This is a genomic window from Brucella lupini, from assembly GCF_002252535.1.
GTDB classification, from domain to species: domain Bacteria; phylum Pseudomonadota; class Alphaproteobacteria; order Rhizobiales; family Rhizobiaceae; genus Brucella; species Brucella anthropi.
Genome location: NZ_NNRN01000055.1, coordinates 51,684 through 109,354 on the forward strand (window position 1 = coordinate 51,684; position 57,671 = coordinate 109,354).

Here is a 57,671-nt window from a genome sequence, read left to right on the forward strand (position 1 = left end):
TTGGAAAGACTGGTTGCAGAAGCAAAAGGCCTTGGAACGACGCTTCATCGCGCATTCGATCTCGTTCCGAATATGGAGATTGCCGTGAAGCAAGCAATTGCACTCGGCTTTGAGCGCATTCTGACGTCTGGTTTGTCACAAACTGCGGAAAAGGGGCTGGATAATCTGCGGGTGCTGGCTGAGTTGGCTGGTGGCCGCATCCGCATCATGCCCGGCAGCGGCGTCAATGCGGAGAATGCGAGACGGATCGTGGAGGCAACGGGCGCGGCAGAGATTCATGCTTCATGCCGTGTCCCGGTCGAAGAGAAGGATTCTCGCGCTATCGCTTTCGGTTTTGCCGCAGGACAATCATTTCGGACATCAGCTCAGCGTGTAAGCGCTTTGAAAGCCGCCATAGAAAAAATTTGAAGGACGTTCATTCCAAATTTTGTAAGTCGCTGAGTGCAGCATTCATAAACTGATCGGCAAAAGAAATGGAAATTTCTCATACACTTTAAGGCGACACTTAAACCCTATTGCCACCCTGAAAGAGTTTGAGTAGAAGTGACATCACATCAAGAGTTGGGGAGACGCCCAACGCCAACCTGCCTCTCCGGGCAAGGTGGTACTCTCTGTAAAGAGAGGATGTGGCCAAACCGGCAAATATACGGATAAAGCCACTCGCGTCCTCCCCCAACATAAACTAGGGACCGACGCGACATGCCGATTAAAATTCCTGACGATCTGCCAGCAACCAGTGTTCTCCAGGCCGAGGGCGTCATGGTCATGCGCGAAGCAGATGCCATTCGTCAGGATATTCGTCCGCTGAAGATCGGCCTTCTCAATCTGATGCCGAACAAGGTCACGACAGAGACGCAGATTGCGCGTCTGCTTGGCGCGACACCGCTGCAGGTCGAGCTGACCCTTGTTCGTATCACCAACCATGTGGCGCGCCATACGCCTGCCGATCACATGTTGTCGTTCTACCAGCCGTGGGAAGAGGTGCAGGACCAACGCTTTGACGGTTTTGTCATCACCGGTGCTCCGGTCGAACGCCTCGAGTTCGAGGAAGTCACCTATTGGGATGAGATGCAGCGTGTCTTCGATTGGACGCAGACCCATGTGCACCGGTCACTGAATATATGCTGGGCCGCACAGGCTGCCGTCCATCATTTCCACGGCATGGGCAAGTACGAGCTGCCGGGCAAGGCGTCAGGCGTCTATAGCCAGCACAACCTTGCGCCGTCGTCTCCCTACCTTCGTGGCTTTTCGGATGATTTCAAAATCCCGGTTTCACGTTGGACCGAAGTGCGCAAGAGCGACATTCCAGCCGAGAGTGAGCTGAAGGTTTTGGTCGATAGTCCGGAAACGGGCCTTTGCCTGCTGGACGATCCACGTCATCGCGCGCTGCATATGTTCAATCACGTGGAGTACGACACAACGTCGCTTGCCGATGAGTATTTCCGCGACATTCAGGCTCAGCCTGAAACAAAGGTTCCAGCGAACTATTTCCCCGGAGATGACGCGACGCGCCAGCCGGAAAACCGCTGGCGCAGCCACGCACATCTTCTGTTTGGAAACTGGATCAACGAGATGTATCAATCGACGCCTTACGACCTGCAAAATATCGGGAAGCGTTAAGGGCACACAGTAAGGAAAGCGCGACCAGAATGCATCCGATCCACGGCAGGGCTTGCAAGTGCCAGTGCCGTAAAGCAAGTCCGCCCGTGGCCGTGCCAAGCGCTACGCCTATGTGCATGGCAGATAGATTGATCCCGACACCGGCATCTGCCGTTGCGGGATCGGTCGTGATGAGAAAGCTCTGAACGACGGGTGATATCATCCAGCTGATACAAGCCCAGACCATCAGTACCGCGCCGAAAATAGTGCTGGAACCTGTTGCAAGCGGTATCGTTGCTAACGCCGTCAGATAGAGAAGTGGCGTCAGCACGATAGCCAACCTTGGTGAAAGCTTGTCGACGAGCAGTCCACCGAGATAGCCGCCTGTCATTCCGGCCATGCCGAACGCCACCATCGCCCAGATGACTTTCTGTGAAGAGATGTGGACAGCCTCCAGAAGATAGGGTGACAGATAGGCGAACAAGACGAAATGACCGCCGATCATCAGGATGGAAACCAATTGTGCTGATACCAGCCGAAAGGATTTCAGGTGCGGCATATAAGGTGGCAAGCCACGCAGGCTTCGTCCTGCACGGGGCAGGGAAAGCAACGACAGGAGCAGCACCAAAGCTGCCGCCAGTGCCAGGCACAGGAAGACCGCACGCCAGCCCAGCCAATCGTTGACAATCATTCCCGTGGGGACACCGGCCACCATCGATCCGCTTATACCCATGAATATGATCCCGATGGCGCGTCCGCGCATTGCGGGACTAACCAGCTCTGTCGCCAGCATGGTGGCAATCAGGCAGACGACTGCACTTGCGGAGGCCATGCCGATGCGCGCGATAAACAGGACAGCATAATTGGAGCTAATGCTCGCGATGATATTGCTTGCGACGAAAACGCCCAAGGCGAAGACGAGGATGGCTTTCCGTTCGAAGCGCGTTGTTAGAACGAATGCCAGTGGTGCTGTGAGAGCGAAGGTAATCGAGAAGATTGATGTCAGCTGCCCGGCGGCACTGACTGAGACACTCAAACCGGGTGCGATGCCCGGAAGAATGCCGACGATAATGTTCTCGGCGGTGCCGGTAACGAAGGTTGCCAGCGCCAGCACAAATAACCGGATGTCCATATTTGCCATTCCCTTTCATGGTAACACCATGCGGGCAGCAAATGGCCCGGCATGGCGATATTGCATGCCGGGTTTCGAGGCAAAGCTTCGGTTATCCCTGATATAACCTCATAACATCCAAACTGGCTTCTGGCCAGTTTCTCGCTGTTTAGCTGGCGGCACGCGCCAGCCATCTGTGCCAGTCGTCCTCTGAGCCGTGGAAAACGTTCAGGTCAATCTTGCCGTTCACGCCCTGCGACAGACCCGACCCGGAATACTGCCAGAAGGTCCATGGGCGCCCCGGATAGACCTTCGACGGATGCTGGGCAACGGCACGCAGCCAGAATGGATAGTTGGTAAAGGCACCTTTCAGATTATCGTCATAGAAATCCGGTGCGGTATAGATGATTGGCCGCTTGCCATAATGTTGCTCCAGTCTGTCCATGAACACCTGCATCTTTTCCCGCACCTGCGCCGGAGAAGGTCGACGCTTGCAGGAGGAATCGCCGTTCCATTCTACGTCGATGACAGGTGGAAGCGCATCGGCTTCCTTTGGAACATTGCGGATGAACCAATCGGCCTGCTGGCTTGCCACGCGGCACCAGTAGAAAAAGTGGTATGCGCCGCGTTTGATGCCCGCTGCTTTCGCTTCGCGCCAGTTCTTGCGGAACATGGGATCGAGGTGGTCGCCGCCGTCGGTCGCCTTGATGTAGGCGAAGTTTGCACCTTGCGTGCGCAGTCTCACCCAATCGATATCACCCTGCCAGCGGGAGACGTCCACACCGTGCACTGCCAGCTTGCGCGGCGATGAGCGTCCAAAATTGATTGGTTTCGCATCACGAAAGCGGTGGCTGTAGACTTTCGATCGTTCCTGTGGTGCGAGGCGCACCGGCGGATAGGCTGCGACTTCCGGCTTTGGAACAGAGATGCGCGCCTGGGGGCGTTCCTGCAACTGCGGTTGCGGTGTAACGGGAGCGGGCGGCTCTGCCTTGAACGGACCCGCATCCGGAATGGGGCCGGCCCAAGCCAGAACTTCTTCCTGTTCGGCAGCTGGCATCGGCTGAGGTGCGCTCGCCATTTCGCTCAAGGGAGCGGGCGGAACCGGGCGAGCCACCGAACTTGTGGTCTCAGCCGATGTCTTCGACTGGAGCATAATGCTGTCGATGCCCGAACTTGACGTACAGCCCGTCAAAGCGGCGCAGGCAAGGGCAATGACTGATACAACCGAAGAACGCATGAGCACCCGTAACGCAAAACAAATGGGCTGCAACGCTCCCTCCGAGCTAATTGCTAATCAAAGCTTACCGGGAAATGCTGAATCCAAAGTTTACGAAATTGCTAATGCACATTCTCTAATTCGATTGTTCGAGAATTTTTATCAGCGCTGTTGCCGAATTCTCCAATGCAGTTTCATCAAATCCTGAGAATCCGAGGATAAGCCCCTGACGTGGCTTCAGTTTTGTATAGAGCGTTGATAGCGGATGAGCCTCGATACCAGCATCTGCGAGAATAGTGGCAAGGCGCGTATCGCTTTTCCCGTCTGGCAAAGCCAGCAGCAATGAAAGCCCGGCAGGAGGGGCTTCAATTCGGAAAAACTTCGGATCTCCGGGAGCGAGCGCTGCAATCAGTTTACGACGCCGCGATGCATGTATGCGCCGCATGCGCCTGATGTGCTGTGCAAAGGCTCCCGTTTCGATAAAACTGGCCAATGCCGGTTGGGCCAAGGGCGATGGCGCTGGGAATAAGGTTTGTCGCAGCGCCCTGAATCGAGTGGTCATGTGCGACGGTACAATCAGAAAACCGAGCCGCAGGAGTGGCGAAAAGACCTTGGAGAAACTTCCGATATAAAGGATGCGATCTGGATCAAGCGACATCAGAGATGGCAATGGCTGGCCGACATAACGGTGCTCGCTGTCATAATCGTCCTCGATGATGATGGCGTCGCGTTCCCTTGCCCAGGCAAGCAGTTCCAGCCGGCGCCCTAATGGCATGGTCACGCCTGTCGGGTGGTGCCGTGCCGGTGTGACAAACGCTCCACGCGCATTGTTGGCCTTGTCTCGCGCGGTCGAAACATCGAGGCCTCCGCCATCAATGGGGACGGGAATGATGTCGAGGCCGTTGACGCCAAGGATCTTGCGCGCGGGCGGATAGCCCGGTTCCTCCATCCACAGTCTGTCACCGGGTACAAACAGGGCCTCCCGAATGAGGGAAAGAGCGTCCGCGCTGCCGCCGGTAATGATAATCTGTTCTGGTGACACAATCATCCCGCGCCACTCGTGCAAATGACGGGCCAGTGAAGATCGCAAAAGATGAAAGCCGAACACATCGTCACTGCTTAACAGCTCAGGGGATGGGTTGCGCCAGATGCGCCCGAGCAGCTTCCCCCACTCGTCGTGTGGAAAATGATCACTATCAAATACACCAAGATGAAAAGGTTTGGCTTCCTCGTGATGTAACTGCGGCTGGACTATCGCGTCGAGGGGCGGATGGTCGACTGTCAGGCTGGTGTCGGGAAGTTCGGCGGTGACATGGGTTCCGGAACCTTGACGTCCTTCGAGATAGCCCTCGGCAATCAACTGGTCGAATGCCGCGAGAACGGTTGTTCGTGACAGGCCGAGTTCCAGAGATAAGGCGCGGGTAGACGGCAATCTTGAATCGGGTTTCAGGCGCCCGGCTAAAACCGCTTGTCTTATCTGATCAACCAGTTGGGCGGTCAGCGAGACATCACTGGAGCGATCAATCCCGAATTCTGGAAGTGTATTCGAAATTGGCATCATATTATTCTCTTAAAGTGGCTATTTTCTCAAAGCCACTATGACGGCAGTTTGGCCGAATATAAAGGAGAAAAATCGGCCATGACGACAGCCCCTTCTGAACGCAGCCGTGTAAAACGCTTGCATGAGCGCGGTGCCTATGACGCAGCCACGGTTCACGCAATCATCGATGCGCAGCCTCTGGCGCATGTGGCCTATGTGTTCAACGGAACGCCCTATGTCACGCCTACGCTGGTCTGGCGTGAAGGCGATTTCATTTACTGGCACGGATCATCCGCCAGTCGTATGCTGGAAAGTTGCGACGAAGCAGAAGTGTGCGTAAGCTTTACGTTGCTCGACGGGCTGGTTCTCGCTCGCTCGGCGTTTCATCACTCCTGCAATTACCGTTCGGTCATGGCTTTCGGGACAGCGCGCAAAATTTCGGACATCGCGGTAAAGGAACATCACTTGCACAGCTTCGTAAACGGCCTTTTTCCGGGTCGCTGGGAAGGCCTGCGGCCGATGATGGCAAAGGAGCTGAAGGCCACCATGCTTCTGGAACTGGAACTGAATGAAGCGTCAGCAAAGGTTCGCTCCGGTCCGCCGAAGGATGACGATGCCGATTATGCCCTGCCAATTTGGGCAGGCGTCATTCCCATGACCACCCAGATGGGCGCGCCGGTGGATGACGGTCGTATTCTGCCGGGCGTTGCTGCGCCGGATGCCATCATGCAGTTTGGTTATGTGGCTGAAGCGGCGGAATAGGCAGCCGAAGGTTCAGGCGGGTCCGAGAAAGATGTGTGTCTCGGATTTCGCGATTCCGTCCATGGCGCGGATACCTGTTACCAGCCGGTGAAATTCATTCATGTTGGGGACTTCGATCTCGGCGATCAGGTCCCACGTACCATTCGTGGTGTTCACCGCGGAAAAGCCGGGGTTCTTGCGTAAAGTCGCTATCACGCTTTTGATGTTTCGCCCGGTCAATTCGATCATCATGATGCCGCGGATCATGTCGGTGGCACCATGATCCTTCAATCTGACTGTAAAGCCTGCAATGACGCCTGATGCGATCAGGCGCTCCATCCGGCTTTGGATCGTGCCCCGCGCCACACCCAAAATGCTGGCGAGAGTCGGAATGGACGCACGCGCATTGATGCGCAGTTCTGATATTAATCGTTGATCCAGATCATCCATCACCACACCGCCATTTGACGATTTCGTCAGTTTGATTGCGTTTATCGCAGATTGCTGGACATTTCTATACAGAATTGACGTTTTCGTTGATCCTTTGCTCCGTTAGCGTGCTTGAAAACAAACAAGCCGGATAAGTAAGCAACGCAACCGGCAAGGGGAATTTCGGAGGTGGATCGATGGAGCTTTTCTTTCTCCCGCTCTTGGGTAACCAGAGCATATCGTTCTTGCCTGTTCCGAATCTGTTTTCCCAAGAAATTTGCCGTCGCCCGTCGGGCGTCGACGATCTGGAAAGATGCGTCCAGCCGGGCGCTCGGAACGGGCATCGCCCGTGATCGCGATACGATCACTTAGGAGAAAATGAAATGAAAACCCTTCTGTCTTCGCTCATTGCCGCTGGCGTCGGCGCGCTGATGATGCTCGCTCCCGCTCATGCGGACGACCTCGAAAAGGTCAAGCAAAGCGGCGAACTGCGCATCGGCATGAGCGGTGTTTTCCCGCCATTCAGTTTTGTTGATGGTCAGAACCAGGTGGTTGGTTTCGACGTCGATATCGGCACCGAAATTGCCAAGCGCCTTGATGTAAAGCCGGTTGTCGTGACCACCGCTTTCGACGGCATCATTGCAGGCCTGCGTGCGGGCAAGTTCGATGTGGTCGTCGGCAGCATGAGCATCACGCCGGAACGCGAAAAGGCTGTCGATTTCGCAGGCCCTTACTATCGCGGTGGCCGTGGAATTTTCGTGACGGAAACCTCGCCGGTGAAGTCCATGGACGAACTGAAACAGGGCAAGACCATTGCCGTGACGCTTGGCGAAACCAGCGACAAGTGGGCGCGCGAACAGGGTGGCTGGACCGTCCGTACCTATAAGGGCATCCCGGAACTGCTGCTTGAGCTTCGTTCAGGTCGCGTGGACGCCATTGCATCGGATGACATTCCGATCCTGATCGCCATCAAGGAAAGCGGCGAAAAGGTTCGTCAGCTCGATACGCCTGAACTTCAGGGCACCGACAATGTCGGCATCGCTCTGCGCAAGGGTAACCCTGAGCTTAAGGATGCGATCAACAAGGCTCTCGACGACATGAAAGCGGACGGTACCTACGAGAAAATCTCGACCAAGTGGATCGGTCGCGACATCCGCTAACCGCATGAAACCCCGAGCCGGGACAGCTATTAACGCAATTGTCCCGGCAACATTTCTTTCCGGCTTGGTTTTCCAGACAGGAAAGGGGAGATAATGAACTTCTCTTTGATGGTGGAGGTCTTTCCATATTTTTTGGAGGCCGCCCTGGTTACCGTCGAAATATCGGCGCTTGCCATTTTGATCGGGTTGGGCGTCGGTGCGCTTGCCACATCTGCAAAACTATCGCGTTTCTGGCCGTTGCGTTTTATCGGTACGGCCTATGTCAGCGTTTTTCGCGGCACACCATGCCTTCTGCAGCTTTTCGTTCTCTATTTCGGCGGCCCGCAGATCGGCATCAATCTTGAGCCGTTTGCAGCCGGTGCCATCGGTCTCGGTCTTAATATTGGCGCTTATTACGCCGAAGCCATGCGAGGCGCCATTCTGACGGTCGATACCGGGCAGAACGAGGCCGCCCGTTCCATTGGCTTCAGCAACGGGCAGTCGATGCGCTTTGTGGTGTTGCCGCAGGCAGCGCGGCTCATGATCCGTTCGCTCGGTGTCAATACAGTCATGCTGATCAAGGGGTCTGCTCTCGTTTCCGCGATTTCCGTGGTCGAACTGACTTACACGGCTCAACGTTTCATCGGCTCGACCTATCGTCCGTTTGAAATCTTCGGCATCGCCGCGGCCATCTACATGGTCCTCATTTATATCGTTGCACGCTTCGTCGATTTCCTCGAAGCCCGCTATGCACTCAAATAGGCGGTGATCTCATGCAACTCGATTTCTCTATCGTCCCGCCCTATACTGAACTTCTGATGACCGGCATCTGGTGGACGCTCATCATCGCCGTGTCCTCATCCATCGTCAGCTTCTTCGGCGGTATCGCTTTTGCCTTGCTCGTTCTCTATGGCAACTGGCTGGTGCGTTACCCTGTCCGCTTCTTCATCTGGCTGTTCATGGGTACGCCGCTGCTTCTGCAGCTGTTCCTGCTCTATTACGGCCTGTCGCAGATCGGCATCAACATTCCAGCCGTATGGACTGGTATCATCGGCCTTGGCCTGCATTTTGCGGTCTATAATTCGGATATCTTCCGCACCGCGATCCTGACTGTCGATCCGGGGCAGAATGAAGGTGCCCGTTCGCTAGGTTTCGGCAACGGTCAGACGCTGCGCTACATCATCGTGCCGCAAGCTGTCCGCAACGCGCTGCCGCAGGTGGGAAACAATCTGATTGCGCTTTTGAAAGACACGGCACTCGTGTCGGTGATCGGCATCACCGAACTGGTGCATGCGTCACAGCAGGCAATCAGTGAAACCTATAGCCCGTTTGAATTCTATATCACTGCCGCAGTGATCTTCTACGTACTCAATCTCATCCTGGAAGCCGGATTGCACTGGATGGAAAAGAAAGTCGAGGCTTACCGATGAGCAACAGCAAACCCATGGTGGAAGTGCGCGACGTCCACAAGTCTTATGGCGCGCTCGAAGTCCTCAAGGGCATCAACCTGTCTGTTGAACGCGGCCAGATTATCGCCATTATCGGGCCGTCCGGTTCCGGCAAAAGTACTTTGCTGCGCTCCATCAACCATCTGGAAACGGTCAACTCAGGCCAGATATTGCTGGACGGCGTGCAGGTAAACCAGTCGTTGAGCGGACGCTCCTTCGAGCGGCATATCAATGCCGTGCGCCAGCAGATGGGCATGGTTTTCCAGCACTTCAATCTGTTTCCGCATCTCAATGTCATGGAAAACATCACACTCGGACCCATCAAGTTGAAGGGCAAGAGCAAGCAGGAAGCGCAGGAGCTGGCCGTTTCTCTTTTGAAGAAGGTCGGTCTTGCCGACAAGGCGTCAATGTATCCGTCGCGTCTGTCGGGCGGGCAGAAACAGCGCGTGGCTATTGCCCGTGCACTGGCGATGCAGCCGAAAGTCATGCTGTTCGACGAGGCGACTTCTGCGCTCGATCCAGAACTGGTCGAGGAAGTCAATCAGGTCATGAAACAGCTCGCGCAGGAACACATGACCATGCTGATCGTGACCCACGAAATGCGTTTTGCCGCCGAAGTTTCAGACAAGGTTCTGTTCATGGACAAGGGCGTCGTGGTCGAAGAAGGCAAGCCGGACGTGATCTTCACCAATCCGGAAAATGAAAGAACGAGAGCGTTCCTGCGAAAGCATCTCAACCAGTAAGTCGACGTTTAAACCAGATTTGAAAACCCGCCTGTGCCTTCCCCAAGGCACGGAGACGGGGAACTATTGAGCGAGGAAAGACCGTGGCATCCCCAAATGAATGGAACCCGACAGAACGGGTACGAGAACTCTCCTATCGCATGGTGAGATGGCCGAGCGAAACGGGAACACCTGACGAGGCATCGTTCGGGCTGAAGCTGGCCGAGCTTTTGCGCGAGATCCCCTATTTCCAAAAGAACCCTGACGATATTGCCGTCATCGACAGTCACGGCTCGCCGATGACCAAGAATGTTATCGCCGTTGTGCGCGGCGCCGGGCGACGAACCCTGGCTCTGGCGGGGCACTTCGATGTGGTGGAAATTGCAAATTATCGCGATTTGAAACATCTTGCTTTCGAGCCGGATGCTTTGCTGGAAGCTCTTCTGGCCGATCTTACCAGCCGTCCGCTTGCACCGAACGAGGAAAAGGCACTCGCCGACTTCCAGAGCGGAAATTACATTCCCGGTCGGGGCATGCTCGACATGAAAAGCGGTGTTGCAGCCGGTATCGCAACGTTGGAACATTTCTCGCAGCAGGCAGATCGCGAAGGCAATCTGATTTTGTTTGCGACACCTGACGAAGAGCGTGGTTCGCGGGGAATGCGCAGCCTGCGCGATGCGTTGCCGGAACTTGCCGAACGCTGGGGCCTCGATATCGTTGCCGGTATCAATCTTGACGCAACGAGCGATCAGGGTGACGGTGCGGAAGGCCGAGCCATCTATCGGGGCACAATCGGCAAGCAGCTTCCCTTTGCTTTTGTGGTCGGACAGCCTTCTCATGCGAGTTATCCGTTTGAAGGTGTCAGCGCGCATCTCATTGCATCGGAAATCATGCGGGCGGTGGAAGCCAATGCAGCCCTTTGCGACACGGCGGATGGCGAAGTTTCGCCACCTCCAATCTGCCTTGAAGCGCGGGATTTTCGCGGCGGTTATGAAGTGACCACGCCGGAACGGACGTGGATTGCTTTCAACTGGCTGACCCATTCCGTCTCGCCTGATGCTTTGTTCCAGCGGTTCAAGGCAATTGTCGGTGAGGCGCTGGATCGGGCAATCACGCACTTCAATGTGGAGGCGGAGCGCTTTACAAAGCTGGTTGGCAGCGATGCAGATGCCAATCACAAGGGCAGAATTCTGACCACGGCCGAGTTGCGCGACGAAGTCCGGCGCATTGGCGGTAACGCAGCACTGGAACGGATAGCGGTGCTGGAATCTGAACTTTCAAGCAGCGATAACCCGCTTCTCATCACGCGGGAACTCGTCAACGCCATGGTTGCCGAGGCACGCGTTACAGGCCCGGCGGTCATTATCGGCTTCGGAAGTCTCGTCTATCCTCACGTTCGCATGGGTGTCGAAACGGCCGAAGAACAGCGTTTTGCAGAAGCTCTGGAAACCGCACGCCTGGATGCGGAGCGCCAGTTCGAAACGACGATCCGGTATCGCGAAATCTTCGCCGGTATTTCAGATATGAGCTTCTTCGGTCATATTCCTGACGCGACGGATAGTGAAGTCATCGCGGCCAACACACCAGCGGCTCAATTTATCGACCGCGCCAATCCGAAAGCGCTTTCCTATCCGGTGGTGAATATCGGCCCGTGGGGTCGCGAGTATCATCAGCGATTGGAGCGGGTCTATGCACCCTATGCCTTCACGGTACTGCCACAGTTTCTCAACGGCATCGCTACGCGCTTCCTGAAGTCTTAGCGGTTCGCGAATAGCGGCGCGATGTCCTTCACTTTGCCTGATTGACGGTTATAGCGATCATGTGGAGGACATCGTCAGCGCTGCACCCGCGTGAGAGGTCATTAGCGGGTTTGGCGAGGCCCTGAAGCACGGGGCCTATGGCCTGCGCCCCACCAATACGTTGGGCAATCTTGTAGCCGATATTGGCGGCTTCGAGATTGGGGAACACAAAGACGTTGGCATTGCCCTTGAGCGGTGAATCCGGCGATTTGGCATGGCTGATTGCCTCGACGAATGCCGTGTCGAACTGTAATTCTCCATCGATGCACAGATCAGGCTTACGCTCCCGCACCGTCCGGGTTGCCTGAACGACCTTTGACACACGCTCATGCGCAGCGCTGCCGCCGGTGGAGAAGGACAACATGGCAACGGCCGCATCTTTTTCCGTGAGCTGGCGGTATGAATCTGCCGACTGTATGGCGATGTCGGCAAGTTGTGCGGAATCCGGTTCCACCACGAGGCCGCAATCGGCAAAGACGAAAGCGCCTTTCTTCTGATGATGAGACTGGCACAGCAGCATCAGGAAGAAGCTTGAGACGAGCGATGCGCCGTCGGCCTTACCAATGATCTGCAGGGCATGGCGCACCACATCGGCTGTCGTTGCGACTGCGCCAGCCACCGTCCCATCCGCATCGCCTTCGCGTACCATCATGGCGGCGAAGCCGAGTGGCGTCTTCACCATCGCCTCGGCCTGTTCTTCCGTCATGCCCTTGGCCTGACGCAGCCGATAGAGTTTTTGCGCATAATCCGCGCTTTTGCCCGATACTACTGGATTTATGATCGCGATCTTTGAGCCGTCAATCTGCCTGCTGATGACGCTTTCGGAGCCCAGAAGCGTGATGCGGGCAATGGCTTCGCGTTCGGCACGGAGCGCCGCATCGATGATGCGCGGATCTTCGCCCTCGGCTAGCACGATGTGACGTGGCTTCGAACGGGCTTTCTCAAAAATCTTTTCCAACGGCAGCATGGCGCAATCTCTTCAAAAGGCCGGGAGTTGCGCTCCCGGCCTGATCACTGACGGACTGGTTCAGACGGGCATTTGCTGGCGCATGTCGGCCTTGTCGATGCCGGCCACGACAACGGGTTTCTTCATCGCATCGCGGCGGAATGGTTCGCCCAGTTCCTGATTGAGCACGACTTCGATGAAGGTAGTCACCCCCTTGGCCTGCTCGTTGATTGCCGTCTGCAAGGCTTCGGTCAGCGCCTGCTGGCTATCGACGGTCACGCCTTTCAGACCGCAGCCATCCGCCACCTTGGCGTAGCTCAGGTTCGGATTGAGTTCGGTGCCGACGAAGTTGTTGTCGTACCACAGCGTCGTATTGCGCTTTTCAGCACCCCACTGATAGTTGCGGAAGATGACCATGGTGATCGCAGGCCAGCCCTTGCGACCGATGGAGGTCATCTCGTTCATGGATATGCCGAACGCACCGTCGCCTGCAAAGCCGACCACTGGCGTGTCAGGCTGGCCGATCTTGGCGCCGACGATGGATGGGAAGCCATAACCGCAGGGGCCGAACATGCCCGGCGCCAGATATTTGCGTCCGTGTTCGAAGCTTGGATAGGCGTTCCCGATGGCGCAGTTATTGCCGATGTCGGTGGACATGATGGCGTTCTTCGGCATTCCAGCCTGAATGGCACGCCATGCCTGCCGCGGCGACATGCGGTCCTTCTCGCGCTCGCGCGCACCGGCATTCCAATGCGTGCCCGGATCGTCATCCTCATGATCCATCGAGGAAAGTTGCTGCAACCAGGCGGATTTACGCTGATGGATGAGCTGCTTGCGCTCGTCGCGACCTGCATTGCCCGCATTGGCTCCCATCTGGTCGAGAATCTGCTGCGCAACCTGCTTGGCATCGCCGCAAATGCCGACCGAGATCTTCTTGGTGAGGCCGATACGATCAGGATTGATGTCGACCTGAATGATCTTTGCATCTTTCGGCCAATAATCGATGCCGTAGCCGGGTAGGGTCGAGAACGGATTGAGACGGGTGCCGAGCGCCAGAACCACATCGGCCTTGGAGATCAGCTCCATCGCGGCCTTGGAACCATTGTAGCCGAGCGGACCTGCGGACAGCGGATGGGTGCCGGGAAAGGCATCATTATGCTGATAGCCGCAGCAGACCGGCGCATCGAGCCTTTCAGCAAGCGCGATGGATTCAGGGATCGCACCGCCGATAACAACACCGGCCCCGTTAAGGATGACCGGGAATTTCGCATTGGTCAGTAGTTTTGCAGCCTCGGCAATGGCATCGCGTCCGCCGCTCGGGCGTTCCAGTCGAACGATCTGTGGCAGGTCGACGTCGATGACCTGGGTCCAGAAGTCACGGGGAACGTTGATCTGTGCCGGTGCACAGCCGCGCCATGCCTTCTCGATCACGCGGTTCAGCACTTCGGGAATGCGGGTCGCGTCGCGCACTTCTTCCTGATAGCAGACCATCTCTTCGAACAGGGCCATCTGGTCAACTTCCTGAAAACCGCCCTGACCGATGGTCTTGTTGGCAGCCTGTGGAGAGACAAGCAGCATCGGCGTGTGGTTCCAGTAAGCAGTCTTGATGGCAGTCACGAAGCCGGTTACGCCGGGCCCGTTCTGAGCAATCGCCATGCCCATCTTGCCTGTCACGCGGGTATAACCGTCGCAGATCAGCGCCGCATTCGTCTCATGGGCGCAATCCCAGAAGGTAATGCCCGCCTTCGGAAACAAATCCGATACCGGCATCATCGCGGAGCCGATGATCCCGAATGCATGTTCTATCCCATGCATCTGCAAAACCTTAACAAATGCTTCTTCCGTCGTCATTTTCATGGCAGTGAATTCTCCTAAGCTACTTTTTCGTAGGTCGGCGTAGCGGCGTTTTGTGCCGTTAAAGCGCGTTTCCTGTCTTCCAGGACCATCTGAGCCAGTTTCGCGCCGATCATCATCGCCGGAGCATTTGTGTTACCGGAGACGATTTCCGGCATGATCGAGCAATCCGCGACGCGCAGACCTTCAATGCCGCGAACACGCAACCGGTCGTCGACAACATTGCGTTCGTCGACGCCCATCCGGCAGGTGCCGGTTGGATGGTAGATCGTGGTGGAATTGCGTCGCGCCCAATCCAGCAATTCGTCATCGCCATTCAGATCGGCTGTCGGTCTGAACTCCTGTGCAATGGCAGATTTAAGGGGTTCAGTCCGTGCTATGCGGCGTGCGATGCGAATTCCCTCGACCAATGTCTGCTGGTCGTTTCTGGTTGCTAGATAGTTGGGCTGAATGACTGGATGGTCGAAGGGGTTGCGGGAACGCAAAGTGATTGTTCCACGACTTTCCGGCCGTAACTGGCACACCGACTGGGTGAAGGCAGAGAAAGGATGCACACCTTCGCCGGGGCTGTCGGCTGACCATGGCTGGATGTGAAACTGAATATCCGGCGTGGCGAGCTCTGGCCGCGTCTTGACAAATCCGAAGACGAGGCTGGCGGCCATCGTCATGGGGCCGGTCCGAAACAGCGCATACTCGAGACCAATGGCAGCCTTCTTGATGAGACTGCGAACTTCATCATTGAGCGTCGGTTCGTTACATTTGAAGACCAGCCGGGCCTGCAAATGGTCCTGCAGGTTCTGGCCCACTTCCGGCGCGTCGTATTGAACAGAAATGCCGTGAGCGGCCAGTTGTTCAGCCGGGCCGATGCCGGACAGCATGAGTATCTGGGGCGAGCCGATAGCTCCAGCGCACAGGATGATTTCATTTCTGGCATGGATCGTGTGGCGGGTGCCGTCCGGACGCTGATATTCCACACCTGTCGCGCGACCATTCTGGACGACGACACGCATGATGTGGGCATCGGTTTGGATGGTCAGATTTTGTCTATGACGAATCGGGCGCAAGAATGCGGCTGCGGAAGAGCATCTGCGTCCTTTGTGCATGGTCAGCTGAAAATGCCCCACGCCCTCCTGCGTTGCCCCATTATAGTCGGGGTTGTAATCGTAGCCATTCGCACGGGCGGACTCGATCCACTTTTCGCAGATCGCCCGCTTCAGGCGTGGGGCCGACACCTGCAACTCACCCATGGTTCCACGGTCTGCGGCTGCCGGGCGATGGAACGTTTCGAAACTCTCGAAAATTGGGCCAACATCCTGCCAGGACCAGCCGGAATTGCCGAACTGTGCCCAACGATCATAGTCTTCTTTCTGTCCACGCACGTAAAGCAGACCATTGAGCGAAGATGAGCCGCCGAGCACCTTCCCACGCGGCCAGCTGAGGCTGCGTCCGTTCAATCCCGAATCCGGTTCTGTCTGATAACACCAGTCGTAATTGGGGTCGTGCATCGTGCGAAAATAACCAACCGGAATGTGAATCCACGGATTGCGGTCCTTGCGGCCGGCTTCCAGCAGGTGAACGGTGACCGAGGGATCCGCACTGATCCTGTTGGCGGCGATGCAGCCCGCCGAGCCGGCACCCACTATGATGTAGTCTGCTACTTCATTCATAAAGAACTTCCTCCTAACAGGGTCCGTGTCGCACGACGGAGCCGGATCCCTGTCTTGCTGCCCGCTGGGGTGTGCTGGTTCCGCTAGAGCCGCTTTCGCCTGCGCTCGATTGCAACAGCGGATGCCAACGACACCGCAGCTGCAAACACCACGTAGACGCATACCCAAAAAGGATCGTTGTTATTGATGGACATCAGGTAAGTGGCGATCATAGGTGTCAGACCGGAAGCGATGATGCCCGAGAACTGATAGACGAAGGATATCCCAGTATATCTGACAGTCGGATCAAACAGGTCTGCAAACAGGGCAGCTTCCGGTCCGTAGCACATGGGATAGATAATGCCGAACGGCAGTACGATGCCCAGAACGATCAGCACGGGAACGCCTGTCGACATGAGCCAGAACGCCGGGAAGACGCTCAAACCCAGCAGGAGAGATCCCCATGCATAGGTAACAGGTCGTCCGACCCGGTCGGACAGGCGTCCAAACAGGGGAATGAATACGATCATGACCACGGCGGCGGCGCAGACTGTCCATAATGCTGCCGTCCGATCGAGTCCGGCAAAACGGGTCAGGTACAGGATCGAGAAAACGGCAAAGATGTTGAAGAAGACGCCGTCAATGTAACGGGCACCCATGCCGAGAATGACGTTACCCGGATAGCGCTTGATCATGGTGGTGAAAGGCAGACCTGGATCCCGACCGCGAGACGCAGCCTTGGCTTTTTGAAACTCGGGGCTTTCCTGAATGTTGGACCTGATCCATGTCCCCAGAAAGACAAGAACGATTGATCCAATAAAGGCAGCACGCCAGCCCCATATCATGAACTGTTCGTCGGGCAGAAGTGACAGGAGCGCCATGACACCTGACGACAGGAATAGGCCCAGAGACAGGCCGATCTGCGGCAGGGAAGCGTAGAAGCCACGCTTGTCCTTGGGCGCATATTCATAAGCCATCAGCACCGCACCGCCCCATTCACCTCCAATGCCAATGCCTTGGAGGATGCGAAGGAACAAAAGCGTCACGGGTGCCATCAGGCCGATAGTTTGATAGCCGGGCAAAAGACCGATGGCGACGGTAGCTCCGCCCATCATCAGCAAGCTGATGATCAACATCGCCTTGCGCCCTATCCGGTCGCCGAAATGTCCGAAAACGAGGCCGCCCATAGGTCGGGCGACAAAGCCTACCGCAAAAGTCGCATAGGCCAGCATAATGGAGACAGTTTCGTTATCCGATGGAAAGTAGAGGTGGTTGAAGACGATGCCCGCCACCACACCATAAAGAAAAAAGTCATACCACTCGATGGTGGAGCCGATCAGACTGGCAAAGACGACTTTCCTAACATCATTCGCCTGGCTGCCGCTCCTCACAGCGTCCACTGTTGTATCCGACATGACGCCCTCCTGCGTTTTGACGGTTATGGCCCGATCCACACTCCTCCTGTGGATCGCAGTGTCGTTACCCTTGTTTCAAAATGCACGAGAGTCAATAATTTTTTGAGACAGTTTGTCTCAAAAAATATCAACTTATTGAATTCACCGGGTATAAATTCGCTTGGTTACGTCTCCGGGCTGGGTTAAACCACTAGGAAACCTCAGTGTGACGTAGTGTTTTCATGAAGAATGAACCCAATAATCTGATTGCCAGCCCAAGTATAAGGAACCTGCAGATTCTTGAGTTGCTGGGGCGTCAGAGACGCGCAATGACCCCTGCTGAAATCATTGAAGAACTCAAACTGCCCAAACCGACAGTTCACCGTCTGCTCGCCTATCTGGAGGAGCAGGGCTTTCTCACCAAGAACATTGATGGGAAGAGCTATCTGCCCGGTGCACGCTTCCGCGAAATGGCAATCGGTGCGATGCACGCTTCACTGAGTAGTCTTCCGAGCAGAAATGTTCTGATCTGGCTCAATCAGCAGATCGGCGAAACCTGCAACCTCGCGGTTCCGGACAATGATGCGATGATTTATGTCGATCGCGTGGAAACACAGTGGCCGTTGCGTATAGCGCTTCATATTGGTTCGCGTGTGCCGCTCCATGCCACTGCGTCAGGGAAAGTCACACTCAGCTTGCTTCCGGAAGAGGAGTTCGAACGCTATCTCCTCACCGGAGACAAGCAGTCCTTCACCAAAAAAACCATTGTCGATACAACGATGCTTCGCGTGGAAATCGAGCGTGCAAGGGTGCGTGGGTTTGCAACGGATCAGGAAGAGCTCGTTGACGGCATGATTGCTGTTGCAGTGCCTGTCATGGATGCGCGGCACAATTTTTGCGCCACCTTGTCGTTCCACGCACCGACCCAGCGGCTATCTCTGGAACAGGGGCTTGCCCATCTTGATGACTTGCGACTAGCAGCAGAAAAGCTCGGCAAGTTTATCTGAATACCGCCCAAATGCTAACCTGTCATCATTGACAGAACGTTTGCAACACGTCCATGCTTCACGCATTAGAGCAGTAAGGTCCGCTTGGAACGCAAGCAATTGAGAGTACTGCTGGTTCGCTGCCGCATCCTCTAACACTAAACGCGTCTGGTGTGGCCCGGCAAGCACGGCGCACGATTGCCAGCAGGGAAAGCCGAACCAAATGGCTGCATTTTTTTGACTTCTGCGTACCGGGTCAGGAATGCCCAACAGGGATCTGGTTCAACAGTGCGAACAAAATGGCCGAGAGGATTGCGGCAGCAGGAACCGTTACCACCCAGGCGGCTGCAATCGTGAGCGCGTGAGAGCGGCGAACCAGCTTTCGACGGCGGCGCTCCTCAACCGGAATGGAATCCAATGGCAGGGCTTGGCGCGCTTTCTTCAATCGTCGTTCCGTGTCCCATTCGCGGAAGAACCCAACGCCAAAGATCGCGCCTATGGCTATATGGGTCGAACTGACCGGTAATCCCAACCAGCTGGCCAGAATGACAGTGATTGCGGCTGACAATGACACGCAATAAGCCCGCATCGGGTTCAGCTTGGTGATCTGGTTGCCAACCATTCGAATGAGCTTGGGGCCAAACAGGCACAAGCCTAAAGAAATGCCACATGCACCGATCAGCATAACCCAGAGCGGAATCACGACGCCGTGGTTCAACGCCTCGGTTTGCGATGTCTGGACAATTGCCGCGAGCGGTCCCACAGCATTCGCCACGTCATTTGCGCCATGGGCAAAACTCAGCAAAGCCGCCGACACAACCAGAGGAATGCTGAACAGGATCTTGAGTGACTTGTTGCGGTTTTCGAGCCCATATGACTGGCGGTGAATGACCGGGATCAAGATCAACCAGCTTCCAACACCAACAGCCAATCCAAAGATCAGAGCTACCTCAGTCGACACATCGATCAACTGTTTCAGCCCTTTCATGATCAGATATGTCGCAAAGGTTCCCGCCATGAGGCCAACAAGGATCGGGACCCACACACGAGCAGCAGCAATCTTATCCACGCGATAGATAATACGGGATTTGATCAACCAGAGAAAACCAGCAGCTATGATCGCACCCAGCACAGGCGAAATAACCCAGCTTGCCGCAATAGCCGCCATTTGAGACCAGTTCACTGCTCCGAACCCAGCTGCGACAATGCCGGCGCCCACGACACCGCCGACAACCGCATGCGTGGTTGAAACAGGAGCGCCGATCCATGTCGCAAGGTTGACCCAAAGCGCCGAGGCGAGCAACGCTGCCATCATTGCCCAGATGAACATGATCGGTGTTGCAAGTGTGTCTGGCGCAATTATGCCGGTAGCGACCGTCGATACAACATCGGCTCCTGCGATGAGTGCGCCAGCACTTTCAAACACCGCGGCAATCGCAATCGCACCACCCATGCTCAGCGCATTGGCACCGACGGCCGGTCCCATATTGTTAGCCACGTCGTTGGCGCCGATGTTCAAAGCCATGTAGGCGCCAAAAACGGTCGCGGCCACAACAATAAGCATCTGAGTGGTCTGGTCCAGCAACATGGCAGCGACGAGCCCGGCCAGCATGATGAATACAAGAGCAATGCCTGGAGCCACGAGCGGACGTGAGACGTAACTCGTTGCTGTTTCCAGCTGAACGAAGCGGCTCAAGTCCCGGTCCAGTGTCTCCAGATGCCGAGCTTCGAGATCTTCGTGTGCCATGATTTACTCTTGATTTCTAACGCAGCGCACCCGGCCAAAGCGGACGCTTGGGAATGATCCAGTTCAGGAACTTGACCGGTGTTTAAATGCGGCCGTTTTGAAAAGTCAATGGTTTGAGGTTGAGACGATCAATATGGAGCGCTGTTCTGCTGGCTTTGAGGGAACCTTAATCTGATGCACGATCCGACAACGGAATAAAGCTCTGTGTCAATTAAGTCGGCTTATTTGCTGAGATAACGCCCCGGGCAAGGAAATTTTTTGACAGCTATTGATACTGGTTCGGACATAATGAGCTGGTGACAGTTCTGCGCTTGTGTCACGTGAATTTTCTAGCCGAGATTATTGCAGAGGCGGTGTGGCTGTATTTCCGGTTTCCGTTGAGCATTCGCATGGTCGAAGTTATGCTGGCTTCCAGCGGGACCTTTGTCACTCACAAGACAGCGCACGAATGCGCTGAAAAGTTCAGACGAGACTATGCCAATACCATCCGTTGCCGTACACCGCGCCTTGGTGAGTCCAGAAATACCAAGATACCAGGGCCGCCAATACTCATTTCAGGAGTTGCTATAACGCTTGTCATTCGATGTCGACGCACATCAGAGCGTGGAGTTTCACCTAGATTGCCCTCCATCCAGTCATTCATGACTACCATAGATTCAGCTGCGAATCTGGACCGGCAATCAAACATCTCGGTCCGCGTGGGTAGCTGGCTGAAGAGAATAATACGACGCCAGGACTCCAACCTACGATATTTCCATGGCGGCCACTGCTACAGCAAGTAGACGTCAAAAAGCCATCCGACGGTGATCTTCGCACGGACGGCGCTGATAAAACTCAATCTGTACTGACAAGTGGCTGGCACATGCAAACTGGAAAGCAAGGTTTCGTTGTTCTATTTGTCGGCGTTAACGCTCGCGATCAAAGGGGCCATAAATATAGCTCTCGCAGAGCGATATCACCTGCAACGCAACTTCAACTTCATCCCATCCGGAAGCAACAGCTTTACTCATAAGATTCCTAACGGATAGATCAAGTGCCTGGGCACATTGTCTGCCATAGTCGGAGTTGCCTGATTTTACCTTCGGTCGTTCGATTGGAAAGGGCATCGGCTGAATTATATCCCACAGTTTAATCGGCAAAAGCGGTGAGCGGAGCGATCTTAGTTTCCATTGAACTAGATACATACTTTCGCCAATTGGGGTTGATCGTGAGGGCGCCTTTTCGCGAATTTTTTGCGCAAATGACGTGATATTTTCTCACGATCATTATCACGCATGACCTTGTGAATGCAGCGAGCGCTGAAAAACTCTTTCAGTCTCAGCCTCTGGAATGTGTCTTTACCTGTCGCTTTCATGAATACCCTCGTGGCGACACGATTAATTTCCCCATTAGTTGGAGGGTCTTACGCCGCCGGTGCATGCGATAGTGTTCTTCGGAATTGCCCCACGATAGCTTATGCAGAAGCCGAATCCATCAATTTTCAGGTCGATCCCTTTACCATACTTTGGTAGGTAGCAGGAGCGGTGCAAAACTCTAGCCAAAAGTAGACTATCCGAGCATTGCTGCCATTTAAATACGACACCTGCCGTATAGCATTGCGTTTGAGTGAAGCTTAATGCTCCCTCATCGGGCCAGGGGGTGAAGCCGTCATGTTGTCGATGAACTTATGGATACCTTTTGCGGTCGCTACGCTAACGTTTGCTTGCATGCCAGGACCCGCAATACTTTACATGACCGCGCAGACCCTTGCGTATGGTCGTAATGCGGGCCTAATGGCTGCTCTCGGCGTTCATCTAGGATGTTACGTGCATATCGTGGGTGCCACGATCGGCCTTGCATCGTTGATGGAACATGCACCGCGGGTCTATATGATTATAAGATTTATCGGCGCCGCATATCTGATCTGGTTGGGAGCCGCCATTTTCTTCGAGTGGAGTAAGAAAGATCAATCCACCAGCCCGACATCAAAAACGTTTCGCGACAGCATTGTAGTTGAAGTTCTCAACCCGAAGACGGCACTTTTCTTCCTCACCTTCCTACCGCAATTTGTACAACCCACAGCCGAAATTCCACTCTGGCTCCAGTTCCTTGTGCTGGGGATGATAGTGAACCTGATTTTCTCAACTGCCGATGTTGTGGTAGTCGCTATTGCTTCATTTGCCTTGGAGCGACTTCGCCACAACAAGGCTGGTTGGTTGGTGCCAAAGGCGTGTGGTACGATACTTGTAGCGTTGGGTGCGTCCCTCGCCAGCTATCACATTTAGCAGAGACAAATGGCGGTTTCTGCGGCAGACAAGGCGACGCTGTATTAAAGTGGCACTGAAGAAGTCAGAAGAACTCCGGTTTGCATCATGCCGGTCATCCCGATTGGGATGAGGATCAGCGGCTGGAGGAATGGTAGATGGTCTGCACGGGATTGATGGTTTGGTAAAAGAACAGAGGAGTTGAAAATCTCACGCTCTCATGAGCAATATCAATCAATGTTTGGGTGACGGTCGGCCAATTTTTCACGCTGCGCAGATAGCTGAGCGATCTTCGCCTGGAGCGTGGCGATCTCCACGTCGATATCCTCAATACGTTCTTCAATAATATCGTAGGATTCTTGTAGTAAAACTTGGGCTTCTGCTGGGTTAGAAGCATTCGGCGTATCACCCCGTAGTGGCTGGTTGGCGGTCTCGGGCAAGAATACGCTGGTGACGATGCCGATTACTGCTGCGCCCATCAGATAATATGCTGGCATGAGTAAATTATTGCTGCTTGCGACCAGCCATGCTGCCAACGTCGGAGTGAGCCCGGCAGCTATTATAGCTATATTGAAGGAGCTCGCCAGGGCGCTGTATCGAATTCGGGCGGGGAATAGAGCAGGTAGGGTTGCCGCCATCACTCCGATCATACAGTTGAGCGCGATTGCCAGGAGCAGCAGCCCGAGGAAGATCTGGGCAGTTTCGTTGCTGGCGATCATCAGAAAGGCGGGAATAGCAACTACGAACAGGGCGATACTGCCAATCAGAATGAAAGGCCGTCTCCCAATGCGGTCGCTAGTGAAGCCGATGAGTGGCTGCACGAAAAGCATGCCGATCATCACTGCGATGATAATCATCACGCCATGATTTTCTGAGTAACCCAAATTACTGGATAGATAGGTCGGCATATAAGTAAGGAGCATGTAATAAGTGATATTGGTCACCAGAACCATGCCTATACAGACGAGCAAGGACCTGCGATACTTGGTGAATATCTCGGTAAATGGCACCGTAGGCCGCTCTTGCAGTGCTGATTTGTCTTCCTGCTCCAAGCGTTCCAATTGCTGGGTAAAAGCCGGGGTTTCTTCGGCAGCATGGCGCAGATAAAGGCCGATAAGTCCAAGCGGCGCCGCAACCAGAAAGGGTACACGCCAACCCCAGCTCAAAAATGCTGCTTCGGACAAGAAGGTCTGTAAAAGAACCACAAAACCCGCACCGAGAACGAAGCCTGCAATAGAACCGAAATCGAGCCAGCTGCCCAATACACCACGCTGGCGGTCAGGTGCATATTCCGCCACAAAAATAGCCGCGCCTGTATACTCCCCGCCTACGGAAAACCCCTGTGCCAGTTTACACAATAATAGCAGTATAGGAGCAAGTATACCAATGCTGTTGTAGCCGGGTATCAGCCCGATACAGAATGTGCTTGCTGCCATGATGATTATAGTGAGCGACAATACTTTTTGTCGGCCAAAGCGATCACCCATGATGCCGAAAAACAGTCCACCGAGTGGACGTATAAGAAAAGGCACCGAGAAAGTCGCGAGCGCTGCAATGGTTTGAATTGCAGGAGAGACTTCAGGAAAAAAGACTTTGCCCAGTGCGAAAGCCACAAAACCATAAACGCCGAAGTCGAACCATTCCATGGTGTTACCTAAGGCAGCGGCCGTGACAGCTTTCTTCAACTTCGATTGATCGACGATTGTGATGTCATCGATTGTCAATGGGGAGGCTTGATTTGTCATATTCAGGTCTCACGGCCGGGGAGTCCAACAGTATCAGTATTTAACACATTTTCCTAACATCAAGCATAAGACTAGAACAGTTGGTTATGTATTCTCGGTGATTGGTGCGCAACGCCCGATGCCGTGCAGAACCAATATGTATTGTCCGGCCTGAACAGGTCAGCAGCACTCAAGCAAGTCAACCGTTAAACACGGAAGTCCATTGCTCATGTCGGCGGTATCGTCGCACTGACTGATACGGTTCACCGCAACTGCTACCAATGTCTAGTCAATTGCCGGCTATTTTCTTGCATGTGAAGTTGGTCTGGCTGCCTTGTCCGGCTGTGGGGCATGCTTCGTTTGGCTGCTGCCGAGGGAAAGGCATTGCCGCCGGGGCTATCATAGTCACTATCGCTGGTGGTTTGCTTTTGGCTTTCCATTATTTGCAGCAGTTTTGACCATCATATTGTTGATGCTGACAAAGCCGTCATTTTAATAGAATGCCACCTTAATAGTGATTGCAGTCTTGCCCTAGCTACCGTTGTCACGGATCAAATTGATCGAGCTGTTCTTTGTTCTTGGCCTTACGTCGAAAGGATCGACCAGGCTCCCTTCGTTCTTCTCGTCCTTCCAAAAAATGCTGCGGCTCTTCAATCTGGTGTTCTCTGGTGCTACTCAAAAACGGACTGGATTCGTCGGTCTGTTTCATCGGAGACCGTATTGATCCGGTGTTCGCTTATCAGTTCGCTGATTATCGCCAGAAAGCGCTTCAGTGTCGGTGACATGTCACCGGCGCGATAGGTAGCATATAAAGGGATTTCCGGTGGCGACGGATGAATTGGTTTGAAAACCACTTCCGGCTGCGCCAGCTGTCGCATGCTGGCGGGCAACAGGGCGACGCCAATATTGGCGCCGACAAGGCTCAGAAGCGATTGCACCTCTACGACCTGCTGGCGAATTGTCGGCGTGAACCCTGCTTTGACACAACACTGATAGAGGAAATCTGCAAATCTCGATTGATGCAGGCCGAACATGACGAACGGCTGATCTTTCAGTTGCATCAAGGAGACGCTGTTCTGGCTGGCGAGAGGATGCGATCTTGGCATGGCTACCATGAGAGCTTCCTTCATGATGATTTCCCGGTGCAGGCCGTCCTGATGCGGCGGCATGCGAAAAAGACAAACATCGATGCGACGCTCAAGCAGTCCCTGTATCTGGAGCGCTGGCGTTAATTCATGGAGCTGCCAGTCGACATCCGGATAACGGCTGGTGAAGATATCGAGCGCTCTGGGAATGATGCCGACCAGCGAAGAACTGATTACGCCAATGTCCAGTCGACCGATGGAGCCTGCTGCTGTCATACGGGTCGTGACAACAGCTTTTTCCAACTGCTGGAAGATCAGCGGAACCTGCTCTTTCAAAGCCAGTCCCGCTGCAGTCAGTTCGACATTGTGATGGCTGCGTTTGAACAGCACGACGTCGAGACGGTCCTCCAGTTGTCTGATCTGCTGACTGAGAGGAGGCTGCGACATATTCAAACGGACTGCGGCGCGACCGAAATGGAGCTCTTCCGCGACGACCAGGAAATAACGCAGTGTTCGCAGATCGAACGGTTTCAGATGATTGTAAGCCATATCTAAAACCTCTCGCCAACCGGAACAAACAACACTGTACGTCTCAAAGGGGGAGGGGCGATAGTCCTTGAAAATACGAAACTCTGTTGCCGGACGCGGCTTGATTTCACTGCCGTCTTGCGTTTATGAGACCCATGTCAGGCGTGGGGATGAAGATCTGGGAGATCTTCAAGGGATGCTGACCGGTAAATTCCTTGCCCGTTCAACAAGGCCAGCGGCTTCCCATTTTCGAGGTTTACGTGTTCGATATCATTCTTATCTTCGCTGTTCTCAGCGCAACCATGCTGTTTGACTGGACCAAACAGTCTCCAAACTGATCGCCTGCGGCGGCCACCTTCCCAGAAGAGCTACAGCCGGCCTCAGGGTCGGCTTTTTATTGTGATTTGCTTTCCTGATGGGCGTTTCTGAGCTTCGGCGCCGGATTCGACCATATCGAAATCGTCTCACCATGCGCTGAAAGCGATATTGTACGTCTTACCATCAATGCGGCGATAGTGGGCAGTGACGAAAATCACTGCTGTCGAAATATAAGCCTGCCGTCGCCTGGCGAACGGTTGCCGCACCAAAGGGGGACGCAGTTGGTTTTCTCGAGGATCGGTCCTTCACGACCGGGAAAAGGAGACCAATCAATGATCATCGATACCAGTTGCTATCCGACCAATCTGGTCGATCTGGCCTGGCAGCATGATGGCGATCCGTTCAGCGGCGAGCGCCTGATTCAAATGATGGACGGCCCTTATACGATCAACGGCAAACCACGTCGCATCGACAAGGCGTTCATCCAGCCGCCGCAGGGCAACACCATCTATACGTGGACAGATGGGGAGCTAGACGGGCGTCAGTCCATCGATGCCTATATGGCCTATACGCTTGAAATGGTTCAAAAATACCCGGACCGGTTCATTGGCTGCTTCGTCTATAATCCGCGTTGCGGCGTGCAGAACGGGGTCGAGGCCATTGAGCGCTATGTGAAGGAACATGGTTTCCGCATGATCCAACTGCAAGCCAATATGCATGCATATCGGCCTGACCGTGCCAAGGACTGGCTGCGCCCAGCGCTCGACAAATGCCGGGAACTGGGTGTGCTCGTCAAGCTGCATACCGGTGATGGCCCCTACAGTATTCCGACGGAGTGGATTCCGCTTATCAAGGAATATCCGGACATCAATTTCATCATGGCGCACTTCGGTGTGCAGACCGGAGGGGTCTACTGTTTCGAGCCTTTCCAATGGGCAATGGAATATCCGAACGTGTTCTGTGAAAGCAGCTGGTGTCTGCAGTCGCGTATCGTTGAATTTGCCAAGGATTTGCCGACGCACAAGATCCTTTACGGTTCAGACACGCCGCCTAACGAACCAGGCATGTGGCTGAATCTGCTCGAAGTGCTTTGCCATGAACCGCCGCAAGGGATGAATCTCGACGAGGACACGCTTGAGGATTACCTCGGCAACAATCTCGCCCGAATGTTGGGCATGGAGCCAACTCCTCCGCCCGCCACCTATCAGAATGCAGTCGCAGAACTTGAACGTCATGGCATCGAAAACAAGCACTACCTGGCGACCCTTGCGTAGTTCAGCGGAGAATCCACATGATTATCGATACCCATCTGCATCCAACCAATCTTGTCGATGAGGCCTGGCGTCATACCGGTGAGCCGTTTACCGGCGAACGTATGCTGAAGCTCATGGACGGTCCGTATATGATCAACGGCAAGCCACGCCGGATCGATATGGGCTTCATTCAGCCGCCGCCCGGAAACACAGGCTACCGTGATGGCAACCGCCGCGGACGCGACGGCATTCGTGACTACATGTCCTATGTCGCCGAGCTTTGCCAAAAATATCCGGACCGCTTTATCGGCAACTTCAACTACAATCCTCGGTGGGGTCCGGAAAACGGCGCTGCGGAACTGGAATTCCATGTCAAGGAATATGGCTTCAAGATGCTGAAGCTGCATTCCAACATGCATGGCTATCGCCCGGACCGCGCACTGGAATGGTTGCGGCCTGCCATGAAGAAATGTGCGGAGCTGGGCGTCGTCGTTCTTATCCATACGGGTGACGGCCCCTATTCGATCCCGACGCAGTTCTATCCCATCATTCGCGAATTTCCGATGGTCAACTTCATCATCGGCCATTTCGGGATACAGACGGGCGGCAACTATTCGTTCGAAGCGTTCTGGATGGCGATGGACACGCCGAATGTCTATTGCGAATCCGGCTGGTGCTTCCAGTCGCGCATCGTGGAGTTTGCAAAGCAGTTGCCGCCGAACAAGATCGTATTCGGTACGGATTCGCCACCGAACAATCCGGGCATGTGGTTGCGCGAGCTGGAGGTTCTGTGTTCGCCGGAGCCGCAGGGTATGAACCTCAGCGAAGATATTCTCGAAGACTATCTGGGCAACAACATAGCCCGTCTCATCGGTATCGAACCCACCAAGCCTCCCAAGGATCTGGCGGAAGCGGAGAAGCGTCTCAAGGCCACGTACGTCTGAGGCGCTGTGCGGGGTGTCCATGCGCACCCCGCACATTTCAGGAAATGACATCGGGAGGAGTCATGAACGAGCTGCATTCAGTCACCAAGACGGGAACACAGGATTTTCAGAGTTTCGCGAACGTCTACCGGCAACTTTATCCCGATGACGTCGTTCATATCCGCGAACCTCTGCAGGACGGCCGCGATGTTACCGCACTGGTGGCGACGCTGGCTGAAAAGGGCAGGACACCGATGCTGGTCTGCGATCAGGTTCCGGGCAGCGAGGTGCCGCTGGTCACGAATGTGTTTGCATCGCGCGAAAGGATCGCCCGCATTTTCGGAACGCGTATTTCCGAGCTGCATGGCGAGTACCAGAAACGCGCCAATGCTCCGATCGAGCCTGAATATGTCGCCGACGGCCCGGTGATGGAACAGGTCGACGAAAGCAAGGACGTCGATCTCGACAAACTTCCGATGATCCGGCATTTCGAGAGTGATCGCGGCCCCTATATCACAAATGCGATCATTGTTGCGAGTGATCCTGAAACCGGCATTGCCAATCTCAGTTATCACAGGTCGATGCGGCACTCCCAGTCGACACTGGCAACGAGCCTGCACTCACGCGGGCATCTATGGCGCATGTATCAGACGGCGCGTGAAACCGGTCGGCCGCTGCCGGTGGCGATGGTGGTTGGGGCGCATCCGCTTTTCATGCTGGCTGCTTCCGCGCGGTTGCCATTCGGTGCAGATGAGCGTGCTGTTGCCGGCGGACTGATGCGCGAGCCGTTGCGTCTGGTCAGAACACCACGCTACGCTATCGGTGTTCCGGCGGCGGCAGAATATGTGCTGGAGGGGTATCTTGATCCCCATGCACATGTCGAGGAAGGACCATTTGGCGAGTTCTCTGGCTATTCTTCGGATCGGTCGACCAATACGCTGTTTCACGTAACGGCTGTCATGCGTCGTCGGACGCCTTGGCTGGTCGATGTCGTGGGCGGTGCGACGGACGAGCATCTCAACCTTGCCCGCCTGCCGCGGGAAGCTGAAATGTTCGAGAAGCTGAAAGCGCGGTTCCCCTCGGTAACGAGGCTGCACTATCCCACCTCCGGAACGCATTTTCACTGCTATGTCGCGTTGAAGCAAAGTCGGCCCGGCGAAGCGCGCCAGGTGATGCTGGGCCTTCTCGGCTGGGACCCCTATCTGAAAACGGTCATAGCCGTCGACGACGATACAGACGTCACGCAGGACAGTCAGGTGTTGTGGGCAATGGCCACGCATTTCCAACCGCATCGTGATCTTTTCACGATTGACGGTCTGCCCGGCAGTCCGCTCGATCCATCGTCAAGTTCTGACGGTACGACGTCGCGGCTGGCGCTCGATGCGACGCGAAGCCCGGATTTTCATGGCATTCGTGCCGTGATTGGCGACGATGCGCTCGGGCGTGCGCGCGATCTTCTGGGCGGTCTGACCGGAATAAGACCAACGGGAACACCGTCATGAACGCGGTCTCTCCACGACCACACGACTACCGCCCGCGCATGGTGGTTGGGATCAGCGGTGCGTCAGGCTTCGTCTACGGCTTTCGCCTTCTCGAAATCCTGCAGCAGCTCCAGATAGAAACGCATGTTGTGGTGAGCCGGTCGGCGCTTCTGACCATGACCCACGAGACCGACTACAAACTCGCTGATATTCGCGAGCAGGCAGGCTATTTCTACAAATCCGACGATATGGCTGCCAGCATTTCGAGCGGGTCCTTCAGAACCATGGGTATGGTCGTGGTGCCGTGCTCGATGAAAACGCTTGCGGAAATTGCGCATGGCCTGTCGGGGAGCCTGATCAGCCGGGCAGCCGATGTCACGTTGAAGGAGCGGCGAAAGCTGGTGCTGCTGGCCCGCGAGACGCCGCTGACGCAGACCCATATCGCCAACATGCTGACCGTCACCCAGATGGGCGCCATCGTGACGCCCCCTGTTCCCGCCTTTTATGCCAGACCCGCAAGCATCGCGGAGATGGTCGATCACACGGTTGGCCGGGTTCTGGATCTTTTCGATCTGGAGACGGGTGGCGTCCGGCGATGGCTCAAAATGCCCTGACAACGATAATCCAACGGAGAAGAACGATGTTGAAGACAGTCAAGGACAAGATTCCGGTCACCGTGCTTACCGGCTTTCTCGGCTCCGGCAAGACAACGTTGCTGAACTACATTCTGAAGGAAAATCACGGCATGAAGATCGCTGTGATCGAGAACGAGTTCGGGGAAATTGGCATTGATGGCGATCTGGTCGTCGGCAGTACGGAAGAAATCTTCGAAATGACCAATGGCTGCGTCTGTTGTGTGGCCGAGGCACGTGACGATCTTCTGCGGGTTATACGCCAGCTTCTGGCAAGACCGGAACGTCTCGATCATATAATTATCGAGACGAGCGGACTTGCCGATCCTTATCCGGTGGCCCAGACTTTCTTCCTCGATGATCCGATCCGCAATGAAACCAATCTCGACGGAGTCATAACGCTGGTCGACGTCAAACATATTCGCCAGCATCTGGACGATATCCATCTGGATGGCATCGACAATCAGGCGGTCGATCAGATCGTCTGTGCAGACCGTATCGTGCTCAACAAGGTGGACCTGGCACAGGACGCAGATATTGCCGATGTAAGCAGACGCATCCGCCAGCTGAACGAAACTGCGGATATCGTGCTGTCGAGCTATGCGCAGATCGATCTCACCAAGATCCTGGGACTGGCGGCCTTCGATCGCAATCGCAAGATGGCTGCCGAGATCGATTTCGACTGGCACGTGCACAATCATAATCACCATAGTGATGGGCACGGCGATGGGCACGTTCATGACCACGAGGATCACGGTCATGAACACGCATGGCTCGGGGATGCCAGCCATACCCATGACACGTCGGTCACGTCCGTCGGTATCGAATTTCCGGGCAATATGGACCCGCAGAAAATTTCGCGATGGGTGCAGGAACTCAAGCGACAGAACAACGAGAATCTGTTTCGAATGAAAGGCATCTTTTCCGTTCAGGACGATGACTATTGCTATGTCCTGCACGGCGTCCATAACGAGATCGAATTCCGCCCCAATCATCCATGGGCAGGGGATGAACGCTCGAACAAGATGATCTTCATCGGGCGCAATCTCGACCGGGCTTCGTTGCAGGCCCGCATAGAAGCATGTCGGGCATAATGACCCGCAATCGACCGGCTTCGGAGCCGGGAGTTTATCTGCTGCATCGCTTGACGCGGGGATGATTTCCGAAGCCGGTTTGATGGAACAGGCAATGAAAACGTCAAGACAAGACGTCACGAAAGGAACGGCCACAAGTCGTTGGAAATTGACTCAATAAGGGGAACAACGATGACATCTGCAATACATCCAGTCGATGAAATATTACCTGCCAAGAAAACACTCACTCTGGCGCTGCAGCACGTTGCGGTGTCCTATGTGGGATCGGTTGCGGTACCGCTGATTATCGCTAATGCGCTCGGCTTCAGTTCCGAGGAAACTATCCTCCTGATCAGTGCCACCTTCTTCTGTTCAGGTATTGCGACGCTACTGCAAACCATAGGATTCTGGCGTTTCGGCGTCCGTCTTCCGATCATGAACGGGGTCGCCTTTTCCAGTGTCTCGGCCATCATCGCCATCGGCTCCATGCCGGGGGTGGGGATAGCGGGCATTTGCGGTGCCGTGATTGCAGGCGGTATCTTCATCATGCTGATCGCACCGGTTACCGGGCATCTGCGTCGCTTCTTTCCGCCCGTCGTCACGGGCTGCATCGTCACCGCCATCGGCGTGCAGCTTCTACCGGAAGCCTATCAGTGGGCAGGCGGCGGACGCGGCCAGTCCGATTTTGGCGATCCCGCTTTTCTGGGCGTGGCGTTGCTGGTGTTAATCGTAATCCTTGCCTTCAATCGGTTTGGATCGCCGCTCCTGAAAAACCTGGCTGTGCTTTTCGGTATGGGTGCGGGCGCTCTGGTCGCCTTTCTTCTGGGGATGGGCAATCTCAACGCGGTCGGGGCCGCTCCATGGATGACCGTGCCGATGCCGTTCCATTTCGGACTGCCGACTTTTGCCGTCCTGCCATTTATGACGATTGTGATCGTGATGATCGTCCAGACAGTGGAATCCATGGGGCTGTTCATTTCGATCGGTGAGATTGTCGACAAGGATGTAACGCCTGAACAGGTTGCCGATGGTGTGCGCGCCAACGGCCTTGCTAGTGCAGTTGCGGGCATCTTCGCGGGCTTTCCCTTCATTGCTCACATGGAGAATGTCGGCCTCGTCATTCTAAGCGGTGTACGCAGCCGCTGGGTTGTGGCGCTTTGCGGTTTCATGCTGTGCGTCATCGCCTTCTTTCCCAAGTTTGGTGCAGTCCTTGCGGCGGTGCCTGCACCGGCACTCGGAGGCGCAGCGGTGGCGATGTTCGGCATTGTCGCTGCGGCTGGCATCCAGTCGCTGTCCAAGGTCGATTACGCGAATAATCAGTACAATATCCTGATCGTCGCGTTGACGCTGGCCATCGCTTTCATTCCGATCATGTCACCCAATCTATTCCAGCAACTGCCGGACTGGACGCAGTCCATCCTGCATTCGAGCGTTGTGGTGGCTTGCGTGGTTTCCGTTACGCTAAATCTCGTCCTCAACGGATTGGGCAACAGTAACCAGGCCCATGAGAGCCATCATGACGGTCATCTGGCCGAGGCGAAGTCACAGACCAACGGTAGTTGAGCATAATCATCTGCGGCGCCGGGCAGAAAGCCCGGCCTGCACACCAGAGGTTCGCACCCGCCCGCTATAGAAGCTGTGGAATACAGGCCTGCGGGGCGGACCCGTTTTAACTTTTCAACTCCATTCAGATAGTGAGGTTCACGATGGATAATCTGTTCCAGCAATCCAACGCGCCGTGCCGCCGCCTTGTCCGGGGAGGTCTGGTTGCTGTCGGCGCCCGCGATGTCCGACAGGCCGACATGTTGATTTCCGAAAAGGGCGTCATCCTGGATATTGCGTCCGACATCGAGCTTGAAGACGACATGCAGCTCATCGATGCGGAAGGCTGCATTGTTTCGCCGGGTTTGGTGGATATGCACCAGCATCTCGACAAAACAGGCGTACTGCGTTTCGCGCCCAACCCGTCGGGCACTTTGCAGGGCGCGCGTGACGCTTTCGCAAAATATGCACGGCAGGCCCCTCCCGACGATATTTTCAAGCGGGCATCCAGAACCATCGAGCGTTGTCTCAGCCGAGGCACCACGGCTATCCGCAGCCATGTGAATGTGGACAAGGATGCGGGCTTCAACGGTATAGAGGCGCTAGCGAAACTACGATCGGACTGGGCCGACCGGGTGAAGCTGCAGCTCGTGGCTTTCATGATCCCGCATCCTGGGCAGGATCTGGACTGGCTGGAGGCCAACATCGATCGCGCGGTCGCGCTGGCCGATGCCGTTGGGGGCACGCCCGCAGTGGCGGAAGATCCGGAGCGTTATCTCGATATCCTGTTCTCCGCTGCGGCGCGCCATGGCCGTCCGATCGACCTGCATCTCGATGAACATCTCAACCCGCAACGCCCGCTTTTTAATGCTGTTTTCGAGCGGGTCCGCCGCTATGGTCTGGAGGCGCGCTCCGTGCTAAGCCATGCTTCGGTTCTGAGTGCTATGGACCGGCCTGATTTCGAAGCGATCCTGGAGCAGATCATCGCGCTGAAGCTCGGTGTTGTCACGCTGCCTGCGGCCAATCTTTATCTACAGGCGCGCGATTGCGACAAGCTGCCGCCACGCGGACTGACGCGGGTGGCCGAGATCGTGCGGGCCGGTGTGCCTATTGCCACTGCTTCCGACAATATCGAAGACCCTTTCGTTCCGACCGGCTCCGGTGACATGCTGGAAATCGCACGATGGACCCTGCTTGCAGGTCATCTCAAGGGCGACGAACTTGCTACCGCCTACGCGATGATTACGGCAATCCCTGCAAAACTCATGGGGCTTAAGGAATATGGCTTGCATCGGGGCGCATGGGCTGATTTTTTTCTCGCCAAAGCCGAAAGCATCGAAGGCTTGGTGGCTGGCGGAACAACCCATTTACGAGTTTTCTCCAATGGAACGCTTGTATCGGAGACACAGATCGCCACGAGGACCCGGGCGAAGATGCAATCCGTCGTGCGTGAACCGGCCTGAAACGTCGCACGCGCCGGGCAATCGCTTGATCTGGAGGAGGACTTGCCATCATTCCCATGAGACGGCAGATGGACCGCGACGGCAGTAGAACAGATTACTCCAAATAGATTATCATACTCACTGCCCGCCATGGCGCTGCGCGTGAAGCCGAGAGCATTCCCTGAAGCATCAAGAATGCGCAAATAAACGCCACAACGGTAGTCGTTATCTGATTATCGCGTAATGATGCCCGGAGTGTTCTCATCATTCTTTCTGGTCACAGGCTCGACATAGTGTCACTGCGGCCGAAGCCAGCGAGACGCTTTCTTTAGGATGAACCAGGCACAGTTGAGGCGACCAACAGAGCGGATCGTGCCATATTTCTGCTTGACTGTGAATGGGCTCAAAAGGGCCGCGCCAGCTTCCTGGGTCGCTACCTACAGCCGCGTGTCCAGCGGAGAGGGTCGTCAGGCTGGCAAGCCCGCCTGCTTCGAAATATGCAGTCTGGAACTTTACAAATCCGATATGCCCTCAACAGTATACAGAATGAAGTTGACGTACCGAATTATCCAGCGCCCTTATTCTCGCTCGAAGAGTTGTGGGGCATCAGATGGGGAGGGTTCAATGCCTACGTCAGCATTCGACACTGAGATATTTCATCTGGATGGATTTTGAAAACAAGGTGCGATTAACGCAACTCGGTATCCGAAAAACCGGCAGCAGACCATTTGTTATGTCAAGCCGAATATGGTCCATACCCGAAAGCTTTCAAAGAAAAAGACAAACTTTCTCCCCCAGATCCTACCGCAAAAAATCAAGAACTGGCTTATAAGGAGCGGAGAGTTGGTTCACGAAGCCCTTTATTTGACCGGAGATTCTCATGATAAAGCTTATCACTCTTACCTCGATGGCCGTCACCTTGCTCTCCTCAACGGTTTTGGCTTCAAGCTCAGGATCCATCGACGCAATTACTTTGTCTTCTGGTGGCGTGGCAGAAATATCCAGAAAGCCTACAGTTTCCAACGATGGAATTGTCGAGATTGAAGTTCCTCTCAGTCAGGTCGATGATGTACTCAAAAGCCTTGTCCTCAAAGGTGGAAAGGGTGCGATAATCAGCATTTCTCTCGCTGGCCCAAATCTGCTGGAGGAGACTTTCAGACAGCTTCCATTTTCACCGTCGAGCCTTTCGTCAATGTCTGCCTTCTTGTCTTCGATACCAGGAACGTCAGTTACGGTTTCGAGTGCAGGAAAAACCGTCAAGGGTAAAATCCTCGGCGTTGAAACATTGAATAAATCCGACGATGAAAACTTTCACGTGCTGAGCGTGTTTGATCAGGATGGGCATATTCAAACCATCAAAATTGGAGAAGACACCTCTTTAAGTATCGATGACGCTGAGATGAACCTAAAGCTCACAAATGCTGCAACAGCCTTGGGGCGCGCGAGCAACGATAGTGCTCGTGTCATTCGTATTACTGTCCGCGATCTTTCAGCCTTGGATTCCCGTCTGGCTTATGTCGTTGCAGCGCCTATCTGGAAAACAGCTTATCGGATATTAACGGAGCCAGATGGCAAAGCCCGACTTCAGGCCTGGGCTGTTGTTGAAAATGCGAGCGGCGAAGATTGGAAAGACGTCAAGTTGACGCTTACTTCTGCTGATCCCGTTACACTAAAGCAACGTCTGCACCATATCTATTGGAAGGATAGGGCTGAGGTAATTGTAGACACGGCGACCAATAATGTTGTTGAGGCAGATACCGGAAATCTGGCGAATAGAGTGAGGTCCCGCCCCACCGCGAGCGAGAAGGCCGCACTCTTTGAAAGTGATGAACAAGCGGGAGAGGCGGTACACGCGCCTGCGCCGGTCATTAGCGGCTATGGGGGTGGTTCTATGGCGGTAAATCCGAGCGGTGAGATTGCTGCGGTCTCCGAGAATGACACCAGTGCAATTTTTGAGCTTCCAGGCACATTTAGTCTGATCAATGGTGATAGCTTGTCTGTGCCTATTGCTGATGCGCAAATTGAAGCGGAAATGATCTCAATCTATCGAAACGGTAGCAGCAATATTCATCCAGTTGCCGCGATTATGCTGAAGAATTCAACAGGCTACAGCCTGCCAAGCGGTATCCTGACCGTTTACGACAGTGGTGCCGGCTACGTTGGTGATGCCCGGCTATTGAACCTTCCAAAGGGGGATACGAGAATTGCTGCTTTCGCGACAGATCGTAAGGTAGCAATTACGCAGGAGCAGGAACCAACGAGACAGATTACCGATATCAAAGTGGTGGATGGCATCGTTCGTATTTCTGAAAAATTGCGTGAAACCATTACCTATCGTATATCGGGCGCTCTCGATGCTGACAGGGCCATTATTATTGAACACCCTATTCGTGTAGGCTGGTCGTTTTCCTCTCAAGCTGACGATGGCAAGACAGTTTCCCACCACCGGTTGAAAGCTTTAGTCAAAGCCGGGGAAGAGCAATCGGTTGTAGCTGTTGATGAACGTATACGCAGCGAAAGTTTCGGGCTCATTGATGTCGATCCGACTGCACTTTTAAGTTGGTCTTCCTCGGCAACTGATAAGGATATTGCAGAAAAGTTCAGCCAGCTTGCAAAAGTACGGCAGCAACAAATCGACAAGCAGCTCGAACTTCAAAGATCTGATGAGAAACTTCAGTATCTCCAAGGTGAGCAGAGTCGTCTTCGCGACAATATCGCGGCTGTGCCAGAGAATAGCGACCTGAAAGCCAAATATCTAACGATGCTAGAGGAAAGTGAGAGGGCTATCTCAGAAATGTCGAAAGCCAGTGAAGCGAGTAAAGTAGACCTCGATCGCTTTGCCAAAGAGCTCAAACAGCAGATACGGGATTTCTAGAACGGGAAACGTGACTGTCCCATCTCTCGAATGTTCATTTCATGGACACCAGTTTATCGGGCGTCCATGAAATGGTTGAAGTGAGTTACTCTGATTAAAATGTGGGCTTATTCTGACGGACAATCAATGGATTTGACGGCTGCTTGAGGTGCTCTGTTACGTTTTAGGCGGTCAGGGAGCCATCCGCTTTGTGGAGCACGTCTTCAAGCGGGACAAGTCCTTTCATGGCACCCCTGCCGATGGCCGGCTTGCCGTTTTCAATCGCCAATGCAAAGCGAAACGCGGCGTCAACCTCGAGGCGTTGGCGCAACTGCAGAATGCGTGGAAAATCTCGCGGTTCGATTGCCTGGTGGAAATCCGCCCATCGCGCTACCCCTACAAACATAGCGTCCGCTAACGTCGGCTTGTCTCCCAACAGATAGTCGGTATCGCCGATCATCGCTTCTAGCTGTTCGTGGCGCGTGGCAATGAAGTTGCGGCCGAATTTGCGCAGCGTTTGCCTTTCTTCTTCGGTGGAGTCCTCCGCTTCCAGCGCGACCCACATTGGAGAGAATGCTCCGGTGAAGCCCGTATTGAGGAAGGCGATGTATTGATGCATGCGGTCAGCCTCCGGCGTACCAGGCTCGAAGCTAATCAGGCGCTCGGTATCGCGCGCTTCAAGCCAGAGGGCGATCGCCATCGTCTCGGTGAGAACGCGGCCTTCAGAGGTGACTAGCACCGGCGTTTCCACCCTGCCGTTCAGGCGTTTATAGGCATCAGTGCGCATTTGCCCAAGCATGTCCACGCGGGTAATGCGATAGGGCTGGCCAAGCCATTCAAAGGCAGTGACGAGCCCCGCCGAACTGCCAAGCGGGAAGCCTGAGGTGAGGATCGGTTCGAATATCGGTTTCATGAGAATGTCTCCGTAGAATTGATGCGTTGATATTACAAATGTAGACTTTGATACAAAAGACTGGAAAAATGAGACTCAATAGACACAAACGTGGACATTAATGTTGAACCTCAACGATCTCTATTTCTTCACCCAGGCAGTTGAATACGGGGGCTTTGCTGCGGCAGCCCGACGGCTCGACTGTCCAAAATCGACGATCAGCAAAAGGGTCGCGACCCTGGAAAAAACACTCGGCGCGCAATTGGTCCACCGCACCTCGCGCAGGTTTTCGCTGACCGACGTGGGGCGTGAAGTTTACGATCATGCTCGTGCGGCGATGATCGAAGCGGAGGCGGTTGAAGCTGTCGTGCATCGGCGGTTGGCGGAGCCCAGCGGCACTGTGCGGATCACAGCATCAGTGCCAACCGCGCAGTTTCAGCTTGCGGACCGTTTGCCTCTGCTGGCAAGGCGGTATCCGAAACTAACGATACAGTTGCACGTCACCGATCGCTTCATTGATCTGGTTCAGGATGGTTTTGACATAGCGGTTCGTAGCCATTTTGAGCCATTGCCGGACTCAGGCCTTATACAGCGCCGCTTGAGTGAGGATCGGATTATTTTAGTGGCTGCACCCTCTTATGTTGCTCATTACGGCGAGCCGATAACACCGGAGGTGTTGAGCGAGCACGACGGTCTGATGTCCAACATGACAATGAAGCCCTGGCGGTTAAGTGACTCAGACGGCGGCACTGTAGAAGTGGTGCCGCGGCCGCAGTTTTGTTCGGATGAATCTGTGACGCTGATAAAGGCTGCCGTAATGGGTATGGGGATAGTTTGTTTACCTGAAATGATGTCCGCGCAGGCCATCAGGGATGGACAATTGGTACGTGTGTTGCCGGGATGGACGGCTGGTAGCGTGATGACAACAATCCTGACGCCACACAAGCGAGGACAGCTTCCCGCAGTGCGCGCAGTCATCGATTTTCTAGCAGAGGAGGCTGCTTCGGGAGCGGCTTTACCGGTCAGCAACACTTACTGATTTTAAGCGGCTCAGCGATCATGTTGCCAAGGAGCGGGTTGCCAATACGAACAATATCACGACCGACATCATCAAATTGTCCGGTGGATTTTATCTTCTTCGGCTGAACTGGCATCGTCGGATTTTCTATTCACGATGATGCGTTATCTCGTGTCCCGGACATCACTTATCACCGCGGTCTATCGCAGGGCAGATTATTTCAAATGCGGACCAGACGAACACGCTGCGATCGTGGATGCCATATTACAGAAAAATGTGACGAACGCTGTCAGTCTGATGGCGCATCATATCCACCATGTGGAAACCAGCTCGATCTTCGCGAAGTTAATGAATACTCGTATGATTTGAGCACTATGCTTGCTTAGTTCGCTGAGGTGGCAGGGATTCAACCCGAACGCAATGATTTGTCGTGAGGTTTGAACTCTCTCTACCGTCCAGCAATATCGCTATAATGAGAGAATGACAGGGATACCGGCTTCGTCAAGCATGCCGGACAGGATCGGGGCAGGCATTTCATTTGTTATAACCGCGGTGAAGTCGCGAACCGAACCAAGCTTCACCATGGCGCGTTTGCCAAACTTTGAGCTATCAACTGCGAGCAATTTGTGTGCAGCTTGTCCAAGTGCTGCTGAAACGACGGCTACTTCCGTATGGTCGTCGTCACATAGATCGCCGTCATCATCGATGCCGCTCACGGAGATGATTGCATAGTCGAATTTGAAACGCCGAATGAATTCCGGTGTGTCTCCCTGAAACATTCCTCCATCGATTGGCCGTACAAAACCACCCGGGACCGCCAAGGTGAAATCTGTTTTCTCACTGATTATGGCGGCTGATCGCAGGCTATAGGTGACGACGTGCAATCGCTCTTTGCTGATGAGCGCTTTGGCGATAGCTTCACAGGTGGTCCCGGCGTCAAGAAAAACAGTGGCGTTGTCTGGAATGAGTGCGACGACCGCTTCTGCAATGCGGGCTTTTTCATCCATTCGATCGCGTCTGCGCTGCCGATAGGTAACGGGATCAAGTGGGGCGAGTTGCGATACACCGCCATGAAGTCTTCTTACTTTGCCCTGATGTTCCAGATCCGCAATGTCGCGTCTTGCGGTCTGCGTGGTCACGCGGAATTGTTCAGCGATCTCTTCAAGGGAAACATAGTGGCTGTTCTCTACCCATTGCAACAACATCTGCTGCCGGATTTCTTTCTTCCTGCTACCGGAACCAGAAAGTTCATTCATACCCGCTGTCACATCCTTAAGCAGTTGGTTGCTCAGCTTCATCTCTCATTCCCAGATAGAAATAAGCAAGGAAAAAGTGGAGTTAGGCCTCAATGGTTTCCAGAGCACTATCAAATAAAAATGTAATATCAATGACATTTACCATAATTTCCCTGCGGAAACAGCGCCCATCCAAGCTCAGTTATGAGTAAAGTGTAATAAAAGTGACATTCAACTCTGTCATTTCAAAATCAAGTGAAGCCAGATGATCAAACTGGCCTTCGCATTGATGAGATGGAAGCATTTTCCAGGAAAGGGACCGAGGGATGGCGCCGGAGACAATCAAACCTAATCGAAAATTTCTGGCTTTGGCAACGCAGCTTTCATGTTGTGTTGGAGTTTCAGTTGCCGGCACCACTCAGGCACGCGCAGTCAAGCTGGGGTTGACGGCGGCAGGAGCCCTGTTCCTGTTATCGTCAGGATCGGGAGCGCTGGCACAAGGCATGACGGGCGAAAGTCACTCCTTGACTATCATGGGGTTCAATATCTGGAACAACGGTGCCAACTCAAAAATGTGGGATGCCGACGAAAAGGCGAAAGGCAATCTCGTTTATAATCAAAAAATGCAGGATCTTTTGCGCGGTGTGGCACCAGATGTCCTCATCATGCCGGAGCTTTATAACAACTCAGGTAAGGTATTTAACGGACAAAGCGTTGTTGGAGCGCATGTCCAGAATACGCTTGATCTTCTCAACAGCAATCCAGGCAAGCTTGGGATTTATCAGAAAAACAAGGACTATGACGCTCGTGAAGGCAGTGGCATGGTTTTCGCGAGCGGCAATGTTCAAAGCCTGGGCAACAATACAATTCGCGTGAATCCCGGCAACGGCTTCTCTGATGTTATCATTGAGGGACGCCACCTGAACTATTACGATGAACCAACAAACCGCATCGTTGAAGCTAAACAACTCGCTCAAGCTGCGCAAACACGCACACTTCCAACGATTGTTGCAGGTGATTTCAACGCCGGTGATGTTTCGGAACGCGGATTACTGAGTATCGATGCACAAATCAGGCTCATGAAGAAAGCAAGCGGCCAGAACTTTTACGCCAGGCTTGCCTACGAATACATGGCCGCTGGTGATGAGGCGATCTCGCACAAGATCATCCAGGACGCACATCCATCCAGCAATATTAATAACCTGACGTGGAGGCAATGGGCGGACGCGCTTGACGCTGCCTACAGGCAGGGAGCTGACACCGGTCTGAAGGATGAAACCTATCCCGTGACCAACAATGAGCCCGTAACGCTGAATATTCTCAAACAGCAGTATCAATTGATGCAACTCGAGAGAAACCGTGAGCTTTTCAAGCCAAGCGAGATGGGTGACGGTCGCGCAACATGGACAAGCGACGGCGAGGACGCGACCAACATTTGGGAAAGTTGGGATCGCGTGAATATCGACCACATCATGGTGTCGCGTCCGTTCGCCAAGTGGGTGGAAATCGTCGACAATGGCAAATGGTCCGGCACGCTTTCGGAAGCGGCGCGTCTGCCAAATGGCAATTCCTTGTCGGATCACGAACCCATAGCACAGGAACTGCGTTGGACCGGGCCGCAAATCCAGACCTACAAGGAGGGCGAAACAGAAAAATCGCGTCTTGTCTGGGGTGCGGGAGCATATGGTTTTGAGACAAGGAACAATGAACTCGTTCTGACCAGGAACAATCACCGGGCCGATGTTTATCTTGGTCAGATTTCGGATGCCGATGGCAAGTCGACCTTGAATGATCTGACGCTTGAAGAAAAGAAAACGCTGCTTGATTGCGAGAGTGGGGATGCACGCTTCCAGCAGGCTATCAAGGACTATTGCATCGACGATCATTCCTTCATCGGTGAAACAGCTGTCACCGACGGCGGGACGATCCTCGTCAGCGAAGATGCGGCTCTTGGCAATGCCGATGCTCGGCTGCGTCTTATTGATGGCGGTCTGCGTATAACGGGCAGCGACATGAAAACGCTGGATCGCACCGTGTCCCTTGAGGGACTCGGATGGATCGACATCGCGGATGCAAACAACCGCGTGACGCTGCTGCAGCAAGCCACAGGAGAGGGCGCGCTGCTCAAGCGCGGAGCCGGTACGCTCGTTCTGGGCCAGGCAAATAGCTATACGGGCGGAACCTCGGTGGAAGGTGGAGTGCTTCAGGCTGGCGTGGACGGGGCATTCGTCGACAATACGGCCTTCTCGGTGAATGGTGGCAAGCTTGATCTCAATGACTTCAACGTGACCATGTCGTCGTTAATGGGCGAGGGCGGCACATTGAGCCTTGGTTCGGCAGCTCTGGCCGTAGACCAGTCCGCCAATACCCGTTTCGACGGCAATATTGATGGTACTGGCAGTCTCACGAAGTCCGGCACTGGTGTTCTGGTTCTGAATGGAGCCAACACCTATACAGGCGGTACGACTGTAAAAGAAGGTGGGCTGGTCATTGGCGATGCATCCCATTCAGGTGCATTCCTCGGCGGCACAGCCAGCGTTGAAAACGGCGCATATCTGGCTGGTGCAGGTTCAGTCGGAGGCCTTTATGCCGGCGCTGGCAGTATCATCGCACCGGGCAATTCTATCGGCACGCTAAAGGTCAATGGCAATCTGGCCTTTGATGCGGGAGCCACTTACGTTGCGGAAATTGATGCTTCCGGTAAAAGCGACCGCATCGATGTGAACGGAACGGCGACGCTTGGTGGCGCGAAGGTCTACATAGAAAAAGCCGCCGGCACCTATATGCCAGGCAAACGCTACACGATTTTGAGCGCTGGAGCTGGCATCACAGGTACATTTGGCGATTTGAGCCAGAACATGCCGTTCGTCGACCTTGGTCTGACCCATGATCCCAATGCGGTTTACCTCGATATCGCTCGTAATGATGTTGACTTCATTGCGACGGCAAAGACAGGCAATCAGAAGTCGGTAGCTGTCGCTGTCGAAGCGCTTGGTGCTGGCAATGCTGTTTACGACACGGTCGTCATGCAGGACAACGAAGACAATGCGCGTCGCGCATTCAATGCACTCTCAGGTGAAGTTCATGCATCGATGCGAACTGCGATCATCAATGACAGCTCGGTTGTTCGGAATGCCGTTTTGGACCGACTTGGTGCTGCGTTCGGTGGTGAAGTGCCGGACACACCGTTATCGACAGTCGCAACCGATGCCGGTTCAGCCCCGTTGTCGGCACCGCGCGCATCAATCTGGGGATAGGCGCTCGGCCAATGGAGTGAAACCGGAGCTGATGGAAATGCAGGCAAGCTGAAGCAATCCACGGGCGGTTTCGTTGCTGGTTATGATGCGGAAGTTGTCGAAAACTGGAGGCTGGGTACTCTCGCCGGATATAGCCGCACCAGCTTCGATGTGAATGATCGTAACTCGTCTGGCCACAGCAATAACTATCACCTGGGTATTTATGGCGGCACTCAATGGGCTGCGACGCTGCTCAAGGCAGGTGTTGGCTATAGCTGGCACAAGATCGAAACTGATCGCGTTGTCGCTTTCCCGGGTTTTTCAGAAAGTCTTGATGCGGGTTACAGCGCAGATACCTTCCAGGCTTTTGGTGAACTCTCACATCGTTTCGATCTGAACGGAACAGCGATTGAACCGTTTGCGAATGTTGCTGTAGTACGCCTGAAAACTGATCGGTTTAATGAAAATGGTGGCAATGCCGCGCTCCAGATTCGAAAAGAAACAACTACATCCACGTTCACCACACTTGGTCTTCGCGCTTCTGCTCCAGTCGTATTCGGCGGTATGAATGCCAAGCTCAACGGAACCGTTGGTTGGCAGCATGCTTATGGCGACACTATACCAACTGCAGCTGCTGCATTTGATGCTGGGACAGTATTTGAAGTGGCTGGTGCGTCAATTGCCAGGGATACCGCGATTATCAAGGCTGGCCTTGATATTGATCTGGGCAATCAGACGACGCTGGGTCTTGAATATTCCGGCCAATATGGTTCGAGCTTCAATCAAAACACTGCTAAGGCCAAGTTTATTGTAGATTTCTAAAATAATTATAGTAAAAACTACATCGCCAGCGGAAATATATTTCGATGGCGATGTGGTTTTTGAGTAATTATATAATAATAGAATTCTGTTATAACTATTTATATGGATTATTAATTTTGGAAATTTATTTCCTTTAGGGGAATCGGATTTTATTTAAATGATTGCTTCGAACACTCGCCAACCTATAGAATTCAATTTCCCTAAAACGGAACGCAATGACGAAGATGAACGAAGTGTGCTCAAATGGTGGTTATACGAAATTAAACTTGACTATTATAGTCATATATAAGATGACGAGCGGGCGAGCTGCCAGAGCAGCGACGCACCAGTTCGTCATCCCCCATTTGACTGGTTTCAAGCAATGTGGAATTTGCATCGTCTTTTCCAGAACCATGCCCGGGAGTTGAACCGGTTCTTTCGGCGCAGGGGGCACAATGCGGAAACGGCTGCCGATTTGACGCAGGATACATTCGTCCGGGTGCTGACTGCGACACCACAAAAGGACGGCAATCCGCGTGCCTATCTGCATCAGGTTGCGCGCAACCTGTCGATCGACTTGTATCGGCGCGAACGGCTGTTCCAGCAGTCCGATCTAGCAGAAGACGAATGGCAGCGACTTGCCGATAACACGCCGACGCCCGAAGCGGTCGTCTATGACCGGCAGCGTCTGGCGATCATCGAAAGCGCGCTCCTGGAACTGCCTGAAAAGACACGCAGGGCCTTCGAGATGCATCGTCTCGACGAGAAGACGATCACCGAAGTCGCGTCGGAGCTTGATCTTTCCGTGTCGCGGACATGGACGCTCATCAAGCGCGCCTATCTGCACCTGCGCGCGCGGCTCAAGGAAGATGTCTCTTTTTGATCGCCGTTCTTCCGCTGGCAGGTGAAAATTCCCGCCGCTCGTCCGTTTCACCCATTATAGAGAGATTACTCCGGCTTGCGGAGTTGCAGCGCCACGAGGAACTATTCGTTCATGGATGAAAAACTGTCGAAAAGCGAAAGGCTGTTCGAGGAGGCGCTCGACCTCGTCATCCGTATGCAGGACGACCCCGGCAATCCGGTCGCGCATGACCTTGTCGCCCGCTGGCGTGCCCGCAGCCCCGATCATGAAACCGCTTGGCGCGAGGCAATGGAAATTCACGACATGGCCGGAAAGGTAATGCAGGCGCAACGCAATAGCGCGGCTGGCAAGGCGATGTCGCGCCGCTCGGTTCTATTCGGCGGCATGGCTGGTCTGACGGTGATTGGCGCAGGCGCAATACTAGGACCACAGTTGGTCCTGCAAGTGCGCGCCGATTATGTGACGGCCACCGCCGAATTGCGCCGGCTCGCACTCAAGGACGGAACGCAGGTGACGCTCGGTCCGGACAGCGCCATCCGGTCGCGCTTCGGCGACCAATATCGCCGCGTAGAGCTTCTGGCAGGCATGGCCTTCTTCGATGTCGCACCCGATACGGCACGGCCCTTCCAGGTGACGACGGGCGACCTGGTGGTGACGACGCTGGGAACGGCGTTCGACGTGAGTAACGATGCGGGTTACCTCGCCGTTTCCGTCGATTACGGCGCGGTGGATGTGAAGGTTCGGGCGGCGGGCTTGCCCACGCAGCCGCCGGTTGGCGCAGGTGAATGGCTGTCCTTCGATCCCCGCAGTTCCAGCTTTGAGCGCGGTGTTCGCGATGTCAGCCAGATCGCGGCATGGCGGGAAGGGCTGCTGGTGGCGGATCGCGATACCATCGCCTCGGTCGTTGCCCGTATTGCGCGGTGGAAATCGGGCCGTGTCGTGCTGGCCCAGTCGGATTTTGGCGCTGAGCGCATCTCTGGCGTGTTCGATCTCAACCAGCCGCTGTCGGCACTGGAAGCGGTGGTCGAACCCTATGGTGGCAAGGTTCGTCAGATCTCGCCGTGGCTCACGATTATTTCCACTATCTGATTTTTTCCCTCTTTTTTAGAAATCAGGGGAGAAAATTGCGCCCGCCCGTCCGTTTCAGACATCAGGGCCGGAAGTTAGCTGCTGCCATACGACTGCCCATTTCCATAAATGGCGGATTGGAGTGGTTGAGCTATGGGGCTTGATGTCAATATTCGGGTTGGGCGGCAGTTCGGACGGCAATTTGGAATCGGTATTCTGACGACGGCGCTTCTGGGATCGACCTGTGTCGTCGCACTTTCATTGGCGGCAAGTGTCGCCGCGCATGCCCAGACCGCGAGACAGACCTCGTTCAACATACCCGCCGGGTCCCTTTCGGGCGCGCTTGCCACCTTCGGCAAGCAGGCGGGTTTGCAGGTCACCTATCTGCCGGAGCTAGCCTCTGCCAAGCGCTCTGCGGGCGTTTCCGGCACGATGACATCGCAACAGGCGCTGACAAGGCTTCTGTCGGGGTCGGGCATTTCCTACCGGTTCACCGGCAGCGGAACGATTGCGCTTTCTGGCCAGACAGTTGGCGGACAGGCGCCGCTCGATGTGGGCGGGACGACGCTTCTCGACACGATCACGGTTACGAGTGGCGGGGGCATCGCCGCGCAGGATGCGCCTTACGAAACACCGGCGGCCACTTCGCACATTTCAGCTGAGACCATCGAGCGGTTCAGGGGATCCAGCCCTGCCGATATTTTCCGCGGAACGCCGGGCGTGATGTCGGGCGAGGCGCGCAATGGTGCAGGCGCGGTTGATGTCAATATTCGCGGCATGCAGGGCTGTGGACGGGTTGCCACCACGATTGATGGCGCGGAAAACGGCATCACCGTCTATCAAGGGTATCAGGGTCTTTCCAACCGTACCTATATCGATCCCGATTTTATCGGCGGCATCGATGTGAGCAAGGGATCGGATGCCGCGTCGCGCGGCATTGCCGGTAGCGTCGCCATCCGTACATTGAATGCGGACGATATCGTCAAGCCGGGCGACACCTGGGGCATCCGGGTGAAGGGCGAATATGTCGGAAATTCCTCGACGCCGCATGGTGACGCCAAGGGCGGTTATCAGTGGCCCTATTCCCCGAGGGACAATCCGGTGACCATTCCTTCCGGCGATGGCTTGGACAGGCCGTCCCTTCTTTCGCCAACTGCCGGTTCAGGCAGCATTGTCGCAGCCATGAAGGAGGAGAACTACGACCTCTTTGCGGGTTATGCCTATCGCAAGCGCGGCAATTATCATGCGGGCAAGCACGGCCCATCGGCAGAGCCGGTCAATGTCGGGCCGCGAAGGGTGTGCAACACTTCGGGATCATGGTGCGATAACTGGCCGTCCTATGTCGAAAACGGCGGCCTCACGAATTATCGCGCCGGGGAAGAGGTGCTGAACACGCAGCTCCAGACCGAATCCTATCTGACCAAGGGGACGTTCCGCTTCGACGGCGGCCACGAGCTTCAGCTCGGCTATACCGGTTTTCGCAGCGAAGCAGGTGATCTTCTCGCCTCGCGCTTCACCGACGATCGCAGCCAGCCGGTACAGCAGGAGCAGACATCGGACGCAAAACTCGATACGGGCACGCTGCGCTATCGCTGGAATCCGGACGACAACGATCTGATCGACATGAAGGCCAGTCTCTGGCTGACCAAGCTCGAAATGCGCAATCCGCGGCGGGGCTCGCCGATCCCGACTTCGGAATCCGTTGGCCTTCCTTCCGGTTACAGGACCGGTGCTGATACCGTTATGTGGGGAGGCGACATATCCAATACGTCAAGTTTCGATCTGAGCCGCTACGGTTCGGTCGACCTTACCTATGGTGCTTCCTATCTTAACGAGGATACCAAGCCGAGCGGCTATACCGATCTGCTGGAAGGCTGGCTGAAACTTCCGAACGTCTCCCGTGAAGAAGCTGCCGTCTATACCAAGTTGGGCTATAAGCCGGTGGATTGGCTGACACTGAATGCGGGCCTGCGTTATTCGCATTACTCCTCGCATAACCGGGGCGAGAGCTCCAATGTGGAAGAGGAGCCGAGCGATCGTTCGCAAGGCGGGATAAGCCCGACGGCGGGCGTCGTAGTCGAACCTTTCGACGGCGCGCAGCTCTACGTCAACTATTCCAATGCGCTGCGTTTCCCGAGCACGGTCGAATCCATGGGTGTTTTCACCGTGATCCAGCCGGACCTTGCTCCCGAACGGGGCAATAACTGGGATATCGGCGCAAATCTCAAGCGGAACGATGTTTTCCAGAGCGATGATACGCTCATGATGAAGCTCGGTTACTTCAACTGGGACATCAAGAACTATATTTCCCGCGAGTGGTGGAGCAGCCCTCTCGGTTATTCCAGCATGCGGATTCACAATATCGACCGGGCCCGCTTTTCAGGTCTTGAATTCTCGAGCCGGTACGAAACCGGAGGTTTCACTGTCGATCTGTCGGCCAACTATTATATCGATGCGGAGTTTTGCCGCACGGCAGATTCATGCGGAAACAAGTCGCTTTATGGTGACTATGCGACCAACCATGTTCCGCCGAAATATTCCGTCGATCTGACACTGTCGCAGAAAATGCTGGAAGACAGGCTGACACTTGGCGGGCGCGTTTCCTATATCGGTCCGCGTGCCATCGGCCATGGTGATGTGACGGCGACGGGCGCCAGCGAATTCATCTCGCAGACGCGATGGAAGCCTTATGCGCTGGTGGATGTTTTTGCCGAGTACAAGGTCACCGACAGCCTGACCGCGACAGCCCGCATCGAAAATCTGACGGATCAGTATTATGTCGATCCGCTGGGGCTGGTGAACCAGCCCGGACCGGGCCGCACTTTCTATGCAGGCCTGACGAGCACGTTCGGAGGTGACCAGAAACTGCCGCAACTATCGCGCTTCTCCCGCTGGCAGGGCACTGCGCCGGGCGTCGACTGGACGGGGTTCTATGCCGGTGTCCATACCGGCATGTCATCGGGGCGGGCATGGGGCACCACCACGGCGCTCAACGGTAGCGCCGACCCTATTTCCGCTTCTGAATCGGCAGATCGCGGCTTCGGTACCGCGCCGCTCTATGGCGTTCAGGCCGGTTACAACTACCAGCTCGGCAACCGGGTCGTGCTCGGCATCGAAGCCGATGTCAGCAAGACGCGTATGCGTGGTTCGCAGACGGCCATGATGCAGGAGGAATGGCTTCAGCCGATCAATGACGTAGCGGGCATCCAGTCAGTGACCCATTACGATATCGACTGGACCGGTTCGGTTCGCGGCCGTCTCGGCTATGCGCTCGACAATCGCTGGCTCGTCTACGGTACTGCAGGCGTTGCCTTCCTGCATGAAAGACAGACCCGCGATCAATATCGCTACACGCAGGATATGATGGGCCAGAAAGACACGGCCATGTTTGCCGTCGACCAGTCCTCGGGAACGCGTGCTGGCCTGACGGTCGGCGGCGGCGTGGAATACGCGATCAACGACCGCTGGTCGGTAAAGGCGGACTACACCTACAGCCGGTATGGAAATCGCAGCTTCAATTTCGAGAACGGACGCGCGGGAACCAGCGGCAACTACACCACGACCGAGCAGGTCGGGACGGAGATCGTGCCGCCGGAGCCATTCATCTGCGAAATCCTCGGGGGGAAATTCTGCGAGCCGAGGGAGCGCCCGATTTACGAAATCGTCGAACATCAGGGAAGTTCCGGTGTCGTGAATGGACGCAAGGCATCGAACTCTCTCGATACGCACACCGTGAAGGTTGGTCTCAATTTCCACTTTTAGGCTGAAATGCGGAACGACGGAAGTTCGCAAGGTCTTTCGTCGGCTGTCCGATCGGTTGATTCAATCAAAACAGGGAAAAACGTCATGTCAGAAGCCGTCATTATCCGACACCCCGCCCTTCTTCGTTCGAAACGCCTGAAGGCGTGCACGGCAGAGACGCATGAACGGCTGGATCAGAGCATCATGCGTGGAAATCCCTTCGCAAGCCGTGATCGCTACGGGCTTTTTGCGGCGATGCAATATCAGTTCCACCGCGATATCGACGCACTCTATGGCAACAAGGCACTTGATGCGCTTCTGCCTGATCTGAAAGGCCGGCGCCGCTTCGCGCAGATTAGCCAGGATCTGGACGATCTGGCGCATCCGCATCCGGCGACGGATAGAGAACCGGCATTCACCGTCCGGCAGCCGGTCGATATTCCGACGGCCCTTGGCTGGCTCTATGTGGCGGAAGGCTCCAATCTCGGCGCCGCATTCCTGCTGAAAGAGGCGGAAAAGCTTGGACTTCATGAAAAGTTCGGCGCCCGTCATCTGGCCGGTGCACCGGAAGGACGCGGGCTGCACTGGCGGACCTTTACCGCAGCGCTGGACGAGATCGCACTGAGCGAAGCCGAAGAAGACCGGGTGGTCGCGGGTGCGGAGACAGCTTTCCGTCGTGTTCATGCACTTGTGCGGGAGATGTTTGAATGAACGCTGTCGACCTGTCGACCCGTAACGGGGATTTCACATCTGGCGAAACAGCACCTTATCCCGACGAAAGACAACGCGCAGGTTATCTAGCACTCGGCTTTCTGCTCAGCGGGGCCGCGCTGGTTGGCTTGCAGGTCTGGCTGATGCCGTCCGCTCTGTTTGGCTTCTGCGCGCTGCTTTGTTTCATCCAGTTGTCATCGCGGGCCCTGCACTGGCTCGAGAGCAATCGTATTGCGCGTCGCACGCTTTCGCTCTGGCGAAGGCTCGGCGCGTTTCCGCGTCTCTTCCGGCTGTCGGTCCTCGCCTTGATCGTCATCCTCTGCATTGTTGCGCTTGCACTCGGCTCACGCCTCTTCTGGCATTTCGAAATGGCGATCAACGTACTGCTTTGCGCAGGCCTGCTTCTCTTCGTCGGACCGCAAAAACGGGTGGAAGCCTGCGTCTGAAGCACCAAAGGACATAAGTCAGTTCGACATGAAGCATATTGAAGACGATCGGAGTTTCGGCAACGGCTTTTCGGAGTTTACCCTATGGGCCGGTGCCGGGCTCATGGTTCTGTCTATTCATGTTGGCACGGCGCTGTGGCTCTTGCGTGATGCCGCGATGGTCGCTGCTGACGACATGCCGCCAGCGGCGATCATGATCGAGCTTGCGGAAATGCCGGAAGCGCAAGTGACGGAAGAAAACGAAGTCTCTCCCGATCAGGAAACAGCGGATGCCAGCGCGCCTGCAGAAAATGTGGAAGAACCGATAGAGGAGCCGAAACAGCCGGAGGAAATAGCCCAACAGGAGCCGGAGCCGGTTGGGGACGAACAGGCGGAAGAACTGGTTCAACTGGACAAGGTCGAGGTTCCACTACCGATTGCCCGGCCAAAACCGCCCGAACTGGAAAAGAAAATCGTTCGGAAAGAAGAACCGAAAGAGAAGCCGGTCAAACAGCGCCAACAGGAGCAGGCTGTGTCGCGGCAGCTGAATCAGGCACAGGCGCAGGTGACCCAATCTAGTCGCAACGCAGCACGCCAGTCGGCATCGGGCCTGTTTGCGTCTTCGGTCAGTCCGGCCCGCTGGCAGTCGCGGCTGATGGCGCATCTGGAGCGGCGCAAGCGTTATCCCGCGGGCGCAAAGTCTCGTCGCGAGGAAGGCGTCGTCTATGTCCGCTTCCGTATCGACGAAACGGGCAAGGTCCTGTCGGCTTCGCTGGCATGTTCGTCGGGCTTTCCCGAACTCGACAGCGAAGTCCTGTCGCTGGTCCAGCGTGCCTCACCGGTTCCCGCACCACCGCCCGATGTCAACAGGACTATCACGGCGCCGGTGAAGTTCTCGCGTCGCTGATTACACTTTTAGTGGTATCACGTTAAGTTTGCGAGGTTGCGAGAGACCCGTGGTACCTTACTTTCACACGATACAGCCGGCACTTTCCACCGTTGAAAGTTTCAAGATTATGGTAGTCCGGTCCGCCTTTGCCGCATCGTGGGAACGAAGTTTATCGAGGATGATCCGGTTTGGAACAAAGCCATAGCGCTTCATCAAACCGCACCATTGCCTCCGCAAGATACTGGCTCAAATTTGTCCACGCCGCCCAAGCGCCTCGCACCAGAAACGATTGTCTCATTCTCCAGCTTGATCCATTCGAATCTGCCGTAACATGTTTCGTCCCGCGAGAAGCAATTCAAACAAGAATGCAACGAGAGACAGTATGAGCGAGACGATGGCTCCTCCAAAAAACCAGTAGAGATTTTCGTGGCGCAGTCCGAACGAGAGGGCTCCAGCGAGAAGATTCAACGTTGCCGCACCCGTGCAGACGCCAGCGATGACTCCTAGCGCCACGGCAATCTCCAGGGCAAGCGTCCGCCTCCGTAGATAAGCGAGCTGCACACGTGACGTTTCGTTTCGCTCCAACCTTTCAGCAACCTCATTCAGGCGATCCGATACTCTTCCAAGACGAGTTGTATAGATATTCACGAAGCCTGCCGTGCCCGCTAATAGAAAGACAGGAGCAAGAGACGTTTGTATTACGGAAGCAAAATCAGAAATGATAGGCGGCGTAGTCATCAGTATCCTCAAGTAGACTTTGACACGATCAAAATAATTAACCGGGTCCTGCATGGCAATGGCCTTGAATATGACGTGCCAACACGTTGACCCAAACGGTCACCGGCGTTCTGAAACAGTGCGTGCGGCATTTTCAACGAGTGGTCCGAAACTCTCACTGAAGCTATCAGCCGTCCATTCCTGCAGGCTACCAGCCACATGAATTGCGCCGACCGGATTGCCTTCTGCATCAAGAATGGCTGCCCCGATCGCAACTTCATTATATAAAAGCTGGCGACACAGGACAGAATGCCCGCGCTCCCGCGTGGCCTTCACTTCTCCCATTACCTCTGCCAGAGACTGAATCGTATGGGGCGTGAAGGGCGTCAGGTCGGAGCGGCCAACGATGTCGGCAATTCTTTCGTCAGGCAGTTTTGAAAGAATGGCCACACCACCGGCCGTGCAATAAGTTGGCACAGCATGTCCGACGAGTGTCGCGCTGAATATTTCATGCTTCGAGGGCATGCGCACGGCATACACAACGCGAACATCATCGAAAAGCGAAAGGTCAACTCGTTCGTGCACGCGGCGTCGCAGCTCCAGCATGATCGGGTTGGCGCGTTGCAGCATCGGATTGAGCCGCAACAGATCATGGGTCATATCGAGAATGCGCAGGCCTGGTAAATAGCCGCGGTCTGCGGGATCGCGGGCGATTACATCCAGTTTCTGCAACGAATGAACGATGCGTTGTGCCGCACTGCGGTCGATTCCCGCCGCAGTCGCGACTTGGCTCAGCGACAGCGGCTGTCGCGCCTTCTGAAACGCCATCATGACGGCCACGGTCCGCGCAACAGAGCGCAGGAATAATGGATCCTCATTGTACGCTTCCCCCTCGTCGGGGTGAAAAGTGGAGATACCGCCCAAGTCTCGAAACGTGTTCATGGGAAAAATCTTTAGTCGTCGTTCTAGGATTGACAAGAGCCAAAATTGGTTCCTAAGATAAAAATAGATATAGATGTATCGCTCACAGATACACGTTCCTGCCCGAGGGGGCAAATCGATGAATTGGGAGTAAGCTCGTGTCAAAACGCGTGGCTGTTGCTGGCTTTTTGCATGAAACGAACACGTTTGCCGTGGCTCCAGCTGATAAGGCGGCATTTGTTCAAGGCGGTGGCTATATTCCACTGTCACGTGGCGATGCGATTATCGAGCGTGCGCAAGACGTCAATCTGGGTATTGCCGGTGCGTTGCAATTTGCACGCGAAGCAGGATGGGAGATTGTGCCGATCCTTTGGGCGGGTGCCATACCGTCCGCACCAGTTACGCAAGACGCCTATGAGGCTATAGTCACGGAAATCGTGGCAGGGCTGAAGGATTGCGGTCCGCTCGACGGAATTTTCATCGACCTACACGGTGCAATGGTTGCGGCGCATGTGGATGATGGCGAAGGTGAATTGCTGGAGCGGGTTCGAGCTGTTCGCCCCACTGAACTGATTGCCGTTGCCCTCGATCTGCACGGTAATATAACAAAGCGCATGTTCGATCTTACCGATGTCATGGTTGGTTTCCGCACCTACCCGCACGTCGATATGGCTGAAACCGGTTTTCGTTCGGCCGAGGCGTTGCAGGCGCTGATGGACGGATCGGATGGTTGGCACAAGACGATGCGCCGGGGCGATTATCTCATTCCAATTGCATGGCAATGCACCGACGAGCAGCCCGCCAAGGCCCTTTATGGCATGACTGTCAACTTGCCGGAAAACGTGCAGACGGCTTCGCTCTTCATGGGCTTTCCTGCTGCCGATTTTGCTGAATGCGGTCCCTCTGTTTTCGCCTATGGGTGGGATCGCGCTGCGGTCGAGTGTTGTGCGGATGCCATTGCCGATGCACTTGCTGCCGCGGAAAGCTCATTTGCAGGCATTGCCTATCAGCCTGAAGAAGGTGTCGAAAAAGCGATCGAACTTTCCCGCAATGCAACGCGTCCCGTTGTGATTGCCGACACGCAGGACAATCCGGGCGCTGGCGGCAGCTCTGACACGACAGGCATGCTCCGGGCACTCGTGTCCTGTGGTGCCGAGCGGGCATCCATCGGCTGCATGCACGATCCAGACGCTGCAGCACTCGCTCATCGGGCAGGCGAGGGCGCCGAAATCGAAATATCGCTAGGCGGCAAGTCCGGTATCGCCGGAGATGCGCCATTCACAGCGCGGTTTCAGGTAGAGAAACTTTCTGATGGCAAAGTGCATGCAACTGGACCGTATTATGGCGGTGCATGGTTGCATATGGGGCTGTCGGCATGTCTGCGGCTTGGCGGAACGCGCGTCGTGGTAACGACCAATCTCGCGCAAATGGCGGATCGCGCGCTGTATCGCATGGTGGGTATCGAGCCGGAACAGGAAGCCATTCTCGTCAATAAAAGCTCTGTGCATTTCCGCGCCGACTTCGCGCCGATTGCCGAGAAGCTTCTGGTGTGCACTGCTCCAGGCGCCATGCCGTTGAGCCCCGCTCAACTGCCATGGAAATATCTGCGCCCGGGTATTCGGCTCGAACCGTTCGGAAAAGAATTCAAACAATAAACAAACAAAAAAACTTTCAGAGGAACCACTCAGATGTTGTTTTTCAAATCCCCTGCCTCCGGCCCAATTGTTCGCCGGATGAAGTATGGACTAGCCGCTTCTCTGATCGCACTCGGTGCTGGCAACACACCAGGCAATGCATGGGCTGAAACGACCCTGACTGCTGTCATGCATTCCGATCTACGTGTGCTCGATCCAATTATTACCACGGCGCATATCACGCGCGATCATGCCTATATGATCTACGATGTGCTGATCGCTGTGGACGAGAATTTCAAGCCGCAGCCGCAAATGGCGGACTGGACGATTTCCGACGACCAGAAAGTCTATACGTTGACGCTGCGTGATGGACTCAAGTTCCACGATGGCACACCAGTTACCGCAACCGATGCAGTGGCGTCGCTGCAACGCTGGGCCAAGCGCGACGCGGGCGGCCAGCTAATCATGGACATTACGGAATCACTCAAGGTCGCCGACGACAAGACGCTGGTATGGACGCTCAGGGAACCTTTCGCACCGTTCCTCGATACGCTGTCGAAGCAGGCTGCCCTTCCCCCTTTCATCATGCCCGCCCGCATTGCAGCGACCCCTGCGGACACTGCCATCACCGAACATATCGGTTCGGGCCCGTTCAAGTTCGTCCCTGCGGAGTTCCAGCCGGGCGTCGGTGTCAGCTACGTCAAGAACGAGGATTATGTTCCGCGAAAAGAGCCTGCGAGCTGGATGGCTGGGGGCAAGGTCGTGAATGTGGACAAGGTACGTTGGCTTACAATGACTGACGCGCAGACGGCGGTCAATGCGCTGATGAGCGGCGAAATCGATTATCTAGAGCAGGTGCCGGTTGATCTGGTTCCGCTGTTCGACGGGGACGATTCCGTCGTTCTGGAAAAGCGCGATCCGCTTGGCTACCAGACCATGGGTCGCCTGAATTTCAAGCATCCTCCTTTCGACAATCCTGATATTCGGCGCGCTGCTTTCCTTGCCATGTCGCAGGAGCCGGTACTGGCCGCGCTTATGGCGGACCCCAGCTATTACAAGCTTTGCGGCGCGATTTTCGGTTGTGGTACGCCGAATGCCACCGATATCGGCGCCGAAACCATAACTGCGAAAGGCAATATTGAAGAAGCCAAGGCGCTCCTTAAAAAGGCTGGCTATGACGGCAAGCCGGTTGTGATGATGCAGCCGACGGATGTGACCAGCCTTTCACCTCAGCCTGTCGTCGCTGCACAGCAATTGCGCGCGGCCGGTTTCACGGTTGATATGCAGCCGATGGACTGGCAGACGCTGGTCGGTCGCCGCGCTTCCAAGGAAGAGCCATCGAAAGGCGGCTGGAATATCTTCTTCACCAATTGGCAGATTCCAGAAATCGCAACGCCGCTCAATTCGGTAATGCTCAACGGCCGTGGCGATCAGGGTTGGTTCGGCTGGCCGAAGGACGACCAGATCGAAGTTTTGAAGAAGGACTATATCAACGCGCAGTCACCGGAAGACCGCAAGGTTGTGATCGAGAAGATACAGGCGCATACGCTTGAGAATGTGCTCTATATTCCGCTTGGCGAGTATAATCCACCACAGGGACGCCGAGCAAATATCGTGGATATGCTTGGCTCGCCTGTTCCGGTCTTTTGGAACGTGAAAAAGACAGAGGAATAATCCTGCCACCTCTATCGCGCTGAAATCTCCCTGGCGTGATAGCGCCCTGTTCAATGCGGAACCGGCTCCCCCCTGCGGTTCCGCCTCACGTGGGACGCGTATATGGCTGTCTATCTGATAAAACGCATTCTTGCGCTAGTGCCGGTTCTGCTGCTGGTATCGATCTTCGTTTTCCTTCTTCTGCGCCTGACGCCCGGCGATCCGGCGGCGATCCTCGCAGGCGACACGGCGACGACCGAGCAACTGGAACGCATTCGCGAGGCCATGGGCCTTAATGAACCGATCCTGACCCAATATTTCACCTGGATGGGTAATATGTTGCAGGGCGATCTCGGTGTATCGCTGATTTCCGGCGTTCCGGTAATGGACATGGTCTCGCAACGCATCGGTCCGACCATTTCGATTGCCGTTTTGACAATCATCATTGCAGTT

Annotated in this window: 45 protein-coding genes, 3 pseudogenes and 1 riboswitch (2 of these 49 cut by a window edge); of the genes and pseudogenes, 33 read left to right on the plus strand and 15 right to left on the minus strand. The window is 55.0% G+C overall.

Going from position 1 to position 57,671, the window contains the following annotated elements; all coding sequences use genetic code 11:
• Positions 1-408, plus strand: the 3' portion of a protein-coding gene (locus CES86_RS19970; RefSeq protein WP_029927546.1) for a copper homeostasis protein CutC. The gene continues 315 nt to the left of window position 1, outside the view; the window shows 408 of its 723 coding nt (coding positions 316-723); its start codon lies beyond the left edge, outside the window; its stop codon occupies positions 406-408.
• Between the two features lie 138 nt (positions 409-546).
• A riboswitch (SAM-I-IV-variant riboswitch) is annotated at positions 547-656 on the plus strand.
• Between the two features lie 43 nt (positions 657-699).
• Positions 700-1,620 (plus strand): homoserine O-acetyltransferase MetA, encoded by a 921-nt coding sequence (metA, locus tag CES86_RS19975; protein ID WP_094515189.1) that lies wholly within the window; start codon positions 700-702, stop codon positions 1,618-1,620.
• Here metA and CES86_RS19980 read toward each other — a convergent pair.
• From CES86_RS19980 to pdxR, 3 genes are all read right to left on the minus strand, one after another.
• Positions 1,565-2,740 (minus strand): MFS transporter, encoded by a 1,176-nt coding sequence (locus tag CES86_RS19980; protein WP_235819958.1) that lies wholly within the window; start codon positions 2,738-2,740, stop codon positions 1,565-1,567. The two genes, metA and CES86_RS19980, sit on opposite strands and share 56 nt — an antisense overlap.
• Before the next feature lie 139 nt (positions 2,741-2,879).
• Positions 2,880-3,947: a glycoside hydrolase family 25 protein gene (locus CES86_RS19985; protein ID WP_012092909.1), complete on the minus strand. Its 1,068-nt coding sequence runs from the start codon at positions 3,945-3,947 to the stop codon at positions 2,880-2,882.
• Between the two features lie 115 nt (positions 3,948-4,062).
• A complete protein-coding gene (gene pdxR / locus CES86_RS19990) occupies positions 4,063-5,487 on the minus strand; it encodes a MocR-like pyridoxine biosynthesis transcription factor PdxR (protein ID WP_235819959.1) in 1,425 nt (474 codons plus the stop codon).
• A gap of 78 nt (positions 5,488-5,565) precedes the next feature.
• Here pdxR and CES86_RS19995 point away from each other — a divergent pair, with 78 nt between their 5' ends.
• Complete coding sequence (locus CES86_RS19995; RefSeq protein ID WP_029927536.1) at positions 5,566-6,228, plus strand: pyridoxamine 5'-phosphate oxidase family protein; 663 nt, start codon at positions 5,566-5,568, stop codon at positions 6,226-6,228.
• 12 nt (positions 6,229-6,240) lie between these two features.
• Here the strand turns inward: CES86_RS19995 and CES86_RS20000 are convergent, their stop codons facing one another.
• A complete protein-coding gene (locus tag CES86_RS20000; RefSeq protein ID WP_010658693.1) occupies positions 6,241-6,657 on the minus strand; it encodes an Lrp/AsnC family transcriptional regulator in 417 nt (138 codons plus the stop codon).
• Positions 6,658-7,019: 362 nt separating this feature from the next.
• Between CES86_RS20000 and CES86_RS20005 the strand changes: the two genes are divergently transcribed.
• The 5 genes from CES86_RS20005 (at position 7,020) to CES86_RS20025 (ending at position 11,705) form a co-directional block, all read left to right on the plus strand.
• On the plus strand, positions 7,020-7,796 hold the full coding sequence (locus CES86_RS20005; RefSeq protein ID WP_029927534.1) for a transporter substrate-binding domain-containing protein: 777 nt from the start codon (positions 7,020-7,022) through the stop codon (positions 7,794-7,796).
• Positions 7,797-7,889: 93 nt separating this feature from the next.
• Entirely contained in the window at positions 7,890-8,537 is a 648-nt protein-coding gene (locus CES86_RS20010; protein WP_029927532.1) for an amino acid ABC transporter permease, read from the plus strand.
• An 11-nt stretch (positions 8,538-8,548) separates the two neighbouring features.
• Positions 8,549-9,205 carry an amino acid ABC transporter permease gene (locus CES86_RS20015; protein WP_012092915.1) on the plus strand — a complete coding sequence of 219 codons (657 nt, stop codon included), beginning with the start codon at positions 8,549-8,551 and terminating at the stop codon, positions 9,203-9,205.
• Positions 9,202-9,966, plus strand: a complete 765-nt coding sequence (locus CES86_RS20020) for an amino acid ABC transporter ATP-binding protein (RefSeq protein ID WP_029927530.1) — start codon at positions 9,202-9,204, stop codon at positions 9,964-9,966. Before CES86_RS20015 ends, CES86_RS20020 begins: the two co-directional genes overlap by 4 nt.
• 140 nt (positions 9,967-10,106) lie before the next feature.
• The gene (locus CES86_RS20025) at positions 10,107-11,705 is read left to right on the plus strand and encodes a M20/M25/M40 family metallo-hydrolase (RefSeq protein WP_081861789.1); all 1,599 of its coding nucleotides are present in this window, start codon (positions 10,107-10,109) and stop codon (positions 11,703-11,705) included.
• Positions 11,706-11,733: 28 nt separating this feature from the next.
• Here CES86_RS20025 and pta read toward each other — a convergent pair whose 3' ends face one another.
• From pta to CES86_RS20045, 4 genes are all read right to left on the minus strand, one after another.
• Positions 11,734-12,711: a phosphate acetyltransferase gene (gene pta, locus CES86_RS20030; RefSeq protein WP_094515190.1), complete on the minus strand. Its 978-nt coding sequence runs from the start codon at positions 12,709-12,711 to the stop codon at positions 11,734-11,736.
• Positions 12,712-12,771: 60 nt separating this feature from the next.
• On the minus strand, positions 12,772-14,547 hold the full coding sequence (gene xsc, locus CES86_RS20035) for a sulfoacetaldehyde acetyltransferase (protein ID WP_043063076.1): 1,776 nt from the start codon (positions 14,545-14,547) through the stop codon (positions 12,772-12,774).
• Positions 14,548-14,561: 14 nt separating this feature from the next.
• Positions 14,562-16,211, minus strand: coding sequence for a GMC family oxidoreductase (locus tag CES86_RS20040; protein ID WP_010660447.1), 1,650 nt, complete (start codon positions 16,209-16,211; stop codon positions 14,562-14,564).
• Between the two features lie 83 nt (positions 16,212-16,294).
• The gene (locus CES86_RS20045) at positions 16,295-17,605 is read right to left on the minus strand and encodes an MFS transporter (RefSeq protein ID WP_051129071.1); all 1,311 of its coding nucleotides are present in this window, start codon (positions 17,603-17,605) and stop codon (positions 16,295-16,297) included.
• Between the two features lie 221 nt (positions 17,606-17,826).
• On the opposite strand from CES86_RS20045, the gene CES86_RS20050 reads away from it, so the two are divergent.
• Complete coding sequence (locus CES86_RS20050) at positions 17,827-18,591, plus strand: IclR family transcriptional regulator (RefSeq protein ID WP_029376148.1); 765 nt, start codon at positions 17,827-17,829, stop codon at positions 18,589-18,591.
• 235 nt (positions 18,592-18,826) lie between these two features.
• On the opposite strand, the gene CES86_RS20055 is transcribed toward CES86_RS20050, so the two are convergent.
• Complete coding sequence (locus CES86_RS20055) at positions 18,827-20,317, minus strand: inorganic phosphate transporter (RefSeq protein ID WP_094515192.1); 1,491 nt, start codon at positions 20,315-20,317, stop codon at positions 18,827-18,829.
• 293 nt (positions 20,318-20,610) lie between these two features.
• On the opposite strand from CES86_RS20055, the pseudogene CES86_RS27940 reads away from it, so the two are divergent.
• Positions 20,611-20,832, plus strand: a pseudogene (locus CES86_RS27940) (IS6 family transposase); the annotation flags it as partial.
• A gap of 1,134 nt (positions 20,833-21,966) precedes the next feature.
• Positions 21,967-22,581 carry a LysE family translocator gene (locus CES86_RS20070; RefSeq protein WP_010660442.1) on the plus strand — a complete coding sequence of 205 codons (615 nt, stop codon included), beginning with the start codon at positions 21,967-21,969 and terminating at the stop codon, positions 22,579-22,581.
• 209 nt (positions 22,582-22,790) lie between these two features.
• Here CES86_RS20070 and proP read toward each other — a convergent pair whose 3' ends face one another.
• Positions 22,791-24,305 (minus strand): glycine betaine/L-proline transporter ProP, encoded by a 1,515-nt coding sequence (proP, locus tag CES86_RS20075; protein ID WP_010660441.1) that lies wholly within the window; start codon positions 24,303-24,305, stop codon positions 22,791-22,793.
• A gap of 313 nt (positions 24,306-24,618) precedes the next feature.
• Between proP and CES86_RS28310 the strand changes: the two genes are divergently transcribed.
• A complete protein-coding gene (locus CES86_RS28310; RefSeq protein ID WP_226622774.1) occupies positions 24,619-24,780 on the plus strand; it encodes a DUF2269 family protein in 162 nt (53 codons plus the stop codon).
• A 175-nt stretch (positions 24,781-24,955) separates the two neighbouring features.
• Here the strand turns inward: CES86_RS28310 and CES86_RS20085 are convergent, their stop codons facing one another.
• Positions 24,956-25,918: a LysR substrate-binding domain-containing protein gene (locus CES86_RS20085; RefSeq protein WP_010660440.1), complete on the minus strand. Its 963-nt coding sequence runs from the start codon at positions 25,916-25,918 to the stop codon at positions 24,956-24,958.
• A gap of 629 nt (positions 25,919-26,547) precedes the next feature.
• Here CES86_RS20085 and CES86_RS20090 point away from each other — a divergent pair.
• The 8 genes from CES86_RS20090 (at position 26,548) to CES86_RS20125 (ending at position 37,436) form a co-directional block, all read left to right on the plus strand.
• Positions 26,548-27,489, plus strand: coding sequence for an amidohydrolase family protein (locus CES86_RS20090; RefSeq protein ID WP_010660439.1), 942 nt, complete (start codon positions 26,548-26,550; stop codon positions 27,487-27,489).
• A 17-nt stretch (positions 27,490-27,506) separates the two neighbouring features.
• Positions 27,507-28,412, plus strand: coding sequence for an amidohydrolase family protein (locus CES86_RS20095; RefSeq protein ID WP_010660438.1), 906 nt, complete (start codon positions 27,507-27,509; stop codon positions 28,410-28,412).
• 62 nt (positions 28,413-28,474) lie between these two features.
• On the plus strand, positions 28,475-29,893 hold the full coding sequence (locus tag CES86_RS20100; RefSeq protein WP_010660437.1) for a UbiD family decarboxylase: 1,419 nt from the start codon (positions 28,475-28,477) through the stop codon (positions 29,891-29,893).
• The gene (locus CES86_RS20105) at positions 29,890-30,486 is read left to right on the plus strand and encodes a UbiX family flavin prenyltransferase (RefSeq protein ID WP_010660436.1); all 597 of its coding nucleotides are present in this window, start codon (positions 29,890-29,892) and stop codon (positions 30,484-30,486) included. Before CES86_RS20100 ends, CES86_RS20105 begins: the two co-directional genes overlap by 4 nt.
• A gap of 26 nt (positions 30,487-30,512) precedes the next feature.
• Positions 30,513-31,598 (plus strand): CobW family GTP-binding protein, encoded by a 1,086-nt coding sequence (locus CES86_RS20110; RefSeq protein ID WP_010660435.1) that lies wholly within the window; start codon positions 30,513-30,515, stop codon positions 31,596-31,598.
• 171 nt (positions 31,599-31,769) lie between these two features.
• Complete coding sequence (locus CES86_RS20115; RefSeq protein WP_094515194.1) at positions 31,770-33,140, plus strand: nucleobase:cation symporter-2 family protein; 1,371 nt, start codon at positions 31,770-31,772, stop codon at positions 33,138-33,140.
• A 143-nt stretch (positions 33,141-33,283) separates the two neighbouring features.
• A complete protein-coding gene (locus CES86_RS20120) occupies positions 33,284-34,582 on the plus strand; it encodes an amidohydrolase family protein (RefSeq protein WP_094515195.1) in 1,299 nt (432 codons plus the stop codon).
• Between the two features lie 859 nt (positions 34,583-35,441).
• The gene (locus CES86_RS20125; protein ID WP_094515196.1) at positions 35,442-37,436 is read left to right on the plus strand and encodes a DUF4139 domain-containing protein; all 1,995 of its coding nucleotides are present in this window, start codon (positions 35,442-35,444) and stop codon (positions 37,434-37,436) included.
• A gap of 163 nt (positions 37,437-37,599) precedes the next feature.
• Here CES86_RS20125 and CES86_RS20130 read toward each other — a convergent pair whose 3' ends face one another.
• On the minus strand, positions 37,600-38,328 hold the full coding sequence (locus tag CES86_RS20130) for a glutathione S-transferase family protein (protein WP_094515197.1): 729 nt from the start codon (positions 38,326-38,328) through the stop codon (positions 37,600-37,602).
• A 100-nt stretch (positions 38,329-38,428) separates the two neighbouring features.
• Between CES86_RS20130 and CES86_RS20135 the strand changes: the two genes are divergently transcribed.
• On the plus strand, positions 38,429-39,346 hold the full coding sequence (locus tag CES86_RS20135; protein ID WP_010660430.1) for a LysR substrate-binding domain-containing protein: 918 nt from the start codon (positions 38,429-38,431) through the stop codon (positions 39,344-39,346).
• Positions 39,315-39,711: pseudogene (locus CES86_RS20140) on the plus strand (FCD domain-containing protein); the annotation flags it as partial. The gene CES86_RS20135 and the pseudogene CES86_RS20140, both read left to right, overlap by 32 nt.
• Positions 39,712-39,792: 81 nt before the next feature.
• On the opposite strand, the gene CES86_RS20145 reads toward CES86_RS20140, so the two are convergent.
• Complete coding sequence (locus CES86_RS20145) at positions 39,793-40,623, minus strand: DeoR/GlpR family DNA-binding transcription regulator (RefSeq protein ID WP_010660428.1); 831 nt, start codon at positions 40,621-40,623, stop codon at positions 39,793-39,795.
• Positions 40,624-40,886: 263 nt separating this feature from the next.
• Between CES86_RS20145 and CES86_RS20150 the strand changes: the two genes are divergently transcribed.
• From CES86_RS20150 to CES86_RS20180, 8 genes and pseudogenes are all read left to right on the plus strand, one after another.
• Positions 40,887-43,817, plus strand: a complete 2,931-nt coding sequence (locus tag CES86_RS20150; protein WP_235819960.1) for an endonuclease/exonuclease/phosphatase family protein — start codon at positions 40,887-40,889, stop codon at positions 43,815-43,817.
• A 12-nt stretch (positions 43,818-43,829) separates the two neighbouring features.
• Positions 43,830-44,618 (plus strand): annotated as a pseudogene (locus tag CES86_RS27945) (autotransporter outer membrane beta-barrel domain-containing protein); the annotation flags it as partial.
• Positions 44,619-44,979: 361 nt separating this feature from the next.
• Entirely contained in the window at positions 44,980-45,480 is a 501-nt protein-coding gene (locus CES86_RS20155) for an RNA polymerase sigma factor (RefSeq protein WP_094515198.1), read from the plus strand.
• A gap of 111 nt (positions 45,481-45,591) precedes the next feature.
• Entirely contained in the window at positions 45,592-46,548 is a 957-nt protein-coding gene (locus CES86_RS20160; RefSeq protein ID WP_094515199.1) for a FecR family protein, read from the plus strand.
• Positions 46,549-46,680: 132 nt separating this feature from the next.
• Entirely contained in the window at positions 46,681-50,289 is a 3,609-nt protein-coding gene (locus CES86_RS20165; RefSeq protein ID WP_094515200.1) for a TonB-dependent receptor domain-containing protein, read from the plus strand.
• A gap of 84 nt (positions 50,290-50,373) precedes the next feature.
• Complete coding sequence (locus CES86_RS20170; protein ID WP_094515201.1) at positions 50,374-50,979, plus strand: biliverdin-producing heme oxygenase; 606 nt, start codon at positions 50,374-50,376, stop codon at positions 50,977-50,979.
• A complete protein-coding gene (locus tag CES86_RS20175; protein WP_094515202.1) occupies positions 50,976-51,425 on the plus strand; it encodes a DUF454 family protein in 450 nt (149 codons plus the stop codon). The genes CES86_RS20170 and CES86_RS20175 overlap by 4 nt, the downstream gene beginning before the upstream one ends.
• A gap of 28 nt (positions 51,426-51,453) precedes the next feature.
• Positions 51,454-52,311, plus strand: coding sequence for a TonB family protein (locus CES86_RS20180; protein ID WP_094515203.1), 858 nt, complete (start codon positions 51,454-51,456; stop codon positions 52,309-52,311).
• 276 nt (positions 52,312-52,587) lie between these two features.
• On the opposite strand, the gene CES86_RS20185 is transcribed toward CES86_RS20180, so the two are convergent.
• Both CES86_RS20185 and CES86_RS20190 read right to left on the minus strand, forming a co-directional pair.
• Positions 52,588-53,031 carry a DUF2721 domain-containing protein gene (locus tag CES86_RS20185; protein WP_094515265.1) on the minus strand — a complete coding sequence of 148 codons (444 nt, stop codon included), beginning with the start codon at positions 53,029-53,031 and terminating at the stop codon, positions 52,588-52,590.
• Positions 53,032-53,130: 99 nt separating this feature from the next.
• The gene (locus tag CES86_RS20190; RefSeq protein ID WP_094515204.1) at positions 53,131-53,952 is read right to left on the minus strand and encodes an IclR family transcriptional regulator; all 822 of its coding nucleotides are present in this window, start codon (positions 53,950-53,952) and stop codon (positions 53,131-53,133) included.
• 137 nt (positions 53,953-54,089) lie between these two features.
• Here CES86_RS20190 and CES86_RS20195 point away from each other — a divergent pair, with 137 nt between their 5' ends.
• From CES86_RS20195 to CES86_RS20205, 3 genes are all read left to right on the plus strand, one after another.
• On the plus strand, positions 54,090-55,586 hold the full coding sequence (locus tag CES86_RS20195) for a M81 family metallopeptidase (protein WP_094515205.1): 1,497 nt from the start codon (positions 54,090-54,092) through the stop codon (positions 55,584-55,586).
• A gap of 33 nt (positions 55,587-55,619) precedes the next feature.
• Positions 55,620-57,239: an ABC transporter substrate-binding protein gene (locus CES86_RS20200; RefSeq protein WP_094515206.1), complete on the plus strand. Its 1,620-nt coding sequence runs from the start codon at positions 55,620-55,622 to the stop codon at positions 57,237-57,239.
• A 102-nt stretch (positions 57,240-57,341) separates the two neighbouring features.
• Positions 57,342-57,671, plus strand: the start of a protein-coding gene (locus CES86_RS20205; RefSeq protein ID WP_094515207.1) for an ABC transporter permease. 612 nt of this gene lie beyond the right edge of the window; the window shows 330 of its 942 coding nt (coding positions 1-330); it begins with the start codon at positions 57,342-57,344; its stop codon lies off the right edge, out of view.

What these genes read in the sequence shown, in the direction of transcription:
- CES86_RS20045 (WP_051129071.1), bottom strand. Translation starts at nt 17,605, where the DNA reads ATGTCGGATACAACAGTGGACGCTGTGAGGAGCGGCAGCCAGGCGAAT.
- CES86_RS20100 (WP_010660437.1), top strand. Translation starts at nt 28,475, where the DNA reads ATGAACGAGCTGCATTCAGTCACCAAGACGGGAACACAGGATTTTCAG.
- CES86_RS20005 (WP_029927534.1), top strand. Translation starts at nt 7,020, where the DNA reads ATGAAAACCCTTCTGTCTTCGCTCATTGCCGCTGGCGTCGGCGCGCTG.
- CES86_RS20125 (WP_094515196.1), top strand. Translation starts at nt 35,442, where the DNA reads ATGATAAAGCTTATCACTCTTACCTCGATGGCCGTCACCTTGCTCTCC.
- CES86_RS20020 (WP_029927530.1), top strand. Translation starts at nt 9,202, where the DNA reads ATGAGCAACAGCAAACCCATGGTGGAAGTGCGCGACGTCCACAAGTCT.
- CES86_RS20175 (WP_094515202.1), top strand. Translation starts at nt 50,976, where the DNA reads ATGAACGCTGTCGACCTGTCGACCCGTAACGGGGATTTCACATCTGGC.
- CES86_RS20130 (WP_094515197.1), bottom strand. Translation starts at nt 38,328, where the DNA reads ATGAAACCGATATTCGAACCGATCCTCACCTCAGGCTTCCCGCTTGGC.
- CES86_RS20050 (WP_029376148.1), top strand. Translation starts at nt 17,827, where the DNA reads ATGAAGAATGAACCCAATAATCTGATTGCCAGCCCAAGTATAAGGAAC.
- CES86_RS20090 (WP_010660439.1), top strand. Translation starts at nt 26,548, where the DNA reads ATGATCATCGATACCAGTTGCTATCCGACCAATCTGGTCGATCTGGCC.
- CES86_RS20000 (WP_010658693.1), bottom strand. Translation starts at nt 6,657, where the DNA reads ATGGATGATCTGGATCAACGATTAATATCAGAACTGCGCATCAATGCG.
- CES86_RS19995 (WP_029927536.1), top strand. Translation starts at nt 5,566, where the DNA reads ATGACGACAGCCCCTTCTGAACGCAGCCGTGTAAAACGCTTGCATGAG.
- CES86_RS20040 (WP_010660447.1), bottom strand. Translation starts at nt 16,211, where the DNA reads ATGAATGAAGTAGCAGACTACATCATAGTGGGTGCCGGCTCGGCGGGC.
- CES86_RS20200 (WP_094515206.1), top strand. Translation starts at nt 55,620, where the DNA reads ATGTTGTTTTTCAAATCCCCTGCCTCCGGCCCAATTGTTCGCCGGATG.
- CES86_RS19980 (WP_235819958.1), bottom strand. Translation starts at nt 2,740, where the DNA reads ATGGCAAATATGGACATCCGGTTATTTGTGCTGGCGCTGGCAACCTTC.
- CES86_RS20010 (WP_029927532.1), top strand. Translation starts at nt 7,890, where the DNA reads ATGAACTTCTCTTTGATGGTGGAGGTCTTTCCATATTTTTTGGAGGCC.
- CES86_RS20105 (WP_010660436.1), top strand. Translation starts at nt 29,890, where the DNA reads ATGAACGCGGTCTCTCCACGACCACACGACTACCGCCCGCGCATGGTG.
- CES86_RS20055 (WP_094515192.1), bottom strand. Translation starts at nt 20,317, where the DNA reads ATGGCACACGAAGATCTCGAAGCTCGGCATCTGGAGACACTGGACCGG.
- CES86_RS20185 (WP_094515265.1), bottom strand. Translation starts at nt 53,031, where the DNA reads ATGACTACGCCGCCTATCATTTCTGATTTTGCTTCCGTAATACAAACG.
- proP (WP_010660441.1), bottom strand. Translation starts at nt 24,305, where the DNA reads ATGACAAATCAAGCCTCCCCATTGACAATCGATGACATCACAATCGTC.
- CES86_RS20115 (WP_094515194.1), top strand. Translation starts at nt 31,770, where the DNA reads ATGACATCTGCAATACATCCAGTCGATGAAATATTACCTGCCAAGAAA.
- pta (WP_094515190.1), bottom strand. Translation starts at nt 12,711, where the DNA reads ATGCTGCCGTTGGAAAAGATTTTTGAGAAAGCCCGTTCGAAGCCACGT.
- CES86_RS20025 (WP_081861789.1), top strand. Translation starts at nt 10,107, where the DNA reads ATGGTGAGATGGCCGAGCGAAACGGGAACACCTGACGAGGCATCGTTC.
- CES86_RS20160 (WP_094515199.1), top strand. Translation starts at nt 45,592, where the DNA reads ATGGATGAAAAACTGTCGAAAAGCGAAAGGCTGTTCGAGGAGGCGCTC.
- CES86_RS20110 (WP_010660435.1), top strand. Translation starts at nt 30,513, where the DNA reads ATGTTGAAGACAGTCAAGGACAAGATTCCGGTCACCGTGCTTACCGGC.
- CES86_RS20180 (WP_094515203.1), top strand. Translation starts at nt 51,454, where the DNA reads ATGAAGCATATTGAAGACGATCGGAGTTTCGGCAACGGCTTTTCGGAG.
- pdxR (WP_235819959.1), bottom strand. Translation starts at nt 5,487, where the DNA reads ATGATGCCAATTTCGAATACACTTCCAGAATTCGGGATTGATCGCTCC.
- CES86_RS19985 (WP_012092909.1), bottom strand. Translation starts at nt 3,947, where the DNA reads ATGCGTTCTTCGGTTGTATCAGTCATTGCCCTTGCCTGCGCCGCTTTG.
- CES86_RS20135 (WP_010660430.1), top strand. Translation starts at nt 38,429, where the DNA reads ATGTTGAACCTCAACGATCTCTATTTCTTCACCCAGGCAGTTGAATAC.
- CES86_RS20190 (WP_094515204.1), bottom strand. Translation starts at nt 53,952, where the DNA reads ATGAACACGTTTCGAGACTTGGGCGGTATCTCCACTTTTCACCCCGAC.
- CES86_RS20170 (WP_094515201.1), top strand. Translation starts at nt 50,374, where the DNA reads ATGTCAGAAGCCGTCATTATCCGACACCCCGCCCTTCTTCGTTCGAAA.
- CES86_RS20085 (WP_010660440.1), bottom strand. Translation starts at nt 25,918, where the DNA reads ATGGCTTACAATCATCTGAAACCGTTCGATCTGCGAACACTGCGTTAT.
- metA (WP_094515189.1), top strand. Translation starts at nt 700, where the DNA reads ATGCCGATTAAAATTCCTGACGATCTGCCAGCAACCAGTGTTCTCCAG.
- CES86_RS20095 (WP_010660438.1), top strand. Translation starts at nt 27,507, where the DNA reads ATGATTATCGATACCCATCTGCATCCAACCAATCTTGTCGATGAGGCC.
- xsc (WP_043063076.1), bottom strand. Translation starts at nt 14,547, where the DNA reads ATGAAAATGACGACGGAAGAAGCATTTGTTAAGGTTTTGCAGATGCAT.
- CES86_RS20155 (WP_094515198.1), top strand. Translation starts at nt 44,980, where the DNA reads ATGTGGAATTTGCATCGTCTTTTCCAGAACCATGCCCGGGAGTTGAAC.
- CES86_RS20070 (WP_010660442.1), top strand. Translation starts at nt 21,967, where the DNA reads ATGTTGTCGATGAACTTATGGATACCTTTTGCGGTCGCTACGCTAACG.
- CES86_RS20150 (WP_235819960.1), top strand. Translation starts at nt 40,887, where the DNA reads ATGGCGCCGGAGACAATCAAACCTAATCGAAAATTTCTGGCTTTGGCA.
- CES86_RS20120 (WP_094515195.1), top strand. Translation starts at nt 33,284, where the DNA reads ATGGATAATCTGTTCCAGCAATCCAACGCGCCGTGCCGCCGCCTTGTC.
- CES86_RS20165 (WP_094515200.1), top strand. Translation starts at nt 46,681, where the DNA reads ATGGGGCTTGATGTCAATATTCGGGTTGGGCGGCAGTTCGGACGGCAA.
- CES86_RS20015 (WP_012092915.1), top strand. Translation starts at nt 8,549, where the DNA reads ATGCAACTCGATTTCTCTATCGTCCCGCCCTATACTGAACTTCTGATG.
- CES86_RS20145 (WP_010660428.1), bottom strand. Translation starts at nt 40,623, where the DNA reads ATGAAGCTGAGCAACCAACTGCTTAAGGATGTGACAGCGGGTATGAAT.